The 54,536-nt window shown below is 67.1% G+C and carries 47 protein-coding genes (1 of these 47 cut by a window edge); 26 read left to right on the forward strand and 21 right to left on the reverse strand.

The genetic code is table 11. The features are described from left to right. Positions 1–1,095, reverse strand: the 5' end (the start) of a protein-coding gene (locus RH90_RS07920) for a TonB-dependent receptor (protein WP_010184960.1). 1,590 nt of this gene lie to the left of the window's left edge; 1,095 of the gene's 2,685 nt are visible here — the first part of the coding sequence; it begins with the start codon at positions 1,093–1,095; its stop codon lies off the left edge, out of view. Positions 1,096–1,488: 393 nt separating this feature from the next. On the opposite strand from RH90_RS07920, the gene RH90_RS07925 reads away from it, so the two are divergent. Genes RH90_RS07925 through RH90_RS07935 form a run of 3 tightly spaced genes read left to right on the forward strand, consistent with a single transcriptional unit; the run spans position 1,489 to position 3,813 of the window. Continuing rightward, the gene (locus RH90_RS07925) at positions 1,489–2,796 is read left to right on the forward strand and encodes an Hsp70 family protein (RefSeq protein WP_010184962.1); all 1,308 of its coding nucleotides are present in this window, start codon (positions 1,489–1,491) and stop codon (positions 2,794–2,796) included. A 13-nt stretch (positions 2,797–2,809) separates the two neighbouring features. Beyond that, on the forward strand, positions 2,810–3,190 hold the full coding sequence (locus RH90_RS24230; protein WP_029625137.1) for a reverse transcriptase-like protein: 381 nt from the start codon (positions 2,810–2,812) through the stop codon (positions 3,188–3,190). Then, the gene (locus tag RH90_RS07935) at positions 3,187–3,813 is read left to right on the forward strand and encodes a glutathione S-transferase (RefSeq protein WP_010184966.1); all 627 of its coding nucleotides are present in this window, start codon (positions 3,187–3,189) and stop codon (positions 3,811–3,813) included. Before RH90_RS24230 ends, RH90_RS07935 begins: the two co-directional genes overlap by 4 nt. A gap of 140 nt (positions 3,814–3,953) precedes the next feature. Here the strand turns inward: RH90_RS07935 and RH90_RS07940 are convergent, their stop codons facing one another. Next, positions 3,954–5,633, reverse strand: coding sequence for an FAD-dependent oxidoreductase (locus tag RH90_RS07940; RefSeq protein ID WP_010184968.1), 1,680 nt, complete (start codon positions 5,631–5,633; stop codon positions 3,954–3,956). A 170-nt stretch (positions 5,634–5,803) separates the two neighbouring features. On the opposite strand from RH90_RS07940, the gene RH90_RS07945 reads away from it, so the two are divergent. The 5 genes from RH90_RS07945 (at position 5,804) to RH90_RS07965 (ending at position 11,417) form a co-directional block, all read left to right on the forward strand. After that, on the forward strand, positions 5,804–8,152 hold the full coding sequence (locus RH90_RS07945) for a GH92 family glycosyl hydrolase (RefSeq protein ID WP_010184969.1): 2,349 nt from the start codon (positions 5,804–5,806) through the stop codon (positions 8,150–8,152). A 149-nt stretch (positions 8,153–8,301) separates the two neighbouring features. After that, the gene (locus RH90_RS07950; protein WP_010184971.1) at positions 8,302–8,895 is read left to right on the forward strand and encodes an SRPBCC family protein; all 594 of its coding nucleotides are present in this window, start codon (positions 8,302–8,304) and stop codon (positions 8,893–8,895) included. Next, on the forward strand, positions 8,895–10,076 hold the full coding sequence (locus tag RH90_RS07955) for a zinc-dependent alcohol dehydrogenase (RefSeq protein ID WP_010184973.1): 1,182 nt from the start codon (positions 8,895–8,897) through the stop codon (positions 10,074–10,076). The genes RH90_RS07950 and RH90_RS07955 overlap by 1 nt, the downstream gene beginning before the upstream one ends. A gap of 51 nt (positions 10,077–10,127) precedes the next feature. After that, the gene (locus RH90_RS07960) at positions 10,128–10,913 is read left to right on the forward strand and encodes an SDR family NAD(P)-dependent oxidoreductase (RefSeq protein WP_010184974.1); all 786 of its coding nucleotides are present in this window, start codon (positions 10,128–10,130) and stop codon (positions 10,911–10,913) included. A 21-nt stretch (positions 10,914–10,934) separates the two neighbouring features. Further along, the gene (locus RH90_RS07965; RefSeq protein ID WP_010184975.1) at positions 10,935–11,417 is read left to right on the forward strand and encodes a DUF4142 domain-containing protein; all 483 of its coding nucleotides are present in this window, start codon (positions 10,935–10,937) and stop codon (positions 11,415–11,417) included. Positions 11,418–11,437: 20 nt separating this feature from the next. Here the strand turns inward: RH90_RS07965 and RH90_RS07970 are convergent, their stop codons facing one another. The 4 genes from RH90_RS07970 to RH90_RS07985 form a co-directional block, all read right to left on the reverse strand. Further along, positions 11,438–12,931 (reverse strand): tryptophan halogenase family protein, encoded by a 1,494-nt coding sequence (locus RH90_RS07970; protein WP_010184976.1) that lies wholly within the window; start codon positions 12,929–12,931, stop codon positions 11,438–11,440. Next, positions 12,928–13,908, reverse strand: a complete 981-nt coding sequence (locus RH90_RS07975; RefSeq protein ID WP_010184977.1) for a cupin-like domain-containing protein — start codon at positions 13,906–13,908, stop codon at positions 12,928–12,930. The genes RH90_RS07970 and RH90_RS07975 overlap by 4 nt, the downstream gene beginning before the upstream one ends. Further along, positions 13,905–14,645, reverse strand: coding sequence for a SapC family protein (locus RH90_RS07980; protein ID WP_010184978.1), 741 nt, complete (start codon positions 14,643–14,645; stop codon positions 13,905–13,907). The genes RH90_RS07975 and RH90_RS07980 overlap by 4 nt, the downstream gene beginning before the upstream one ends. Before the next feature lie 115 nt (positions 14,646–14,760). Next, on the reverse strand, positions 14,761–17,961 hold the full coding sequence (locus RH90_RS07985; RefSeq protein ID WP_010184979.1) for a TonB-dependent receptor: 3,201 nt from the start codon (positions 17,959–17,961) through the stop codon (positions 14,761–14,763). A gap of 369 nt (positions 17,962–18,330) precedes the next feature. On the opposite strand from RH90_RS07985, the gene RH90_RS07990 reads away from it, so the two are divergent. The 3 genes from RH90_RS07990 (at position 18,331) to RH90_RS08000 (ending at position 23,196) form a co-directional block, all read left to right on the forward strand. Then, complete coding sequence (locus RH90_RS07990; protein ID WP_010184980.1) at positions 18,331–19,341, forward strand: LacI family DNA-binding transcriptional regulator; 1,011 nt, start codon at positions 18,331–18,333, stop codon at positions 19,339–19,341. Beyond that, positions 19,341–20,594 (forward strand): MFS transporter, encoded by a 1,254-nt coding sequence (locus RH90_RS07995; protein WP_037492700.1) that lies wholly within the window; start codon positions 19,341–19,343, stop codon positions 20,592–20,594. The genes RH90_RS07990 and RH90_RS07995 overlap by 1 nt, the downstream gene beginning before the upstream one ends. Positions 20,595–20,685: 91 nt before the next feature. Further along, a complete protein-coding gene (locus tag RH90_RS08000) occupies positions 20,686–23,196 on the forward strand; it encodes a glycoside hydrolase family 3 protein (protein ID WP_010184982.1) in 2,511 nt (836 codons plus the stop codon). Between the two features lie 10 nt (positions 23,197–23,206). On the opposite strand, the gene RH90_RS08005 is transcribed toward RH90_RS08000, so the two are convergent. Continuing rightward, positions 23,207–24,265: a LacI family DNA-binding transcriptional regulator gene (locus RH90_RS08005; RefSeq protein WP_010184985.1), complete on the reverse strand. Its 1,059-nt coding sequence runs from the start codon at positions 24,263–24,265 to the stop codon at positions 23,207–23,209. A gap of 134 nt (positions 24,266–24,399) precedes the next feature. Between RH90_RS08005 and RH90_RS08010 the strand changes: the two genes are divergently transcribed. Both RH90_RS08010 and RH90_RS08015 read left to right on the forward strand, forming a co-directional pair. After that, entirely contained in the window at positions 24,400–25,851 is a 1,452-nt protein-coding gene (locus RH90_RS08010) for an ATP-binding protein (RefSeq protein ID WP_010184987.1), read from the forward strand. A 62-nt stretch (positions 25,852–25,913) separates the two neighbouring features. Next, the gene (locus RH90_RS08015) at positions 25,914–26,651 is read left to right on the forward strand and encodes a hypothetical protein (RefSeq protein WP_010184988.1); all 738 of its coding nucleotides are present in this window, start codon (positions 25,914–25,916) and stop codon (positions 26,649–26,651) included. Here RH90_RS08015 and RH90_RS08020 read toward each other — a convergent pair. The 3 genes from RH90_RS08020 to RH90_RS08030 are packed head-to-tail and all read right to left on the reverse strand — an operon-like array spanning position 26,641 to position 29,065. After that, complete coding sequence (locus RH90_RS08020) at positions 26,641–27,072, reverse strand: acyl-CoA thioesterase (RefSeq protein ID WP_010184989.1); 432 nt, start codon at positions 27,070–27,072, stop codon at positions 26,641–26,643. The genes RH90_RS08015 and RH90_RS08020 overlap by 11 nt on opposite strands. Continuing rightward, entirely contained in the window at positions 27,072–27,848 is a 777-nt protein-coding gene (locus tag RH90_RS08025; RefSeq protein WP_010184990.1) for a sulfite exporter TauE/SafE family protein, read from the reverse strand. Before RH90_RS08025 ends, RH90_RS08020 begins: the two co-directional genes overlap by 1 nt. Positions 27,849–27,859: 11 nt before the next feature. After that, positions 27,860–29,065 carry an LL-diaminopimelate aminotransferase gene (locus RH90_RS08030; RefSeq protein ID WP_010184991.1) on the reverse strand — a complete coding sequence of 402 codons (1,206 nt, stop codon included), beginning with the start codon at positions 29,063–29,065 and terminating at the stop codon, positions 27,860–27,862. Between the two features lie 142 nt (positions 29,066–29,207). Here RH90_RS08030 and RH90_RS08035 point away from each other — a divergent pair, with 142 nt between their 5' ends. From RH90_RS08035 to clpS, 3 genes are all read left to right on the forward strand, one after another. Further along, the gene (locus tag RH90_RS08035) at positions 29,208–30,941 is read left to right on the forward strand and encodes a PHA/PHB synthase family protein (RefSeq protein WP_010184992.1); all 1,734 of its coding nucleotides are present in this window, start codon (positions 29,208–29,210) and stop codon (positions 30,939–30,941) included. Positions 30,942–31,062: 121 nt separating this feature from the next. Further along, complete coding sequence (locus RH90_RS08040) at positions 31,063–31,863, forward strand: phasin family protein (protein WP_010184994.1); 801 nt, start codon at positions 31,063–31,065, stop codon at positions 31,861–31,863. A gap of 128 nt (positions 31,864–31,991) precedes the next feature. After that, the gene (gene clpS, locus RH90_RS08045) at positions 31,992–32,327 is read left to right on the forward strand and encodes an ATP-dependent Clp protease adapter ClpS (protein ID WP_010184995.1); all 336 of its coding nucleotides are present in this window, start codon (positions 31,992–31,994) and stop codon (positions 32,325–32,327) included. Positions 32,328–32,351: 24 nt separating this feature from the next. On the opposite strand, the gene RH90_RS08050 is transcribed toward clpS, so the two are convergent. Then, a complete protein-coding gene (locus tag RH90_RS08050) occupies positions 32,352–33,050 on the reverse strand; it encodes a Crp/Fnr family transcriptional regulator (RefSeq protein WP_051124646.1) in 699 nt (232 codons plus the stop codon). A gap of 183 nt (positions 33,051–33,233) precedes the next feature. Between RH90_RS08050 and murA the strand changes: the two genes are divergently transcribed. Continuing rightward, positions 33,234–34,517 (forward strand): UDP-N-acetylglucosamine 1-carboxyvinyltransferase, encoded by a 1,284-nt coding sequence (gene murA / locus RH90_RS08055; RefSeq protein WP_010184999.1) that lies wholly within the window; start codon positions 33,234–33,236, stop codon positions 34,515–34,517. Between the two features lie 40 nt (positions 34,518–34,557). On the opposite strand, the gene RH90_RS08060 is transcribed toward murA, so the two are convergent. Together RH90_RS08060 and RH90_RS08065 are read right to left on the reverse strand one after the other, a co-directional pair. Further along, positions 34,558–37,155 (reverse strand): TonB-dependent receptor, encoded by a 2,598-nt coding sequence (locus RH90_RS08060; protein WP_010185000.1) that lies wholly within the window; start codon positions 37,153–37,155, stop codon positions 34,558–34,560. Between the two features lie 176 nt (positions 37,156–37,331). Next, a complete protein-coding gene (locus RH90_RS08065) occupies positions 37,332–38,657 on the reverse strand; it encodes a cystathionine gamma-synthase family protein (protein WP_010185001.1) in 1,326 nt (441 codons plus the stop codon). Between the two features lie 94 nt (positions 38,658–38,751). Here RH90_RS08065 and RH90_RS08070 point away from each other — a divergent pair, with 94 nt between their 5' ends. Continuing rightward, the gene (locus RH90_RS08070) at positions 38,752–39,132 is read left to right on the forward strand and encodes a VOC family protein (RefSeq protein WP_010185002.1); all 381 of its coding nucleotides are present in this window, start codon (positions 38,752–38,754) and stop codon (positions 39,130–39,132) included. 120 nt (positions 39,133–39,252) lie between these two features. Here RH90_RS08070 and pgeF read toward each other — a convergent pair whose 3' ends face one another. From pgeF to lgt, 4 genes are all read right to left on the reverse strand, one after another. Next, a complete protein-coding gene (gene pgeF, locus RH90_RS08075; protein ID WP_010185004.1) occupies positions 39,253–40,011 on the reverse strand; it encodes a peptidoglycan editing factor PgeF in 759 nt (252 codons plus the stop codon). Beyond that, positions 40,008–40,517, reverse strand: coding sequence for a GNAT family N-acetyltransferase (locus RH90_RS08080; RefSeq protein WP_010185005.1), 510 nt, complete (start codon positions 40,515–40,517; stop codon positions 40,008–40,010). The genes pgeF and RH90_RS08080 overlap by 4 nt, the downstream gene beginning before the upstream one ends. Beyond that, positions 40,514–41,479: a class I SAM-dependent methyltransferase gene (locus tag RH90_RS08085; protein ID WP_010185006.1), complete on the reverse strand. Its 966-nt coding sequence runs from the start codon at positions 41,477–41,479 to the stop codon at positions 40,514–40,516. The genes RH90_RS08080 and RH90_RS08085 overlap by 4 nt, the downstream gene beginning before the upstream one ends. Before the next feature lie 121 nt (positions 41,480–41,600). Beyond that, positions 41,601–42,503: a prolipoprotein diacylglyceryl transferase gene (gene lgt / locus RH90_RS08090; RefSeq protein ID WP_010185007.1), complete on the reverse strand. Its 903-nt coding sequence runs from the start codon at positions 42,501–42,503 to the stop codon at positions 41,601–41,603. A gap of 66 nt (positions 42,504–42,569) precedes the next feature. Between lgt and RH90_RS08095 the strand changes: the two genes are divergently transcribed. The 4 genes from RH90_RS08095 to phbB all read left to right on the forward strand — a co-directional run bounded on the left by RH90_RS08095 (position 42,570) and on the right by phbB (position 48,729). Further along, positions 42,570–44,261 (forward strand): class I adenylate-forming enzyme family protein, encoded by a 1,692-nt coding sequence (locus RH90_RS08095; protein ID WP_010185008.1) that lies wholly within the window; start codon positions 42,570–42,572, stop codon positions 44,259–44,261. A gap of 454 nt (positions 44,262–44,715) precedes the next feature. Further along, entirely contained in the window at positions 44,716–46,965 is a 2,250-nt protein-coding gene (locus RH90_RS08100) for a xanthine dehydrogenase family protein molybdopterin-binding subunit (protein ID WP_010185010.1), read from the forward strand. Then, on the forward strand, positions 46,965–47,969 hold the full coding sequence (gene hemH, locus RH90_RS08105) for a ferrochelatase (RefSeq protein WP_010185012.1): 1,005 nt from the start codon (positions 46,965–46,967) through the stop codon (positions 47,967–47,969). The genes RH90_RS08100 and hemH overlap by 1 nt, the downstream gene beginning before the upstream one ends. A 37-nt stretch (positions 47,970–48,006) precedes the next feature. Further along, complete coding sequence (gene phbB / locus RH90_RS08110) at positions 48,007–48,729, forward strand: acetoacetyl-CoA reductase (RefSeq protein WP_010185013.1); 723 nt, start codon at positions 48,007–48,009, stop codon at positions 48,727–48,729. A 324-nt stretch (positions 48,730–49,053) separates the two neighbouring features. Here the strand turns inward: phbB and RH90_RS08115 are convergent, their stop codons facing one another. Then, entirely contained in the window at positions 49,054–49,455 is a 402-nt protein-coding gene (locus tag RH90_RS08115) for a glycine zipper 2TM domain-containing protein (RefSeq protein WP_010185014.1), read from the reverse strand. A 150-nt stretch (positions 49,456–49,605) separates the two neighbouring features. Here RH90_RS08115 and RH90_RS08120 point away from each other — a divergent pair, with 150 nt between their 5' ends. After that, positions 49,606–50,607, forward strand: a complete 1,002-nt coding sequence (locus tag RH90_RS08120; protein ID WP_037492705.1) for an esterase-like activity of phytase family protein — start codon at positions 49,606–49,608, stop codon at positions 50,605–50,607. 1 nt (position 50,608) lies between these two features. Here the strand turns inward: RH90_RS08120 and rpmB are convergent, their stop codons facing one another. Beyond that, on the reverse strand, positions 50,609–50,914 hold the full coding sequence (gene rpmB / locus RH90_RS08125; protein ID WP_010185018.1) for a 50S ribosomal protein L28: 306 nt from the start codon (positions 50,912–50,914) through the stop codon (positions 50,609–50,611). 182 nt (positions 50,915–51,096) lie between these two features. Between rpmB and RH90_RS08130 the strand changes: the two genes are divergently transcribed. Both RH90_RS08130 and RH90_RS08135 read left to right on the forward strand, forming a co-directional pair. Then, entirely contained in the window at positions 51,097–51,384 is a 288-nt protein-coding gene (locus RH90_RS08130; protein ID WP_037493235.1) for a hypothetical protein, read from the forward strand. A 57-nt stretch (positions 51,385–51,441) separates the two neighbouring features. Beyond that, positions 51,442–51,870, forward strand: coding sequence for a nucleoside deaminase (locus RH90_RS08135; RefSeq protein WP_029625144.1), 429 nt, complete (start codon positions 51,442–51,444; stop codon positions 51,868–51,870). A gap of 197 nt (positions 51,871–52,067) precedes the next feature. Here the strand turns inward: RH90_RS08135 and RH90_RS08140 are convergent, their stop codons facing one another. Together RH90_RS08140 and RH90_RS23390 are read right to left on the reverse strand one after the other, a co-directional pair. Next, complete coding sequence (locus RH90_RS08140; protein WP_010185022.1) at positions 52,068–52,748, reverse strand: OmpA family protein; 681 nt, start codon at positions 52,746–52,748, stop codon at positions 52,068–52,070. Next, positions 52,745–52,927 carry a hypothetical protein gene (locus tag RH90_RS23390; protein ID WP_157134554.1) on the reverse strand — a complete coding sequence of 61 codons (183 nt, stop codon included), beginning with the start codon at positions 52,925–52,927 and terminating at the stop codon, positions 52,745–52,747. Before RH90_RS23390 ends, RH90_RS08140 begins: the two co-directional genes overlap by 4 nt. On the opposite strand from RH90_RS23390, the gene RH90_RS08145 reads away from it, so the two are divergent. Continuing rightward, a complete protein-coding gene (locus RH90_RS08145) occupies positions 52,926–54,251 on the forward strand; it encodes a hemolysin family protein (RefSeq protein ID WP_029625145.1) in 1,326 nt (441 codons plus the stop codon). The two genes, RH90_RS23390 and RH90_RS08145, sit on opposite strands and share 2 nt — an antisense overlap. Positions 54,252–54,536 lie beyond the last annotated feature (285 nt).

Here is a 54,536-nt window from a genome sequence, read left to right on the forward strand (position 1 = left end):
CTGCGGCACGCCGACATCGGCAACGTACTGGCGGTCGGGATGAACGCCGACGAGCGGCGCCTTGGGCGCAACGCAGATCGGCCGCCCGGCCGCGGCCTGCGCCGCGGTGATCGTGCCGCCGCACGCCGTGCCGGTGCCGGGCACGAACAGCGAGGTGCCGAGGACTCCGGTCGCGCCGTTGGTGTACGAACCGACCGGCAGGTTGCCCGGATTGTAGTTCAGCAGCTGGCTGTAGTTCGGCGTGTTGTCGTCGCGCGCATAGTCATAGGCGAAGTCGGCGGTCAGGCCGTCGATGGGCTGCCAGCGGGCAGCAGCGCGGCCGCCCTTGCGGTCGTAATAGTTCCAGCCGGTCGAACCCGAGAGCGGATCCTTCACGGTCGGATCCTGGTGCTGGTACACGCCGTCGAACTTGAGCGAGATGTTGTAGAAAGCGGGCAGGTCGACATGGAGGTCGGTGTTGCGGCTGCCATAGTTGCCGACGCCGGCGGTGACGCGCGCGTCGAACACGCCGGTCGGCGCCTTCGAGACGAGCGACAGCGCGCCGCCTTCGGTGTTGCGGCCGAACAGCGTGCCCTGCGGACCCTTGAGCACTTCGATGCGCTCGATGTCGAACAGGGCGGCGTTGAGGCCCTGGGTCTTACCGAGCGCGACGCCGTCGATATAGACGCCGACGCCGCCGTCACGTGCGGTCTGGTTCTGATCGTAGGGGACGATGCCGCGGATGCCGATCGTCAGCGCCGACTGGCGCGCTTCGAAGGTCGCGACCCGAAGCGACGGGATCGAGCCGTCGGCGAGGTTGAACAGGCTGAGGACGTGGCGATCGGCGATGCCCTGCGCGCTGAGCACGCTGATCGAGATCGGCGTCTTCTGCAGATTGGTTTCGCGGCGCGTCGCGGTGACGACGATGTCGCCGAGGCCGGCGCCCTGATCGGCGGGCGCTTCGGCGGTCGGCGTGGTGGCCTGCGTGTCGGCGACGGGCGCGGTTGCCGCGGCATCGGTCGCCGGAGCGGTCTGCGCCAGGGCTGGCGAAGCGGTGAGAGCGATTAGCGCGCCGCCCATGAGCAGCTGCAGGCGGAAGCCCGATCGAACAATCATTGTGATATCCCCTGAACCAGTCGGGCCGTTTAGCCCCGGTCCGGCTCGGCTAGCGCCGGATTGGGTCAGGATTGTTACGCTCACTGTCACTGCCAAATTGCCGAGCTTTCATCTTCGCGTCATCTTTCATCGCGAGGCGTCTCGGCCGTAAGAAGCGCGCGACGAATTCGGTTACGTGGCGGTCGTGAGAGGCCGTCGATGGCACGCACGAATCCCAACTTTGGCAACGGCGCAGGCCGCTTCTTTGCAGGAGTGCGACTAACTTGTCACAGTCGGCGATCCGGTACGATCGGCGATCCGGCCGGGGGCAAACCGCATGCGTCGCCGCGCCGCGAGTCGCGACCCCTGACACTTTTGCGCCGGCCGATCTTTGCGCCTAGAGCGCGTCGCGTCATGACCCTGTCCTCCCCCACCGCCATCGGCCTCGACTTCGGCACCACCAACTCCGTGGTCGCGCGCGCGCGCGACGGCATCGCCGATCTCATCGCGCTCGACGGACCCGAAAGCCGCGACCCGGTCTTCCGCTCGGCGCTGTGCTTCTGGGAAGACGACGCGCGCCACGCCGGTGTCCCGAGCGGACTGGCGGCCGATGCCGGGCCGTGGGCGATCCGCGAATATCTCGAATTCCCGCAGGACAGCCGGTTTCTGCAGTCGTTCAAGTCGGTGGTGGCGAGCGCGAGCTTCGAATTCGCCAATGTCTTCGAACGCCGCATGCGCTTCGAGGAGTTGGGACGGCTGTTCCTCGCCAAGCTCGCGGCGCGCGCGGGCGGCGCGCTCGACGGGCGCGCGGCGCGCATCGTCGTCGGGCGCCCGGTCGAGTTCGCCGGCAGCCGCCCCGACGAGACGGTCGCGCGGGCGCGCTACGACGCGATGTTCGCGGGGCTCGGCGCGGAGATCCATTACGTCTATGAGCCGATCGGCGCGGCGTTCAGCTATGCGTCGCGGATCAGCGATCCGGCGACGATCCTGGTCGCCGATTTCGGCGGCGGCACGAGCGATTTCTCGGTGGTGCGGATCGACGCGCCCGGCGCGGCGCGGCGCTGCGTCCCGCTCGGTGCGGCCGGGGTCGGGATCGCGGGCGATCGCTTCGACTATCGGATCGTCGATCACCTCGTGATGCCGTTGCTCGGCCAGGGCGGGTCGTATCGCTCGATGGGCAAGGTGCTCGATATTCCGGGCGGCTATTTCAGCGATTTCAGCGACTGGTCGCGGCTCGCACTGATGCGCAACCGCCGCACCTTGGCCGAGCTCGACAAGTTGCGCCGCAACGCGGTCGATCCCGCTGCGATCACCCGGATGATCGCGGTGATCGAGCAGGAGCTCGGCTATCAGCTGTACGACGCAGTCGGGCAGGTCAAGCGCGCGCTGTCGAGCAGCGAGAACGCGCATTTCCATTTCGCCGGCGCTGGGCTGAGCGTCGAGGCCGATGTCACGCGCGCCGAGTTCGAAGCATGGATCGCGCCCGATATCGCGCGAATCGGCGACGCGGTCGACCGCGCGCTCGTGGCGGCAGCGACCCCGGCGAGCGCGATCGACCGCGTCTTCCTCACCGGCGGCACGTCGCTGACACCGCGGATCCGGCGCGTGTTCGACGAGCGCTTCGGCGAGGAGCGGATCGCAACGGGAGGCGAACTGACCTCGATCGCGCACGGACTCGCCTTGATCGGGCAGCAGGATGATCTTGCGGCGTGGGCGGCATGAAAAGGACGATACGATGACCGACCGGGTAAAAGTCTATTTCGACGGCGGCTGCCGACCCAATCCGGGCAAGATGGAATATGCCTATGTCATCGCCGGCGTGGCGCATGCCGAGCTCGACGCCGGCATCGGCTCGAGCATGGATTCGGAATGGCTCGCACTAATCGCCGCATTGAAGGGCGCGCAGGCGCTCGGGTTGAACGACTTCGTCCTGCTCGGCGATTCGGTCGCGGTGATCGACATGGCCAATGGCCGCACCAAGTGCCGCGGCGACAGCGTGCCGCATCTGGCGGCGTTCCGTGCGCTCTTCGCCGACGGCGCGATGCCCAATCTGCGCTATATCAAGCGCACGCAGAATCTCGCCGGGATCGCGCTGGAGCGCGCGCGGGCGCGGTGACGCTGCTGTACAGCTTCCGCCGCTGTCCCTATGCGATGCGGGCGCGGCTGGCGTTGCTGGCGAGCGGGGCGCCGTTCGAGCTTCGCGAGATCGTGCTGCGCGACAAGCCCGCGGCGATGCTCGCGGCATCGCCCAAGGGCACGGTGCCGGTGCTGCAGCTCGACGACGGGCGCGTGATCGACGAGAGCCTCGACATCATGCTGTGGGCGCTCGGCCGGAACGACCCCGAGCGCTGGCTGGCGGGGTATGACGCGGCGTTGGTCGAAACTTTCGACACGCGCTTCAAACACCATCTCGACCGCTACAAATATGCCGAACGCTACGCCGCCGATCCGATCGCGCATCGCGACGCCGGGCTGGCGTTGCTCGTGCAGCTCGACGCGCGACTGTCGGACAACGCCCATCTGTGCGGGGCGCAGCGTGGGCTGAGCGACATCGCGATCTTCCCGTTCGTCCGCCAATTCGCGGCAGTGGACCCTGGCTGGTTCGCCGCGTTGCCGATCGTACGAGTGCAACACTGGCTCGCGCGTCATGTCGCGTCGCCTTTGTTCGAGCAGGCGATGCTGCGTCTCCCGCCTTGGGCGCCCGGCGACCCGCCATTTGTGGTGAACGCGAATACGTAATTATCCTCCCCGGCACGGGGAGGGGGACCGTGAGCATTCAGCGAACGGTGGAGGGGGCGTGCCGCGAACGCAGCGCTTGCGGCACGCCCCCCCCCGTCAGCCTGCGGCTGCCACCTCCCTGTGCCGGGGAGGATCGGAACCTACGCCTCCGCCAGATGCGCCAGCGCGCTATGGATCTGCGCGACGACGGCAGCGCCTTCGCCAACCGCCGCGGCGACGCGCTTGGTCGAACCGGCGCGGACGTCGCCGATCGCGAAGACGCCCGCCCGGCTGGTCTCGAGCGGCAGCGCGGCCCGGCCGTGGCTGCCGGCGTCGGTGGCGAAACCCGCCCCGGTCAGGACGAAGCCGGCCGGGTCGGTCGCGACGCAGCCGTCGAGCCAGGCGGCATTGGGATCGGCGCCGATGAACAGGAAGAGGTGCCGCATCGTGCAATGCGACTCGGCGCCATCCGCGCGGTTGCGGAAGGTCGCGCCCGCCAGCGCGCCGCTCGCATCGCCATCGAGCGCGACGATCTCGCTGCCGACATGCAGCTCGACATTGGGCAAGGCCGCGATCCGATCGATCAGATAGCGCGACATCGTCGCCTCGAGCGGTCGCCGCACGATGAGGTGCAGCCGCGCGACGTGCGGCGCGAGGAACACCACCGCCTGTCCCGCCGAATTGCCCCCGCCGACCAATGCGACCTGCTCGCCGGTACACAATTTGGCTTCGATCGGTGAGGCCCAATAGGAGATGCCCGCCCCCTCGAACTTGGCGAGATCGGGCACGTCGGGGCGGCGATAGCGCGCACCCGAAGCGATCACGACGGTGCGCGTGCGCAGCGAGCGGTGCTCGGACAGGTGCAGCGAGAGCGCCGCCGCCCGCTCCTCCGTCGTGCACTCGAGCTTCTCGGCGCAAAGCGGGATCGCGACTTCGGCGCCGAACTTGAGCGCCTGATTGAACGCGCGACCCGCCAGCGCCTGGCCCGAGATTCCGGTCGGGAATCCCAGATAATTCTCGATCTGGTTCGACTGGCCCGCCTGGCCGCCCATCGCCACCTCGTCGAGGACGATCACCGCGAGCCCCTCGGACGCGGCATAGACCGACGCGGCGAGTCCCGCCGGCCCGGCGCCGACGATCGCAACGTCATAGATTTTGTCCGGATCGAGCTCGGCGATCATGCCGAGGCACGCGGCGACCTCGCTCATGTTCGGGTTGCGCAGCACGGTGCCGTTCGGGCAGATCATCAGCGGCAGTTCGGCGGGGAGCACGCCGAGCCGTTCGACCATGTCATGCCCTTCGCCGTCGACCGCCGCATCGAGCACCAGATTGGGATAGCCACTGCGCGTCAGGAAGCCCTGCAATGCGAGCAGGGCCTTGCTGTCGGGATCGCCGATCAGCACCGAGCCCGATCCGCCCGCCTCGATCAGACCGACGCGGCGCAGGATCAGCGCGCGCATCACGACCTCGCCGAGCTCGGCCGAGCCGACCATCAGCGCGCGCAGATGCGCCGCATCGAATGGCAGCGCGGTGCAGCCGGTGTCGCCCGCGACGCCACCAGCGAGGGAAGGGCGCCCGGCGAGCTGGCTGACTTCACCGCTGAACTGGCCGGGGCCGTGGACGGTGATCCGCACTTCGTCGCTCAGCCCGTCGCGACGGTGGACCGCGATCGCGCCATCGAGCACCAGCCAGGTCGGTGCATGCTCGTCGCCGATCGCGAAGATCGGCACGCCGGGCGCGAAGGCCTGCGCCGGGCCGCTGGCGAAGCGCGACGCAGTCTCGATCTGCGCTGCGGTGAGCACCGGGAAGGCCTGCGCCTGACGCGTGTCGATCGTGCTCATACGAAAGCCCCTGTTCGAGTGTGCCGATGCGCGCACCCTTACGCCCCCGCGCCGCAGGTCAAGCCTCAACTGATCGTCGCGCGCCGCATGCTTTCGAAGGCTTCGCGTTTTCAGAGGCATAGGCTAAACCCCCTTCGTGATGGGCACCGGGTGTCGCCCCAGGAGTTTGCATGCAGCGTTCGCTTCTCATTCTCGCACTGCTCGGTGGCATCGGATCGACCGTCTCGGCGCAGACCGTCCCGGCCGATACCGGCTACGATTCGGTCGATCCGATGATCGGCACCGGCGGCGAGGGGCATACCTTCCCAGGCGCGGTCGCGCCGTTCGGGATGGTGCAGCTGAGCCCCGACACCAATACCGAGTGCAAGATCCGCGACTGCTACAAATGGGCGGCGGGATATCGCTACAGCGACAGCAGCATCACCGGGTTCAGCCACACGCATTTCTCGGGCGCGGGGCATTCGGATCTGGGCGACGTGCTCGTCATGCCCGCGGTGGGGGCGGACGCCGCGGTGCCGCTCGAGCCCGGCGACGTGGCCAAGCCCGGCTCGGGCTATCGCTCGCGCTTCGATCATGCGAGCGAGCGCGCGACGCCGGGCTATTACGCCGTCACGCTGAGCGATCCCGGCGTCCGCGCCGAGCTGACCGCGGGGACACGCGTCGGCGTGCATCGCTACACCTTCCCGACCGGCAAGCCGGCGCACCTGATCGTCGACCTACGCTCGAGCATCTACAATTATCCCGGCAAGATCCTGTGGTCGTCGCTGCGCGTGCTGCCCGACGGGACGATTACGGGCACGCGCGAGACGCGCGGCTGGGCGCCGGCGCGCAAACTGTTCTTCGCGATGCGCTTCTCGGCGCCGCTCACCGGACATGCCTTCCGCAACACCGAGACGGCGATCGCGTATAAGGGCTTTCAGGGGCCGGGGCGCGGCGATCCGGGCGTGGCGCAGATCGCCGGGCAGGCGCTGGTCGCGCGGCTCGACTTCGGCGCGCTCGCCAAGCCGCTCGAGGTGCATGTCGCAATCTCGGGCACCGACGAAGCCGGCGCGCTCGCCAATCTCGCCAGCGAAAGCGGCAGCTTCGACCAGATCCGCGCCGCGACCCGGACGGCGTGGGATACGGCGCTCGGCGCGGTCGAGATCCACGCCGCGCCCGCGATGCGCAAGACGCTCTACACCGCGCTCTATCACAGCCTGATGGCGCCGAGCGTGTTCGGCGATGTCGACGGCCGCTATCGCGGGCCCGACGATCAGGTGCATCTGGCGAAGGGCTTCACCTTCCATTCGACCTTTTCGCTGTGGGACACGTTCCGCGCCGAGCATCCGCTGCTGACGCTGATCCAGCCCGCGCAGCGCAACGCCGATTTCGTCAATTCGCTCGTCGTCAGCCGGCAGGCGAGCCCGTTCGGCATCCTGCCCGTGTGGCAGTTCCAGGGGCGCGAGACCTGGACGATGATCGGGTATCATGCCGCGCCGGTGATCGCCGACGCGTATCTCAAGGGGCTCAAGGGGTTCGACGCGAACGCCGCGCTCGACGCGATGGTCGCGAGTGCCGACTACGCACCGTACGGCGGGATCGGCGAGTACAAGACGCTCGGCTATGTCCCGATCGACCGCGAGCCCGAGGCCGCCTCGAAGACGGTCGAATATGCCTATGACGATTGGAGCATCGCGCGAATGGCGCGCGCGATGGGGCGCACGCGCGTAGCCGACCGCTTCGACAAGCGCGCACTCAACTGGCGCAACAGCTTCGATTCGCAGACCGGGTTTGTGCGCGCGCGGAAAGCCGATGGCAGCTTCCGCGTGCCGTTCGATCCGACCGCGATCAATTACGGCAGCGACTATACCGAGGGCAATGCCTGGCAATATTCCTGGTTCATGCCGCAGGACGAAGGCGGGCTGATCCGCGCGCTCGGCGGCGACGCGGCGACGGTGAAGAAGCTCGACGCGATGTTCGACTATGACAATTCGAAGATCGACTACAGCCACGCCGAGGATATCGCCGGGCTGATCGGCCAGTACATCCATGGCAACGAGCCGAGCCACCACGTCGCCTATCTCTACGCCTATGCCGGCGCGCCGTGGCGCACGCAGGGACGGCTCGCGCAGATCGTCGCGAGCCAGTACAAGCCGACCCCCGACGGATTGGCGGGCAATGACGATCTCGGCCAGATGTCGGCGTGGCTGCTGTTCACCGCGATGGGCTTCTATCCGGTCGCGCCGGGGAGCGGCGAATACGTGCTCGGGCGGCCGTTCGCCGATCGGACAGTGCTGCATCTGCCGAACGGCAAGCGCTTCACGATCGAGGCGCCCGGGATGTCGGAGGCCAATCGCTATGTCGGCGGCGTGACGCTCAACGGCGCGCCGCTGGGTCGGTCGTTCATCCGGCACGACGAAATCGTCGCGGGGGGCGTGTTGCGCTTCACGATGGCGGCGAAGCCGAATACGACGTTAGGTAATGCTGTGGCCGAGCGGCCCTTTTCGATCACGCCCTACCCGGTGACGACGCGTCGGTGATCGACCCCGCGAGCGTGGATTTCCTGTTGCTTCCGCAAGGCTTAACTTCGATCAATTTTCCGTAAAAGGTTGTTTCACGAGGGAAACAATGGGGGAACGGAAAGCCCGTCCGATGATTGAGCGGAGGTTCGCAGCATCGGAGAAACGGCATGGCCGATACCCAATCCACGACAGCGGGGGACGACGCGCCGCTGACGGCATCGAAGCATCATTCCGCCGCGATTGACGCCGCGACCGATGGCCTGATCGAAGATCGCGGTGACTCGCTGGTCGGCCGCGCGGTCACCATCAACCGCCCGCGAGCCGAACTTTACGCCTATTTCCGCGACTTCGCCAACCTGCCGAGCTTCATGGACAATATCGAGCGTGTCGATGTCCGCGACGCGACGCATTCGCATTGGGTCGTCAAGGCGCCGGCCGGCCGTACGGTCGAGTGGGATTCGACGATCACCGACGAAGTCGAGGGCGAATATTTCGTCTGGGCGTCCGACCCGGGTGCGGACATCGCCAATAGCGGCCGGATCGAATTCCGCGATGCCGGCGCACGTGGCACTGTCGTCACCGCGAGCCTGATCTACGATCCGCCCGGCGGCGTGGTCGGCAAGCTGATCGCCAAGCTGTTCCAGCGCGAACCCGCGATCCAGGCGCGGCGCGATCTGCGTCGCTTCAAGCAACTGATGGAAACCGGCGAAGTCGCCACCGCGGCCTCGACCCGCGCCGCGTTCGAAGAGGATCACAAATAATGCGCGCACTTGCCTGGCATGGCCGCCACGACGTCCGCATGGACACGGTTCCCGACCCCGAGATCATCAATCCGCGCGACTGCATCATCAAGGTTACCTCGACCGCAATCTGCGGGTCCGACCTCCATCTCTACGACGGCTTCATCCCGACGATGCAGTCGGGCGACATTCTCGGCCACGAATTCATGGGCGAGGTGGTCGAAATCGGACCCAAGTCGACGCTCAAGAAGGGCCAGCGCGTCGTCGTTCCCTTCACCATCGCGTGCGGCAGCTGCTATCATTGCGGCAAGCACCAATATTCGGCGTGCGACAACGGCCTCCCCGCCGACAATCAGGACATCGCGCAAACGCTCTACGGCCAGCCGATGTCGGGGCTGTTCGGCTACAGCCACATGACCGGCGGCTATGCCGGCGGCCAGGCCGAATATGTCCGCGTACCGTTCAGCGATTTCGGCCCGATCGTCATCCCCGACGGGATCGAGGACGACAAGGTGCTGTTCCTGTCGGACATCCTGCCGACCGGCTGGCAGGCGGCGGAATATGCCGAGATCGAACCCGGCGACACCGTCGCGGTATGGGGCTGCGGTCCGGTCGGCCTGTTCGCGGTGCAGTCGGCATTCCTGATGGGCGCCGAACGCGTCATCGCGATCGACCATTTCCCGCACCGGCTCGAGCTCGCCAAGAAGTTCGGCGCGGAGACGATCAATTTCGAGGACAGCTCGGTCTATGACGCGCTGATGGAGATGACCGGCGGGATCGGTCCCGACGCGGTGATCGACTCGGTCGGGCTCGAGGCGCACGGCTTCTTCGTCGACAACGTCATCGATCAGATCAAGAAATCGACCTTCCTCGGCACCGACCGGATCCATTCGATCCGCCAGGCGATCTATGCCTGCCGCAAGGGCGGGCGCGTCTCGATGCCCGCGGTCTATGGCGGCTTCGTCGACAAGTTCCCGCTCGGCGCCTTCATGGAGAAGGGGCTGACGCTCAAGACCGGGCAGACGCACGTCCAGCATTACCTGCCGGGGCTGCTCGCCGCGATCATGGAGGAGAAGGTCGATACCACCTTCCTGATCTCGCACCGGCTCGGGCTCGAGGATGCGCCCAAGGGCTACAAGATGTTCCACGACAATCAGAACGAAGTGACGAAGGTCGTGCTGAAGCCCGGCCAGACGCTCTGACCTTCTTCCTCCCCTCCCTGAAAGGGAGGGGAGAATGAGAGGACTTTTCCCATGGCCAACAAATTCGCGATCATCACCGGCGCCTCGACCGGCATCGGCTTCGAACTCGCGACGCTCGCGGCGAAGGACGGCTACGACCTGTTGCTCGTCGCCGACGAAGCGCTGATCAACGACGCTGCGGCCGACATCAAGCAGTTCGGCACCGACGTTCGGCCGCTCGAAGCCGACCTATCGACGACCGACGGCGTCGACGAGCTGCTCTCCGCAGCGGGCAGCCGCCAGATCGACCTGCTCTGCGCCAATGCCGGCCACGGCTTGGGTCACGGCTTTCTCGACCAGAGCGTCGACGATTGGCGCCACGTCGTCGACACCAACATCACCGGCACGCTGTACCTGCTCCAGAAGACGCTGCCGGCAATGGTCTCGCGCGACGCCGGCAAGGTGCTCGTGACGGGTTCGATCGCGGGCTACATCCCCGGCGCATTCCAGGCGGTGTATAACGGCTCGAAGGCGTTCGTCGACAGCTTCACCGAGGCGCTGCGCAACGAGATTAAGGAGTCGAAGGGCGTCACGATCACCACGCTGATGCCCGGCCCGGTCGAGACCGAATTCTTCGATCGCGCCGACATGATGGACACCTCGGTCGGCGTGAATCCGAACAAGAGCGATCCGGCCGATGTCGCCAAGGACGGCTGGGACGCCGTCATGGCGGGCAAGCCGACGATCGTTTCGGGCTGGAAGAACAAGGTCCAGGTCGCGATGTCGGGCGTCGTCCCGCCGTCGATGCTTGCCGAACAGCATCGCAAGATGGCCGAGCCCGGCACCGCCGATCAATAAGCTTCAACAGGAGAGAAGACGATGCGTATCATGATGATGACGGCGGCCGTATTGGCCGCATCCGCCCCGGTGGCGCTGTCCGCCAAGGCGCTGCCGACGCCGCAATATCTGATGAAGGCGGGCGCGAGCGACATGTTCGAGATCGAATCGGCGAAGGTGATGATGGCCTCGGCCAACCCGAAGATCCACGATTTCGCGCAGATGATGGTGACCGACCACAATCAGAGCACCGCCGACGTCAAGGCGGCCGCAATGCAGGCCGGGCTCCACCCCGCGCCGCCGCACCTTTCGCCCAAGCAGACCAGCGACCTCGCTGCGCTGCGCGCAGCGAAGGGCCCGGCGCGTGACGCGCTCTACGTTCGCCAGCAAAAGATGGCGCATACCGAAGCGCTGATGGTGCAGAGCGATTACGCGACCGGTGGCAGCACCGCGCCGCTGCGGATGACCGCGTCGAAGATTGTCCCCGTCGTCAAGCATCACATCGCGCTGCTCGGCACGATGTAAACCCGGTCGCTACTGCGCGCTTATCGCGCGCAGTAGCGTTCGAGGAACGCCTGGTGCGGCGGCATGCGGCCGACTGCCCCCGCGATATTACCCTTGAGATCGGCAAAGGCGCGCGCGAGATGCGCGTCGCTCAGCACATGCCCCATATGGTGATAGCCGTCAGGGTCGAGCCGCTGGCCGAGCATCACCTGAAGCCATGAATCCGCCTGAAACAGGTCGTCGGCGGTTTGCGGCGTCAGTGCCGACTCTTTGAACAGCGCGATCCGCTGCGCCAGCGTATCGGGAATCTCCATCGTCGCGCAGCGCTGCCAGAACGGGTCGGGCCTTTCGTTCAGATGATAATGCAGGATGATGAAGTCGCGCACGCGCTCGAGCTCGGTTTCCGCCAGGTCGTTATAGCGCCGTACGACTGACTCCTTCATCCCGGCAAAGGGGAAGGATTGGATCAACCGCGTGATCCCGATCATGATCAGATGGATGCTGGTCGATTCGAGCGGTTCGACGAACCCGCTGGCGAGTCCCAGCGCGACGCAGTTCTTGTCCCACACGCGCTTGCGCCGCCCCGTGACATAACGGATCAGCCGCGGCTCGGTGATCGTCTCGCCATCGACCTGTGCGAGCAGTTTCTCCCGCGCCGCCTCGTCCGACAGATAATCGCTGCAATAGACGAGCCCGTTACCGACGCGGTGCTGGAGCGGGATCTGCCATTGCCAGCCTGCCTCGTGCGCGATCGCGCGGGTATAGGGGCGCGCCGGCGCGACCGCCTTGGTCTGCACCGTCAGCGCGCGATTGGTCGGCAGCCAGTGGCTCCAATCCTCGTAACCTGCCTTGAGCGTCTGTTCGATCAGCAGCCCGCGAAAGCCGGTGCAATCGACGAACAGGTCGCCGTCGACGCGGCGCCCGTCGTCAAGCTCGAGCGCTTCGATGAACCCGGTCTCGGGGTTCTGCACCACGCCGCCGATCTTGCCCTCGATCCGCGTGACGCCGCGCGCCTCGCTGAAACTGCGCAGATAGCGCGCGTAGAGCCCCGCATCGAAATGATAGGCGTAATTGATCTTGGCATCCTCGGACGTCGCGAACTTGCCGGCCTCGGCGGCGGCAAGTTCGAAGCAATAGGCGCCGAGCTCGTCGGCGATCCCTGCGGCGCGGCCGCGCAGCCACATATGCTGGAAATCGCCCATCCAGATCGACTGGCCGACGCGCCCGAACGAGTGGATGTAGCGATCGCCGTCGCGTGCCCAGTTCTCGAACGCGATGCCGAGCTTGAAGGTCGCCTGCGTCGCGCGCAGGAACTCGCGTTCGTCGAGTTCGAGCAGGCGGTGGAAGGTGCGGATCGTCGGGATCGTCGCCTCGCCGACCCCAACCGTGCCGATCTCGTCGGATTCGACCAGCACGATCTCGAGCAACGGCCCGAGATGTTTCGCCAGCGCCGCCGCCGCGATCCAGCCCGCAGTGCCGCCGCCCGCGACGACGACGCGCTTGATCGTCTGGTCGGGCGAGGGGGCTGCGGTCATCGGTTGAGCCTTTGCAGGAGCTGCGCGCGCAAGCGCCGTGCGGAGAGATCGGTCAGTGGCGCGAGTGCGCCGCGCATCGGTTCGGGCAGATGCGCGATCGGGCGCTCGGACGGGCCGAATACGTAATAGTCGAACAGCTCGCGCCACGCCTGCTTCTCGCTGTCGGGCCGGTCGCGCAGGCTGAGCAGGCCGTGCAGCACCGCGTTCATTGGGCTGTCCATGAAGCGCGGCGCCATGTTCCACCAGTAATTGATCAGCACGTTGAAGCCGTCGAGTGCCTCGACATTGTGCCACCACAGGGCCGGATAGACGAGCACGTCGCCGGGCTCGAGATCGACCACCTGCGCGTGCGCGAGCGCTTCGGCAAAGCGCGGATAGCGTGCGAAATCGGGCGCGCGCGGGTCGACCATGCTGACGACCTGCCCGCCGGGCGTGGGCTCGAGCGGGCCGGGATAGAGGTTGGCGATCTGATCGGGCGGGAACAGCGTGAAGCGGCGGCGCCCGACGACACAGCAGGCGATGTTGTTCGACATGTCGAAATGCGTCGCCGCGGTGGTGCGGTTGCCGATCCAGATGCTCGCGAGCGGCGCGGCGCCGGCGAAATCGGCGGCCAGGTCGTTCTCGGCGCGGAAGCCCGGGAGATAGGTGTCGAGATCGGTCGAACCGACATAGAGCGCCGGCGCATCGGGCGCGTCGAGCGTCGCGAGCATCCGGTCGAGATACGCGTCGAGCGCGACGCGCGTCGCGGTGAAGTTCATCGCGGTGCCGCTGGGATCGTAGAAGAAGCGGCCGCCGATCTCGGGTGCGCCGCTATACCCCACCACCGCCGCGCCGCGATAGAAGGTCTTGAGGTAAGCGGCGGCGGCGCTCGGCCCGGCCAGACCGGCGCGGACGATCGGCCAATCCCGCACCAGGCCGCGCAGCACGACCGGGCGTTGTTCCGCGATCAGCGCGGTGCAATCGAGCACCGCCGTCATGCTGCGGCCACCCCGGGATGCCGCTTGCGGTTCTTGCGGTCGATCAGCGTCGCGACGTTGCCGAGCGAGGACACGACCAGAAAGGCATGCCGCAGGAAGCCGGCGCGATGGAGCGCGTCGAGCGCCGCTGCGTCGAGCCGGGCGAGCCGCTCGGGCCCGATCGTGAAGCAGTCGGGAATGCTGTAGCGCGTCTCCGCGTCGAGCGCGACGTCGAGCGTGATCGGCTCGATCAGATCGGCCTGTTCGAAAGCGGCGAACATCGGCGCTTGTAGCGCGAGTCCCTCATGGATCGCGCGCAACACGGTGACGACATGCTTGAGATAGGGCGACTGCCCGCCGTGCGGCAGAAACGCCGGCTGGCCGCCGTGCGCGCAGATGCGGGGATGGTCGAGATCGACGTGGAGCATCGGCTCGCTTTGCACGACCCCGTCGATAACGCGCTCGACCATCCCGATCAGGAAGGGCCCGCGCTGGTGGAGCACGGGAACATGGCGGGCCTGCCAGGTGCCTTGTTCGAGGAACAGATTCTCGTCGCGATCGAGCCCGAGCAAGGCGACGGCGTAGAAGGCGCCTTCGCCGTCACGTCGGAACAGGATCGGATAGTCGCGCTGCACCGCGTCGAATTCGGTCGGAACGACGACGCATTGGTTGACTGCGTCCCCAAAGCCCGCAGCATAGCCGGTGGCAACACGCAGATCGGCATGGGCGATCGTGTCGAGAAGGACGGGGTTGGCCATGCTGAGATGCTAATCGCCGATCGAGGGAACGCCAAGCAGCGTAACGGGGGTCCGGACTCGTGCACTGACCGGGCGATGCTTCCCCCCAAAGCATCGCCCGGCCAGGCTCAACGCGTCAGAAGCGGTAGCGCGCGCCGAACAGGAAGCGGCGCTGCAGTTCCTGCGCGAACCATACGTTGGTTTCGGACCGGCCATAGGTCCTGAGGCTCGAATTGGTCAGGTTGATCGCCTCGAGCGACAGCGCGATGTTCTTGTTGAGATCATAGCTGATGTTCATGTCGAGCTGACCGAACGGCTTGGTGTAGACCGGGTTCTTGTAGCTGTCGCGGTTGAGGGCGGAGAGGAACTTGTCGCGCCAATTGTAGCTCAACCGCGCCGAGATGCCGTGCTTGTCGTAGATCAGCGTGGCGTTGGCGGTGTTCGACAGGCCGGTCAGCGCGAACTGGTCGATGTTCGGATCGCCGCCGTTGTTGAAGCCGACATCGCCCTTCACATAAGTAAAGCTCGCCGAGACGCCGACGCCGGTGCGCCCGAAGAAATACTGCCCGGCGATTTCGAAGCCGTAGATTTCGGCGTCCTTGTTGTTGATCGGCCGCGAGATCGTGAAGTTGTAGAGCGGGTCGGCCGCGGTGCCGTTGAGATCGACCGCCGAGAGGACCTGATTGACGAAGTTCTGATCGACCGTCTTGGTCACCGCGCTGTAATGCGCGTTGAACTGGGCCGCGGCAGCGGCGGCGCCGTCGCGTTGGAGCAGCGCCGAATAGGTGAACAGGTTGACGTCGCTGATATCGGCGCCGAGCGCACCGAGTGCCGCCTTGGCCGCGCCCGAGGTCGTGCCCGCGGCCCCCGAGCTTGGATCGCGCAGACCGAACAGCGTGCCGTTCGACTGGCCCGTGCCGATGAAATTGTGGACGCGCTTGTCGAAGAAACCGGCCGAGAAATAGCTGTCGGGCTTGAAGTAATATTCGAACGACAGATCGATATTGTCCGAGATCAGCGGCGCGAGATTGGTATTGCCGGTGTTCGCGGTGGCGACACCGCCGATCGCCGTCGGCCGGCCTGGTGCGAACACGCTGGTCGAGGCAAAGAGGTTGTCGTAATTCGGCCGCGCGATCGTCCGGCTCGCCGAGAAGCGCCCGATCAGGTTCCGCTTGAGTTCGACCTGGAAATCGAACGACGGCAGGATGTTGTCGTACGAGCCGCGGCTGACGAGCGTCTGCGGGGTCGCCCCGACGCTGATCGTGAAGTCGTTGTCGGCAACCCAGGCGATCGCGTTGGGCACGGCCTGGAGCGAGATCGCCTCTTCCTTGGTATGCTCGTAACGGCCGCCGGCGACGAGGCTCGCATCATGCCCCGCGATCGCACCCTTCCACGTCACCTGGGCATAGCCGGCGTAGATCGTCTCCTTGACGGTGTTGTTCTGGCTGGCGGTGATCGAGATCGCGTTGCCCGCCTTGGCATAGGCCGGCGACAGCGCGTTGTAGAGCGCCAGCGTATCGCCGCGGAACGCGATCAGGTTCGCGCCGCTCGCCTTGGGATCGTAGCTGTTGAACTTGCACAGCAGGCAGAATTGCTGGAGCACGCCCGGCGCGATCTTCTGCACGTCGCCGGGGAAATCGACGCTCCAATTGCCGAGCGTCTGCTGCGTCGAGACGAGTTGCTGGTTGGTGTCGGTATCGCGATAGAGGCCGCCGAAATCGAAGCGGCTGCCGCCGCCCAGATCCCAGCCCAGATCGGCGCGGATTTCCTTGACTTTCTGCTTCTGGCTGGTGGTGTAGGTGCGCGCGATCGACGAGCCGACGTCGTTGACGTCGAGCACGCCGTTATGGTTGCCGCCGGGCAGCGTCGAATCGTTGATGACGATGTCCTGCACCGGAATGGCGCCCGAATAATCGACCGAATGCGCCGCGATGACGTTGGCGCCGAGACCGACCAGCGTCGAGCTCGTGCCGTTGGGGTTGTTCGGCAGCACCGACGACTTGCCGTAATGCCCGTCGATCGACAGCGTCAGATTGGGCGCGATGTCCCATTTCGCGTTGAGGCCGTAATCCTCGAGCTGGTTCTTCTGCGCACGCGCCTGCTGCTCGAAGCCTGCGTCCTTCACGCCGGCGATCGTCTCGTGAAGATAGGTCGTCGTCGCGACGGCCTTGTTGCTGTCGAAGGTGACGACGTCGAACGGGCGGTTGAACCAGTTCGATTCGTCCGAGCGCTGCTCTTCCTGCAGCGTGCGCGCGTAGAGCGCATCGGCGGTGATGGTGAGCGCGTCGGTCGGCTTGAACTGGACGATCGCCTGGCCGTTGAGCCGCTCATATTTATCGTCGGAGAAGTGATAGCGGCTGTCGTTGGGGACCGAGACGAGCTGGTTGGGATCGGCCGGCTTGTTGTTGATCTTGGTCGCCGCGTTGACGAAGCCGTTGCTCGGATTGAGGAAATCGGCGAGCGTCTTGATGTTCCAGTCGTTCGACGTCGCCGACACCGTCGAGAAATGGCGCTGCTGATAGCTGCCGAACAGCGACACGCCGAAGGTCTGGTCGGGGTTCGACCAGCTCGCGAGACCGGTGATTTCGGGCGTCACCACCGATCCGCAATCGACGCAGTCGCTCGCGCTGGTGTCGTAGTTGAGCTTGCCGCCGAGGCTGCCGTTGAAGCCCGAGGTCTTCGAATCGAGCGGACGGCGCGTGACGACGTTGATCGTCGCGCCGATGCCGCCCGACGGGACCGCCGCGCGGCCGGTCTTGTAGACCTCGAGCGTCTTGACGCCTTCCGAGGCGAGGTTCGAGAAATCGAACGAGCGCGTCACGCCGACGGTGCCGTCGGCGCTTTCGTCGCCGCCGACGGTCTGGGCGTAGGACGAGGCGAGCGTGCGGCCGTTCAAGGTGACGAGGTTGAAGCTCGGGCCGAAGCCGCGAACGGTGACCTGCGCGCCCTGGCCGTTGACGCGGTCGATCGACACGCCGGTGATGCGCTGCAGCGATTCGGCGAGGTTGGTATCGGGGAACTTGCCGATATCCTCCGCCGAGATCGCGTCGACGATGCCGGTCGAATTGCGCTTGATCGCGATCGAGCGCTCGAGCGAGGCGCGCACGCCGGTGACGACGATGTCGTCGGGATTGAGCACTTCGGGGACGGCGTTGGTCGCAGTCGCGCCCTTTTCAAGCGTCGGTGTGCCGGGCGCGGTATCGGCCTGCGGCGTGCCCTGCTGCGCGGCGACGGGCGCCGCTTGTGCAAAGGCGGCTTGTGGAAGCGCGAGCCCTGCGGCGAGCGCGATGACGGAAGCCGAGCGAATATAGGCCGGCGCGTAACGATAGGTCTTCATGGGACCCCCCCCTGCATATGCGCGGCCTTATCTGGCCGCTCTGTTGAGATGCCGACCCCCTGTTAGACCAGCCCGGATAGCGCTATCGCATTGTCCTACGTTGTCAAGATAATTCTCGGTTCGGCCCTATTGTTTCGGCCGCTCCCCGGCCGCTTCTTCCACGATCGAACCGAGCCTGAAAAGTAGGATCATAAGCTAGATTAAGCGCTTTTGTGAGTTTCGGGATTCGCGCGGCGGCGGCGCGCTTTCGACCGGTGTGCCTGCCAAACCTCTACGATCGGCCGGCATACGCGATGTCAACGCAATCATACCCTCTGGCGCTGCGCCGATCGATCTGGTCTATTCGAGCTTAAACCGGGTTGGGGCGAGATGAAGCGAACGACGATTGTCGATGTGGGGCGGCTGGCGGGCGTGTCGGCCAAGACGGTCTCGCGCGTGCTCAACGGCGAGCCGCATGTCAGCGCCGATGTGCAGCAACGCGTCCGAGCCGCTGCGGATACGCTCGATTACCACCCCAACGTCTTCGCGCAGGCGCTGGTGCGGCGCAAATCGAACATGATCGGGCTGGTCTATGAGAACCCCAGCCCGAGCTATGTCGTCGAATTGCAGCGCGGCGTGCTCGAGCGACTGACTGCCGAGCGCTATCGGCTGGTGGTGATCCCGATCCGCTCGGTACAGGAAAATGCGAGCGAGGTCGTCGGCCTGCTGCGCTCCGCGGCGCTCGACGGCGTCGTGCTTGCGCCGCCGGCGTCGGACCATCCGCTGATTCTCAAACAGTTGCACGAAGCGCGGATCTATTGCGCGCGGATCGCGCCGACGCGGATGATCGATGCCGCGCCGAGCAATCTGGTCGATGACGTCGCCGCCGCGCGCGAGATCGCCGCCTATGTCATCGGGCTCGGCCACCGCGACATGGCGATCATCCGCGGCGACGCGACGCACCCGTCGAGCGAGGCGCGGATGCTCGGCTATACCCAGGCGTTCCATCAGGCCGGGCTCGAGCTCAAGTTCGACCGGATCGAGCCGGGTCTGTTCACCTTCGATAGCGGGCTGGCGGCGGCGCGGCATATCCTCGCGCGGCCTGATCGACCGACCGCGATCCTCGCGCAGAATGACGACATGGCGGTCGGTGCGATGATGGCGGCGCGTGAATTCGGGCTGTCGATCCCCGACGACCTTTCGGTCGCCGGGTTCGACGATTCGGAGGTGTCGCGGATCACCTGGCCGCGGCTGACGACGGTGCGACAGCCGGTGTTCGAGATGGCGGTCGCGGCGACCGAGATGGTCATCGCACAGCTCGAGGAACGCGAGCCGGTCCGCCGGCTCGTCCACCCGCACACGCTGCTCGTTCGCGAGTCCACCGCGCCGCCGCGCGCGTGATGCTGCGGCGCTTCGAGGCGGCCTGCTATGCCGCGGGCGATCTCGGCTTCAACTTCGTGTGGCAGTCGATCGAGCTTTACCTGTTGTTCTATTACATCCGCGGGCTCGGCATCGCGCCGGCGGTGGCATCGGGAATCTTCCTCGCCGGGGCGGCGGTCGATTGGCTGACCGATCCGGTGATCGGCGCGGTCGCCGACCGGCTGGCGCCGCGGGTTCCGTTGCGCGCTTGGGTCTCGATCGGCGGACCGCTCTCGGTCGTCATGCTGTGTCTCGCGTTCGCGCCGCCGCCGGTGCCCGCGGCATGGGTTCCGGGCTATGCGCTCGCCACCTATCTCGCGCTGCGATTCTTCTACGGCCTGGGCAACATTCCGTATGCCGCACTGACCGCGCGGCTGTCGCCCGATCCGGCGGATCATCTGCGGCTGACCGGCGCGCGGATGCAGGGCGCCGCGCTTGGCGGGCTGATCGCGGCGCTGACCTATGCACTGCTCCCGGCGGATCGCGGCGGCGGCGCGGATTTCCGCCTGGGCGCGCTGATCCTCGCCGGGCTCGCCATGCCGGCGTTCTTCGCGACAAGCTTCGGCACGCGCGAACGCGTCTTGCCGCGCAGCGGGCCGCCGCGGCCGCTGGGCGAGGCGGTGGCGGCGATGGCGGCGCTGCTGCGGCGATCGGCCGCGCTGCGCCGGCTGATCGTGACGATCGTCATGGTCGGTCTGACGGTGACCTTGATCAACAAGTCGCTGCTGTTCCTGTTCGAGCAGGTCGGCGCGCCGCGGCTCGGCTATTTCGTCGCGCTGGTCCCCGCGCTGTCGCTGTTGCTGACTGCGCCGTTATGGGCGCGCCTGGCGATCCGCAGCGGGCAAATCCGCACGCTGCGGATCGCGGCGGTGGCGGTGTTGGTGATGGCCGTGCTGGCGCTGATCGGACGCGACGTCGCCACCGCGCTGTTGTGCATCACGCTGGCGATCATCGCCGGGCAGGGCATGTCGGTGATGTTCTGGTCGCTCGTGCCCGCAACCGTCGCGTCGTGCGAAATCTCCGATCAGGACGCAGGCTATGCGGTGCGGGTCTATGCGATGGCGACGATCGCGCGCAAGCTCGCCCAGGCGCTCGCCCCGCAAGCGATCGCCCTGGCGCTGGTGTTGCCCGACGGCGCGCTGCTCGTGACGATCGCCTGCGTCGCGGCGATGACGCTGCTGACGGTGCTGTTTTACCCGCCAATAGGGCCATCGCACCCCCACGCCGCGGCTTGACAGCGTCGTGTCAACGTTGTCAATGCGACGGCGCGGGAGGATGGGGCTGCGGTGGGGCCGGCTTACATCGTCGACGAGCGATGGAGGGGATATGAAGCGCGGATTGACCTGGGGCACGGCGCTGGCCGTTTGCCTTGTCGCGAACATCGGTGCCGCCGTCGCGACGGAAGCACCAACGCCGACGGGGGCGGTGGTGCATCCCGCACTCTGGCCGCGTGCGGCCTGGCCGCTCGCACCGATCCCCGCCGACGAAGCGCGCATCAGGACGCTGCTCGGGGCAATGAGCGTCGAGGAGAAGGTCGGGCAGATCGTTCAGCCCGATATCGACAGCATCACCCCCGATGAGGTCCGCCGCTACCATATCGGCTCGGTGCTCAACGGCGGCAATTCTGGCCCCAACAAGGACGATTTCGCGCCTGCGCCGAAATGGCTCGAGCTCGCCGATCAATTCTATGCCGCCTCGGTCGATCGCTCGGCCGGCGGGCACGGCATCCCGATCCTGTGGGGGATCGATGCGGTCCACGGCCACAGCAACATCGTCGGCGCGACGCTGTTCCCGCAGAATATCGGGCTCGGCGCGACGCGCGACCCGGCGCTGATCGAGCGGATCGGCGCAGCGACCGCAGCCGAGATCCGCACCACCGGGCAGGAATGGACCTTCGCGCCGACGATCACCGTGCCGCAGGACTATCGCTGGGGACGCGCTTATGAAGGCTATTCGTCCAACCCCGATCTCGTCGCGAGCTATGCCGGTCGGATGATCGTCGGCTTGCAGGGCCGGCCCGATGGCAGCCGGATTCTCGCCGGCCCGCACGTGCTGGCGAGCACCAAGCATTTCATCGCCGACGGCGGCACCTTCGAAGGGCATGACCAGGGCGACGCGCGGATCAGCGAGACCGAACTGCGTGACGTTCACGGCAAGCCCTATGTCCCGGCGATCGAAGCGGGCGTCGGCACCGTGATGACGAGCTTCTCGAGCTGGCAGGGGCAGAAGATCGGCGGCAGCAAGGGGCTCGTCACCGACGTGCTCAAGGGGCGGATGGACTTCGGCGGTTTCGTCGTCACCGACTGGAACGCGCACGCGCAGATCGCCGGCTGCAGCCTCGACAGCTGCCCGCAGGCGATCAATGCCGGGGTCGACATGTATATGGCGCCCGACAGCTGGCGCGGGCTCTATGCCTCGCTGCTCGCGCAGGTGAAGGACGGCGCGGTGCCGATGGCGCGGCTCGACGATGCGGTCGCGCGGATCCTGCGCGTGAAATTGCGGCTCGGCCTGTTCGAGGCGGGCAAGCCTTCGTCGCGCGCGCTCGCCGGCGACTGGAGCGTGCTCGGGGCGCCGGCACATCGTGCGATCGCGCGCGAGGCCGTCGGCAAATCGCTCGTGCTGCTCAAGAACCAGGGCGTGCTGCCACTGAAGGCCTCGGCCAACATCCTCGTTGCCGGCGACGGCGCAGATGATGTCGCGCGCCAATCGGGCGGCTGGACGATCACCTGGCAGGGCACCGGCCTGACCAACGCCAATTTCCCCGGCGCGACCACGCTGTGGGGCGGCATCGCCGCCGCGGTCAAAGCCGGCGGCGGGCAGGCTGAACTGGCACCCGACGGCCGTTACACGCGCAAGCCCGACGCGGCGATCGTCGTGTTCGGCGAAACGCCCTATGCCGAGTTCCAGGGCGACATAAAGTCGCTGCAGCTGCGCCCCGAACTGCGCGCGCCGCTCGCGACGATGCAACGGCTCAAGGCGGCGGGCATCCCGGTCGTCGCGGTCATGCTCACCGGGCGGCCGCTGTTCGTCAATCCGATGCTCAATGCCGCCGACGGCTTCGTCGTCGCGTGGCTGCCGGGGAGCGAAGGGGCGGGGGTCGCCGACCGGCTGTTCGCCGCGCCGGGCACCGCCGCACCCTTCACCGGCAAGCTGCCCGCCGACTGGCCGCTCACCGCCAAGCCCGGCGGACCGTCGCTCTACCGCTTCGGTTATGGCCTGAGCGGGCGTGAGCCGCGCGGGGCGTGGAAGGCTTTGTCGGAGGATGCCGGCGTGGTCGACGCGGGGACCGATGGCGTGTTCCTCAAGGCCGGGGTGGCGACGCCGGGCTGGTCGCTGCGGGTCGGCGATGCGGCTGCGGCGAGCGCGATCACCGCGGTTCCTGCGCAGGCGCTGGGCGGCCGGATCAAGGTCACCGCGATCGATTATGGCGTGCAGGAAGGCGCGCGGCATTTCTCGCTCGCCGGCGGGGGCGCACAGACGATCGAACTGCGCAGCGCCGATCCGGTCGATCTCTCGCGTGAGAGCAATGGCGACGTGATGCTGCTCGCAACGCTCCGCCTCGACGCGCCGCAAGGCAGCGATCTCACACTCGGCATGAGCTGCGGCGCCGGCTGCGGCGCGACGCGCCCAATGCCGGCTGGCGCGCTGAAGGTCGGCCAATGGCGCATCGTCGGCATTCCGATCAAATGCTTTGCGAGCACCGGCGACCGCAAGGGCGTCGACATCAAGCGGATCGACGCGCCGTTCGTGCTGCGCACCGGCCAGCCGCTCGAACTCAGCATCGCGCGCGTGTCGCTCGGCATGGTCGCCGACGACGTGCTGGCCTGCCAGCCGTGAGCCGCCCCGGCTAGCCGGCGCGCGGCGGTGCGTCGGATTCGCGGCGGATCAGCGCATACTCGATCTGGACGTGCGGCTCGGCGATCTCGCCGAGCGTCGCGCTGCGGTCGAGCCGCAACGCTTCGACCAGCAATTCGACCGCCATCCGCGCCATATCGGTGACGGGCTGGCGGATCGTGGTGAGTTCGGGCCAGATCGTCGTCGCGAGCGCCGAATCGTCGAAGCCGACCACGGCGAGGTCGCCCGGCACGTCGAGCCCGCGACGATGTGCGACGGCAATCGCGGCGGCGGCCATATCGTCGTTCGCCGCGAAGATCGCGGTCGGCCGTTCGGGAAGGTCGAGCAGGCGTTCGGCGGCCTCGAGCCCCGAGCGATAGGTGAACAGCCCGTCGGCGATCAGCGCAGGCTCCGCCGGCAAGCCGAGATCGACCAGCGCGGCGCGATACCCTTCGAGCCGCTCGGCGCTCGCGCTCTGGTTGGGCGCGCCGGTGATGAAGCCGATCCGGCGGTGCCCGAGCTCGCCGAGATGCCGCGTCATGTCATACGCGGCGTGGCGGTCGTCGATGCTCACCGACAGCGCCCAGCCCGGCGCGCGCCCGGTCGAGATCGCCACCACCGGGATGTCGCGCTCGTGCAGCGCTTCGAGCACCAGCGCCGAATCGCACAGCGGCGGCGGCAGGATGATGCCGTCGATCCGCCCGCGCGTGAGATGCTCGATCGCGGCGATCTCGGTGCCGGGCTCGCATTTCTCGATCAGGATCTGAACGGTTTGCCGACTTGCTTGATCGAGACAACCGATCAGGAACTCGCTGAAATAGAAGAAGCTGGGATTGGTATGGAGCACGCCGATCCGCACGTCCTCGCCGCCCGCCAGCATCCGCGCGGCGGCGTTGGGGGCGTAGTTGAGCGCGACGATCGCGGCCTCGACGCGTTCGCGCGTCGCGGGACGGACGCTGCTTTTGTCGTTGATGACGCGCGAGACCGTCATCGGTGAGACACCGGCGTGCGCCGCGACGTCGCTGACCGTCGGGACATTGTGTTGGCGGCGTGAGCTGCGGGGTTCCTTCATTCGGGTCCTTTCGCGCTAACCCTATGGCCTAGCGGTGCCATGCGGCAAGTCGCAGTTACGCGGGGGTCGGCAAAGCGCTCGAGCAATGTCGATCGCGCTTGCTCCACCCCCGTTCAATCGGGCATGCGCTCCCGATGACGTTTCAGGTCGATATGGGCCTCGACGCGGGCGGCGCTTCCGTTCCGATCGATCTCGAAGAATTGCTGGCGACGCGCTTGCTCGTGCAGGGCAATTCGGGCTCGGGAAAGTCGCATCTGCTGCGCCGGCTGCTCGAACGCAGCGCCGGGCAGGTGCAGCAGGTCATCATCGACCCCGAAGGCGACTTCGTCACGCTCGGCGAGAAATACGGTCATATCGCGATCTCCGCGGCGGATTATTCGGTCGCCGAGGTCGCGCGCTTTGGCCAGCGCATCCGCGAGCATCGCACTTCGGTCGTGCTCGATCTCGAGGGGCTCGAGATGGAAGGGCAGATGCGCTGCGCCGCGGCGTTTTTGGGCGCGATGTTCGATGCGCCCCGCGAGCATTGGTATCCAGCGCTCGTCGTGGTCGACGAGGCGCAGGTGTTCGCGCCGTCGATGGGCGCCGAGGTGACCGAGGAGGTCCGCCGTGCCTCGCTCGGCGCGATGACCAATCTGATGTGCCGTGGGCGCAAGCGCGGCTTGGCCGGGATCATCGCGACGCAGCGGCTTGCCAAGCTTGCCAAGAACGTCGCGGCCGAGGCGTCGAACTTCCTGATGGGGCGCACCTTTCTCGACATCGATATGGCGCGCGCCGCCGATCTGCTCGGGATGGAGCGCCGCCAGGCCGAGCAGATCCGCGATCTACCGCGCGGCACCTTCCTTGCGCTCGGGCCTGCCGTGTGCCGGCGGCCGATCGCGATCAAGGTCGGGTCGGTCGAGACCGGCTCGCGTGGCGGCGGCCCGGTGCTGACCCCGCTGCCGCAACCGCAGGCGAGCGACATGCGGCAATTCCTTTTCGCCGAGATGGAAGAGCCGGTGCGCCCGCCGCCCCCGCCGCCGCGTCCTGCGCCGGCCGAATATGTGCTCGACCAGATCGAGACCGTGCCGACGTCCGAGCCGGCGCGCGACGTTCCCAAGCGCGATCCCGAGGAACTCGCGCGCGTCGTCACCGATGTGCTGCGCGCGATCGTCGAGGATCGCGATTCGAGCACGCGGCCGGCCGCGGTGCTGTATCAGGATTTCCAGGTGCGCTGCCGCATGGTCGGCGTGCATCCGGCACCACTATCGTCGTCGGGCTTCTCGCGGCGGCTCGCGGCGGCGCGTGCGGGCATTTTCGACGGGCTCGACGGCGAATGGGCCGAGGCGATCGCGATCGCGCACGATCTGCCCGACGAGATGCTCGGCTGCTTCCTGCTGATCGCACGTGCGGCACGCGAGGGACTGCCCGCGCCGACCGACGAGGACATCGCGCAGACCTACGGCACCAGTTCACTCGGCCGGGCGCGGCGCGTGATCGGTTATATCGAGGGGCGCAACCTGTTGGTAACGCGCGTCGATCTGTCAGGAAAGCGCTCGCTGACGATTCCCGCTCTGGGATGGACGACCGCGGCGGCCGACGCCGCATGACAAAGCGTTCAGATCGCGCGCAACCTGTTGCAGCGCGACACGGCGCAGCCTAGGGGCGCTCGATGGCATCGGCCTCCTATCAGTCAAGCTCGGAGCGCGGCCGGGTCCGCGGGATCGTGTTCGCGCTCGTCGTCGAGGCGCTGGTTGGATTGCTGCTGCTACAACTTGGCACGGGCGTGTTCACCAAGGTCGAAAAGCAGTCCAAGCTTACCACCTTCGACGTCCGCCCGATCGGTCCGCCGAAGGAGAAAGCCGCGGCCAAGACCCAGGTCAAACAGCAACAGAAGAAGGTGGTGACCACCGCTTCGGCCGCTCCGCCGCCGCCGACCGTCCCGCCTCTTCCGAAAGCGCCGCTCCCCTCGAAGCTGATCCAGCTCAGCCCGCAGGATTTCGCCGCGTCGGATATCGGCAAGATCCCCTCGGCCAAGGGCGAGGGCAGCGGCGAGGGCACCGGCAAGGACAGCGTCGCGGCGTACGGCCCGGGCGAGGGCCCCGGCGGCGGCTCGCTCTACAATGCCGAATGGTATCGCGAGCCGAGCGATGCCGAGCTCAAGCCGTACATGCAGGAATATACGCATGGCGACGGCGGCTGGGCGATGATCGCGTGCAAGACCGCGCCCGATTATCATGTCGAGAATTGCCGCTCGCTCGACGAGTCGCCCCCAGGCGGCGGCCTGTCGCGCGCGCTACGGCTGGCGGCGTGGCAGTTCCGCGTGCGGCCGCCGCGCGTCAACGGCAAGCCGATCATCGGCGCGTGGGTGCGGATCCGCTTCGACCTAATCTCCGGATTCAGGAAGTAGCGGGCAACGCCTCGAGATAGGCGCGCACATCGTCGGCGATCGCGCGCGGCGTGCCGGTCGGCAGATCGACGTTGACGATCGTCATGTCGATCGTCGTGTGTAGCGCGCCCGTTTCGGCATGGCAGAGCTCGAAACGCTGCGTCAGGCTTGACGAGCCGATCCGCGTGATCCGCACGAACGCCTCGATCGTGTCGCCCCAGACGAACGGCTTGAGATAGTCGATCGCGGTGTGGCGGACGTGAAATTCGGTTTCGGTCCACGCCGCGCCGAGCGCCGCCCCGATCCCGGTCCAGTCCCAGAAATCGGTCGCCGCGACATCGGCATATTCGAGATAGCGCGAGTTGAATACGACCTTCTGGCCGTCGATCTCGGCATAGCGGACCTTGAAGCGGGTCGAGAAAGCGAAGTCGGGACGGGTCATCAGAACAGCAACTTCAGGCCGACCGCGGCGAGTACCGCAGCGAGGATGGGGGTGAGGAACCGGTCGGACACGCGGCTCGCGATCAAGCTGCCGACGATGATCCCGGGGATCGAGCCGATCAGCAGCGAGACGAGCAGCGCGCCGTCGACCGAGCCAAGGATCCAATGCCCGATCCCGCCGAGCAGCGTCAACGGCACCGCGTGCGCGATGTCCGAGCCGACCAGCCGGTTGACCGGCATCAGCGGGTACAGGATCAGCAGCGCGGTCATGCCGAGCGCGCCCGCGCCGACCGAGGTCAGCGAGACGAGCACGCCGAGCACCACGCCCAGCACCACCGTCAGGCTCGCAAGCCGGTTCGGGCTGACCGTGCCGAGCCGCGCCTTGAGCGCCGCGACGATGCGCGCGCGGAAGATCGTCGCGACGCCCGACACGAGCAGCGTGATGCCGAGCGAGACCGAGATTACGTGACCAGTCTTGGTCGATTGCTCGCCGGCGTAATGGAGGATGACGAGCGTGAGCAGCGCGGCCGGCACGCTTCCCGTCGCGAGCCGTCGCACGACGATCCAGTCGACCGTGCCGCGCCAGCCATGCACCGTCGTGCCGACAGTCTTGGTGGCGGACGCATAGAGCAGATCGGTGCCGACCGCGGTCGCCGGGTGGAAACCGAAGGCGAGCACCAGCAGCGGCGTCATCAGCGAGCCGCCGCCGACCCCGGTCAGCCCGACGAGCAGGCCGACGAGCACGCCGGCCACCGAATACAGCGGATTGATCTCCATTATCGGGGCGGTCAGCCGGTCTTGGCTGGCGTGTTGACGCCCATCGATTGCAGGTATTTCTTCACGTTGCGCGCGGCCTGGCGCAGGCGTTGCTCGTTCTCGACCATCGCGATGCGCACGAAACCTTCTCCATTCTCGCCATAACCCACCCCTGGGGCAACCGCGACGCGCGCGTGAGTCAGCAATTGTTTGGAGAACTCAAGGCTGCCTAGGTGCGCCAGCGCCGGCGGCAGCGGCGCCCAGGCGAACATGCTCGCCGGCGGCGAAGGAATGTCCCACCCCGCGCGACCGAAGCTGTCGACCAGCACGTCGCGGCGCTTGTGATAGAGCTCGCGGTTCTTGGCGACGATGTCCTGCGGCCCATTGAGCGCGGCGCACGCCGCCGCCTGGATCGGGGTGAAGGCGCCGTAGTCGAGATACGACTTCACGCGCGACATGGCGGCGATCAGCGTCTTGTTGCCGACCGCGAAGCCGATCCGCCAGCCCGCCATCGAATAGGTCTTGCTGAGCGAGGTGAATTCGATCGCCACATCCTTAGCGCCGGGCACCTGCAGGATCGAAGGGGTGGGCTTGCCGTCGAAATAGAGCTCGGAATAGGCAAGATCGGAGATGATCCAGACCTTGTTCTCCTTCGCCCAGGCGACGAGCCGTTCGTAGAACGCAAGATCGACCGCCTCCGCCGTGGGGTTGGACGGATAATTGACGACGAGGATCGACGGGCGCGGCACGGTGAAGGCCATCGCGCGCTCGAGGCTCTCGAAATAGGCCTGATCGGGCGTCGTCGGCACCGCGCGGATCGTCGCGCCTGCAATGATGAAGCCGAAGGTGTGGATCGGGTAGGACGGATTGGGCGCGAGCACGACGTCGCCCGGCGCGGTGATCGCGGTGGCAAGGCTGGCCAGCCCCTCCTTCGATCCCATCGTCACGACGACCTCGCTCTCGGGATCGACTTCGACGCCGAAGCGTCGGCCATAATAATTGGCCTGCGCGCGGCGCAGCCCGGGAATGCCCTTCGATTGCGAATAGCCGTGCGCGTCCGGCTTGCGCGCGACTTCGATCAGTTTTTCGATGACATGGGGCGGCGGCGGCAGATCGGGATTGCCCATGCCGAGATCGATGATGTCTTCGCCGCTCGCACGCGCTTCCGCTCGCATCGCGTTCACTTCTGCGATGATGTACGGCGGGAGGCGCTTGATACGGTAGAAATCGTCGGACATTGCGGAATTCCGGTTCGAGGGGACATTTCCTTGCGCCGCCACCTTACGGACTCGTGCACGCTTCGTCACCCGGCTTTGCGTCTGGGTTTCGTGGCCCGCCGGATCGGGCTAAGGTCCTGTGGGTAAAAGCGTAGAGGATGCCATGGCCGATTCATCACCGCCCGCGACGCCGAGCCTCGCCGACTTGCAGCACTGGACCTGGCTGTTGGGACGCGCGCAGCAGATGCTGATCGAACAGGGCTTCGCGACTCTGCGCGCGGCCGAGCCCGGCGTGCCCGCGATCCCCGGCCTGACCGACCCCGACACCCTCGAACGTGCGCGCGACTTCTGGACCGACAGCCTGACGCTGTGGCAGCGCCTGCTCGTCCCCGGCCAGGCCGAGCCGGTCGAGGAGACCCCCGCCCAGGTGCGCGACAAACGCTTCAAGGATCCGCGCTGGCGCGAGAACCCGCTGTTCGATTGGATCCGGCAAAGCTATTTCCTGTTCTCGGACCAGATGCTCGCGCAGGTCGAGGCGGTGCAGGGCGTCGACGACAAGCAACGCGAGCAGATGCGCTTTGCCGCGCGCGGCTTCCTCGATGCGGTCAGCCCGTCGAACTTCCCCGCGACCAACCCCGAGGTGCTCGAGAAGACGCTCGAGACCGGCGGGCAGAATCTGCTCAAGGGCCTGCAGAACATGCTCGCCGATCTCGCCAAGGGGCAGCTGACGCACACCGATGCGAGCGCGTTCGAGGTCGGGCGCAACCTCGCGACGACACCGGGCAAGGTGGTCCATCGCACCGAGCTCTACGAGCTGATCCATTATGCGCCGACGACCGAAAGCGTGCTCGCTACGCCGCTGGTGATCTTCCCGCCGTGGATCAACCGGTTCTACATTCTCGACCTGACCCCGGAAAAGAGCTTCATCCGCTGGGCGGTCGAGCAGGGGATCAGCGTCTTCCTCGTCTCGTGGCGCTCGGCCGACGCGAGCATGAAGGACGTGGTGTGGGACGATTATATCGCCGCGCAAATCGAGGCGATCGACTTGATCCGGGGGGGGCTCGACGTGCCCGCGGTCCATACGATCGGCTATTGCGTTGCCGGGACGACGCTCGCCGCAACCCTCGCGATCCTGGAAGCGCGTGGTGAGGCGAACAAGGTCGCGACCGCGACCTTCTTCACCGCGCAGGTCGATTTCACCAAGGCCGGCGAGCTGCTGCACTTTGTCGATGACGAGCAGCTCGCCTTGCTCAAGACGCTGACCCCCGAAGGCTTCCTCGACGGACGCTACATGGCGTCGGTATTCAACCAGCTGCGCGGGCGCGACCTGATCTGGAATTACGTCACCAACAACTATCTGCTCGGCAAGGACTATGCGCCGTTCGACCTGCTCCACTGGAATGGCGACACGACCAATCTGCCGGCGGCGTGGCACATGCGCTATCTGCTCGACCTCTATCGCGACAATCTGCTCGTTGAGCCGGGGGCGCTCAGCGCGCTGGGCGTGCCAATTGATCTCCGCCGGGTCGAGACCCCGGCCTATATCCAGGCCGGGCGCGAGGATCATATCGCGCCGGCGGAAAGCGTCTGGGCGCTGACCGAGCAGTTCCGCGGAGAGCGCACCTTCGTGCTGGCGGGCTCGGGTCATATCGCGGGCGTGGTCAACCCGCCGAGTGCGGGAAAATACCAATATTGGCGCAACGCCAATCCTGTCACCAGCCTTGCCGAGTTCATCGCGGGCGCGGTCGAGACCAAGGGCAGCTGGTGGCCCGACTGGATCGACTGGCTGCGCGAGCACGGCAACGAAAGCGTCGTGGCGACGGGGGCACGGCGGCCCGGCGAGGGCACCTTGCCGACGCTCGGCGACGCGCCGGGCGAGTATGTCAGGGCGCGCTGACCGCGAAAAAGTGCGCAGATGCTTGGTCGTTACGGTTATGTTGCAGTGCAACATTTTTATTGTAAATGCGTCTGCGTCGGTGTATATTGCGACGCAGCAATAGAGCAGGAGCAATCCCGTCATGGCCGGCAACGATTCGAAGACCCCCGCGACCCCGCCCTCGATCGATTCGATCGCCGCTGCGGTTGCTGCGCCGTCCGAATCGATTCCCGCCGCGCTCGCCGCTACCCCTGATCCTGTCGTTGCAAAGCCGGCTGCGTCGAAGAAGCGCGCGGCTGCTGCGCCCAAGCCAGCCGCTGCGCCGGTGAGCGCCGCGCTGCAGCCCGCCATGCCCGTCGCAGCATCGGCTCCACCGGCTGCGGTGCCGGCCGAGCCTGAACCCGTCGCGCCGCCGCCTGTACCCGCGATTACCCCGCCAGCCCCCCAAGCCGTCGTCGCACCCGCGGCGGCCGTCGTCCAAAAGGAAGCCGAGATCATGGAAACCGTTCAGTCCGCCACCGAAAACACCCAGGCGCGCGCCCAGGCGATGTTCGCCGACGTCAACGATCGCACCAAGACCGCGATGGAAAAGGGTTCGAAGATGATCGAAGAAATGAACGACTTCTCGAAGGGCAATATCGAGGCGCTCGTCGAATCGTCGAAGATCGCCGCCAAGGGCATCGAGACGCTCGGCCAAGACGCCGCCGAATATGGCCGCAAGCAGCTCGAGAGCGCGACCGCCGCGATGAAGACGCTGTCGAGCGTCAAGTCGCCGACCGAGTTCCTCAAGCTGCAGAGCGATTACATGCGCAGCGCATTCGACGCGATGGTCGCCGAGACCTCGAAGAACACCGAATCGATGCTCAAGCTCGCCGGTGAGATCGCCCAGCCGATCTCGAACCGCGTCGCGGTTGCCGCCGAGAAGATCAAGGTCGCCGCATAAGCGTTTCGACCCTTCGACGAATGGGGGCGGTCCGGCGACGGGCCGCCCTTTTCGTATCTGCGCCTCTTGCCCTTCCCCCTGGCAATGCCATATTTTGGCGACACATGATCGACAGCACCCGAATCTCGATGGCGGAACGCCGTGACGATGGCACCGATGACGGGGAAGGTACCGGCGCGGGCGTCGCGACCCGCACGCGCACCAAGACCAAGGAGCCGACGCCGTACCGCGTGCTGCTGCTCAACGACGATTATACGCCGATGGAATTCGTCGTGCTCGTCCTGCAGCGCTATTTCCGCATGGACATGGAGGCGGCGACGCGCGTGATGCTCCACGTCCATCAAAAGGGCGTGGGCGTGTGCGGTACCTTCACCTATGAAGTGGCCGAGACCAAGGTGACGCAGGTGATGGATTTCGCCCGGCAGAACCAGCATCCGCTGCAGTGCACGCTCGAAAAGGCGTGAGCCGGCCGAACCCCTGACGGCGGATCACCCCGCGGGCGGGAGCCAATCGAGATCGAGCTTGGCGTAGCGATCGATATAATTCGCGGTGCGGAGCATCGCGCGTTCGTCGAGGAAGGTGACGCGTCCGCCTTCGCGCGCGATCAGCATCTCTTCTTCGAGCTGACGCAGCATGCGATTGACATGCACCGCAGTCAGCCCGGTCGCATCGCCGATCTCCTCCTGCGTCAAGCCCAAGACGAAACTCTGCGTGCCGTCGATATCGCCGATCCGCATCCGGTTGCGCATCTCGATCAGGATCGCGGCGACGCGCGCCTTGGCCGATGTCCGCCCGAGCGCGGCGAGCCGATCGGTCAGCGATGCGCGCTCGATCTGGTTATAGACCATGATCAAGGCGGCGAGCCGTGGCTGCTGCGTGAAGAGCGCGGCAAACGCCGTGCGTTCGAACGGCGCGACCAGGCAGTCGGACAGCGCGGTGATCGTTTCGGGCGCCTCGCGATAGACCATCGCCGCGGCGGCGAGCATATCGCCGGGAAAGTGAAAGCGCAGGATCTGCCGGCTCCCGTCGTCGAGCAGCACCGAACTCATCATCGTGCCCCGGCGCAGGATGTAGATGTCGCTGGTCGGTTCGCGTTCGCGGTGCAGTGTCATGCCGCGTCGGATCGGCCGCTCACGCTCCTCCAGCCGTTCCAGCGCAAGCCGTTCGTTTTCGCTCAACACTACCATCCCGGCCAAACGGTCGGCGAAGTAACTACCTGGCACGCGCGAAAAATCCCCTTTGATTAGGTACACAAAGCAGCGCGCAAGAAACAATGCATTAAAGTCGATCAACCGGTCGAGACGCGGGTTGGACCTCGTGCGCAAGATGTAACGTGCTTGCGCGTTTCAGGCGAGGCGATAAACGAAGGCATGGATCGTATTCTCATTCGCGGCGGCAACCGCCTGTCCGGCCGCATTCCGATTTCGGGCGCCAAGAACGCTGCACTCACGCTGATGCCGTGCGCGCTGCTGACCGAGGAACCCGTCACGCTGCGCAACCTGCCACGGCTCGCCGATGTCGACAGTTTCGGGCATCTGCTCAACCAGCTCGGCTGCTCGACCCGGATCGAGGGTGCGCGCCCCGAGGATTTCGGCCGCGTGATGACGATCCGCGCGGGCAAGCTCACCGCGACCGAAGCCCCTTATGACATCGTGCGCAAGATGCGCGCGTCGATCCTCGTGCTCGGGCCGTTGATCGGCCGCGCGGGCGAGGCGACGGTGTCGCTGCCCGGCGGCTGCGCGATCGGCAATCGCCCGATCGACTTGCACCTCAAGGCGCTCGAGGCGATCGGCGCGCAGCTCGAAATGGCGGCGGGCTATGTCAAGGCGATCGCGCCGGGCGGGCGGCTGTCGGGCGGGACGTACACTTTCCCGATCGTCTCGGTCGGCGCGACCGAGAATGTCGTGATGGCGGCGGTGCTCGCCAGGGGTGGCAGCCGTATCGAGAATGCCGCGCGCGAGCCCGAGATCGTGGATCTGTGCAATCTGCTCGTTGCGATGGGCGCGAAGATCAGCGGGATCGGGACCGAGACGCTCGAGATCGAAGGCGTCGACCGGCTCCACGGTGCGACCTATCGCGTGATGCCCGATCGGATCGAGGCGGGCAGCTATGCCTGCGCCGCGGCGATCACCGGCGGATCGGTCGAGCTTGTCGGGATCAAGCTGGACGACATGCGCGCGACGACGCAGGCGCTGATTGCCGCTGGCGTGACGCTCGAGGAGCGCGGCGACAATCTGCTTGTTTCGGCCACGGGCGGGATCAAGCCGCTGACGCTGTCGACCGCGCCTTTCCCGGGCTTTGCGACCGACATGCAGGCGCAGTTCATGGCGATGCTGTGCATGGCCGAGGGCGCGAGCGTGCTGACCGAGACGATCTTCGAAAATCGCTACATGCATGTGCCCGAACTTGCCCGCATGGGGGCGGACATCCTGGTGCAGGGCCGCACCGCGGTCGTGCGCGGCGTGCCCAAGCTGGTCGGTGCACCGGTGATGGCGACCGATCTGCGCGCGTCGATGAGCCTGATCATCGCCGGCCTCGTCGCCGAGGGCGAAACACAGGTCAGCCGCGTCTATCATCTCGATCGCGGCTATGAGCGGCTCGAGGAGAAATTGAGCGCGGTCGGCGCCGATATCGAACGCGTCGGCGACGGCTGAGCGATCCGCCCGGCGCGTGGCCGGGCGGGGGCCGTACCGCTCAGTATTTCGCGCGCAGCGTCAGCCCATAGGTCCGCGGCGCGCCGAGGAAGGCGTCGAGCGTGCCGGTCGCGTTGGTCGGCACGTTCTGGAAGCCCGAATCGAACGCCACCTGCTTGTAATTGGTGTCGAACAGATTCTCCGCCCAGCCCTCGAGGCTCCAGCGGTCGTTGCGCGGGCCGACGCCGAGCCGGATGTTCGAGACGATATAGCCCTTTTGCGACTTGCCCGGATCGAGATCCGAGCCGGTGTTGTAGCGCGAGGAATATTTCGCCCCCATCGTGAAGCGCGCTTTGTAATTCTCGCCCAGATCCTGCGTATAGCTGCCCGAGAGCGATGCCGAATACAGCGGCGCCAGCGACACGCGCGAATATTGACCGCCCTGATACCCTGTGCGCAGTTTGAGCCCGGCGAGTTCCGACGCGGTCAGGTCGAACCGCGTGTCGGCGACGGTAAGGCCGCCCTGGAAGCTCAGTTTGGGCGTCGCGAACCACACGAAATCGGTATCCACGCCCTTGCTGACGACATGCGGGATCGAATCGACCACGAACACCAGGCCATTGAACGAATTGAGCTGGAAGCCGGCATAGCGCTGATAGAAGAGCGAGACGTTGAACAGCAGCTTGCGGTTGAACAACGTCGCCTTCTCGCCGAGCTCGAACGAATTGTTGGTCTCGCGACCGAACTGGGTGTTGCGGATCGGGGTGATCACGGCCGCGCTCCCAACCGCGCAGCCCGGTTGCCCGACGGCACATTCTACGCGGTCGAGGTTGAAGCCGCCCGCTTTGTAGCCGCGCGCATAGGACGCATAGACCAACAGATTGGGGTCGAAGCGGTACACCGCCTTGACGGTGCCGGTCAGCGCGGTCTCGCTTTCCTTCTGCCGGTTGGTGAAATTGTTGTACCCTGGGCTGAGGAAGGGCAGGCACAGCGTCTCGTTGACCGAGGCGAGCTGCGACGCCGCGGTCGGATTGACGCTGTTGAGGATGCCGAAGGCGGCATTAGCCGCACCGCAGCCCGCGCCGCCGCCGATGTTGGTGCTCGTCTGGTTGAGCGCCTTGTCGTCGAAGTTCAGCCGCGCGCCGCCTTGCAGCGAGAATTTGTCGGTCAGGTGCAGCGTGTTGTCGGTGAAGATCGCATAGGTGTCGTCGGTCTGGCGATAGCGATCGACCCCGCCGCTGTTCGCCGCGTAATTGACCCCGCCGACGAACGGGAAGGTGAGTCCGGTCTGCAGGAAGGTCGGATCGGGATGGCCTTCGACCAGCGATGAGAACAACAGGCTGAGATACGGCGTGAATTGCGAGCCCACCAGCACGGCGGTATTCTGGCGCAGCCGCTCGTGCGAATAGAAGCCGCCGACGAGATAATCGAGCTTGCCCGCGGTGCCGGCATAGCGCAGCTCCTGGCTGAAGGTGCGGAACTGCGACGAATTGCGATCGTCGTCGGGCAGATAGTCGATGTCCGCGGTCGAGAAATCGGCATCGAACCCGCCGCGCGTCTTCCAGTCGCGATACGCCGTGATCGAGGTCAGCGAGCCCGGTCCGACCGCCCAATCGGCCTGTAGCGACACGCCCTTGTCGACGATCGTCTGATGATCGGGCCGGTTCGAATAAGCGTTGCGGTCATACGGGCGCGCGGGGTTGCCGTCATTGCCGCCGAGTGCCGCGACGATATTCTGCGCGAGGTTGGGCGCGGGCGCCTGGCTTGCGCGGGTGATGACCGCGATGCAGCAATCCTCGCTCCGGTGCGAGATGTCGCCGATCAGCCGCAGCGTCAGCGCATCGGTCGCCTTGTAGAGGATCTGCGCGCGCCCGGTGTAGAAATTGCGGTTGGTGTCGCGCGTGTCGGTACGCGGGCCGGGGCCGGTGTTGACGTTGAAGAAGCCGTCGCGCTGGCGATCGGCGAAATAGAGGCTGACCGCGACCTTGTCGGACAGCGGGCCGGTTACCTGCGCCGCGCCGCCGAAGCCGCCGTAATTGCTCGCGGTGAATTCGGCATTGGCGCCGAACTTGAACTGCGGCAGCGCGGTGATGATGTTGATCACGCCCGCGGTCGCCGATTTGCCGAACAGCGTACCTTGGGGGCCTTTCAGCACTTCGATCCGCTCGACGTCGCCCAGATCGCCGAAGCCGACGCCGTTACGCGAGCGATAAACCCCGTCGATTACCACGCCGACCGACGATTCGAGCCCGGGATTGTCACCGACCGTGCCGATCCCGCGGATGCGCGCGGTGGTCGAGGCTTCGCTGCTGGTCGAGGTGACGAGCAGGCCCGGCGCGAGCAACGCGAGGTCCTTGATGTCCTTGACGCCCGAATCCTGCAGCAGCTGCTTGGTGACGGTCGTCACCACGATCGGCACGTTCTGCAAGGACTGGCTGCGCTTCTGCGCGGTGACGATGATGTCGTCGACGTTTCCGCCGGGCGCCGCGGTCGCGCTCGCCGAAGTCGATTGCGGGCTGGCGACGGGCTGCTGCGCGTCGGTCGGCTGCGCGACCGGACCGGGCGACGTCGCCGCCTGCGCGAGGACCGGGGTCGCCTGCAGCGCGGCGGCAAGCGCCGCAACGGACAAGGCACACTGCAGCTGGCTGCGAACTTTCATACAACTCTCCCAAAACGCATCGATTTTTATCGCAAGCGGACCGTTGACTGGCCTCGGCGATGTGCGCTGGGGAACGTGATGGTTTGATGAAGTGTCGATGAATTCCTAGTCTGGGTATGGTCACACCCCGCCGTAACGCGGCGGGATGTGACATAAAAACATCGCTTTTCGTAAGATCAGATCGCTGCGAGCGCCTGTTCGAAGTCGGCGATCAGATCATCGGCGTCCTCGACTCCGATCGAGATGCGCACCAGATTGTCGGTGATGCCGAGCGCCTGCTTGCGCTCGTCGGCGACCGACAGATGCGTCATCGCCGCGGGGTGCGAGGCGAGCGTCTCGGTCCCGCCGAGCGACACCGCGAGCTTGGCGATCTTGAGCGCATCGAGGAAGGCGAAGGCTTCCTTTTCGCCACCCTTGATGATCAGCGAGAAGGTCGAGCCCGCACCGGTGCAGTGGCGCGCATAGATATCGGCCTGGCGTTCCATGCCCGGGCTGTCGGCGAGGAAGCCGAGATAGCCGACGCGCTCGACCTTGGGATGCGTGCGCAGATAGCCGCACACTTTCACCGCATTCTCGCCCGCGCGGCTCATCCGCAGTTCGAGCGTCTCGAGGCTGCGCATCAGCATCCACGCTGTGTTGGGGTCGCAGATCGTGCCGATCGTGTTGCGCATCAGCCGGATCGTGTTGATGTGCGCCTTTGAGCCGAGCACGCCGCCGGCGACGAGATCGCTATGTCCGCCGGCATATTTGGTCAGCGAATAGACGACGATGTCGGCGCCGTGCTGGAGCGGTTTGAGCCACAGCGGCCCGAGGAAGGTATTGTCGATCGCGATCGGCGGCTTGGTGTCACCGGTGAAGATCGCGTCGCGGCTCGCGGCGACCGCCTGGATGTCGACCAGCGCGTTGGTCGGGTTGGCGGGGCTCTCGAGATAGATCAGCGCGACGTTACCGGTCGCCGCCTTGGTCATGACAGCGTCGATTTCCTCGCGCGTCGCGCCCGCGGGGAAGTCGAGCCACTTGACACCGAAGCGGCCGAGGATGCGCGCGATCAGCGTCTCGGTCGCCGCGTAGAGCGGGCCCGAATGGACGATCGTGTCGCCGGGCTTGACCATCGACAGGAACAGCGTGGCGATCGCCGACATGCCGCTCGAGAAGACGAGCGCGTCCTCGGCTTCTTCCCACACGCCGAGGCGATCCTCGAGGATCTCCTGGTTGGGGCCGTTGAAGCGCGAATAGACGAGGCCTTCGGAGCCACCCGGACGCTTGCCGGTGACGCCTTCGAAATGGCGCTTGCCCGCGGCCGCATTGGGGAAGACGTAGGTCGAGGTGGCGAAGATCGGGGGCTTGAGCGAGCCTTCGGACAGCGCGGGGTCATAGCCATGGCCCATCATCAGCGTCGACGGCTTCAGCTTGCGATCACCGATCTTTTCGATCGACGGCTTGGGCTTGGTCCGCGGCGCGACGCCGGTCAGGTCGGCTTCGGTTTCGAGATCGTCGGCCATGCTGCATTCCTCGTTCAAAATAGGGTAGGCTGATCTAACGCGGGATAGTGTCAATTGATACCATCGCCGCGGTAGGGCGACGAGGGGACACGATATGGCGGTGGCGGTGGTTTCGGTGCCGGTGCGCGATCCGGCGGCGGCGTTGGACTTCTATACGCGGGTGATCGGGCTCACGGTGGTGCGCGACGAGCCGATGGGGCCGGAACTGCGCTGGATCCAGCTTCAGCCTAAGGACGGCGGCGCGACGATCGCGCTGGTGACGTGGTTCGACGCGATGCCGCCGGGGGGCGTGCAGGGGTTGATGCTGGGGGTGGACGATGTCGATGCCGAGTATGCGCGGATCGGCGCGCTGGGGGTGCCGTTATCGCCGGTCGATGCGCAGCCGTGGGGGCGGTTCACGATGCTGAAGGATCTCGACGGCAACGGGCTGATTCTGGCGCAGCTGACGACGCCCGAGGAATTCAGAACGCGCTGATGACCGGAAAAGCCCCTCCCCTTCAGGGGAGGGGTTGGGGTGGGGCAGTAACGGGCGCCACGCTCGGTGAGACACGGCCCCACCCCCAGCCCCTCCCCTGAACGGGAGGGGAGAACACCGCTACACCCCGATGATCGAAATCTGCCGCCCGTAATCCGGCTCGCCGCGATGCGTCGCGCGGCGGTAGCTGAAGAAGCGCGCTTCGTCGGCATAGGTGTCGAGGCCCAACATCGCGACGCGCGTCACGCCCGCCGCGGCGAGCCGGTGCGCGACATAGGCTTCGAGATCGAACTGGAAATGCCCCGCGTGCCCCTCGGCGAAGAAGCGCTCGTTCGCGGGGTCGTCGGCCGCGAAGCGCTGCGCGAAGGCCGCATCGACCTCGTAGCTCGCCCGCGCGATGCACGGCCCGATCGCCGCGGCGATGCGGTCGCGCCGGGCGCCGAGCGCCTCCATCGCGAGGATCGTCGAATCGGTCACCCCGCCGAGCGCGCCCTTCCACCCGGCATGCGCCGCGCCGACCACGCCCGCCGCGCGGTCGGCGAGCAGCACCGGCGCGCAATCGGCAGTCAGGATGCCGAGCGCGAGCCCCGGCCGATCGGTCACCAGCGCATCGGCGCGCGGGCGCTCGTCGAACGGTTCGCGCACCGTCACGCACTCGGCCGAATGGACCTGGTACACCGTCACCAGCGTCGCGCCGGGCAGCACCGCCGCGCTCGCGCGCGCGCGATTTTCGGCGACTGCGGCGGCATCGTCGTGCGATCCGATCCCGACGTTCAACCCGGCATGGATTCCGGTCGAGACCCCGCCGATCCGCCCGAGAAAGCCGTGCGCCACGCCTGCGAGCGGGCCAGCGGTGAGGATTTCAACCGGGGCGATCACAGCACCAGTCGCATCAGATTGTCGTCATCCACCGTCGCCCCGACACGAAACGCGATCCGCCCGATGTCCTCGAAACCGTATTTTTCGTAGAATCGGTGTGCGCGGTGGTTGTCGACATAGACGCTGAGGATCACCTCGCGCGCGCCGTGTTCGCGCGAGAAATCGAGCGCCCACGCCATCAACGTCTGCGCGACGCCCTGCCCGTGCCAGTCGGCGAGCACGTAGAATTGATAGAGCTCGATCGCATCGGGCCGCCATTCGCCGGGGAAGGTGACCGGACCCATCTTGACGTAGCCGATGATCTCCTCGCCCGCAAGCGCGAGGCGGATGGCGAAATCGGGGTCGGACAGCTGCGCCGGCAGGCCATTGGGGCCGAACGCTTCATCGAGGAACGCCGACAGATCGGCTTCGCTATACAGCGTGCCGAAGGTTTCGATAAACGAGCGCCGCGCCATCGCTGCCAAAGCGGGGCCATCGATCGTGCGCGCATCGCGATAGCTGATCATGCGAAACCTGCCGGGTTGGGCCAACCCGGCGCGGACACGGCGAGGACCTGGAAAAGGTCGCCCATTTCCTGTGTCAGGCGAGCTTTGTCGAGCGCGATTTGCTCGGCGCGGTCGGGCGCGGCCTTCGAGAGGGCCAGCGCGCGCGCGTCGATGCCGAGTTCGGTGAGGAAACCGCCCTGTCCGATAGGCCCCGCGACCTGCGCTCGCTCGACCAAAGCAGCGGCGGCGAGCGTGCCGAAATCGACGTGCGCGGTCAGGTCCTGCTCGCCCGGGTTTTCGTACGGGTTGGCGTACGCATGTCCGCGCACCGCCTGCAGCGTGTCACCGAGCGCGGGGCCGTCATAGCCGTAATCGATCGCGAGCAATGCGCCACCTTGTGCGACGATCCGCTGCGCGAGGCTGCGCAGGATCGCGACGCTGGCGGGCGAGGTCTCGATCACCGAGCCGGGGGCGGCGTCGCGCATCGTCTCGGGGACGACGGCGTCGGGGATCTGCTTGCCCGCGATCGGGAGGAACAGCGTATCCTGGCACGCGACGAGCCGCTCGAACCAACCTTGCGCGCCCTTGACCAGCTGCCGGATCGGCAGCGCGTCGAAGAATTCGTTGGCGACGACCAGCAGCGGTAGGTCGGTCGGCAGCGTGTCGATCGAGTCGTGCCAGGTCGCGCCGGGCGCCCGGTCGGTTTGTGCGGCGCGGAGGACGGGGCTGGTCTCGACGAAATGCACCGGCGGGGTGAAGCCTGCTTTGGCCATCGCGCGGCATGCGTCGGCGGCGAGCGTTCCGCGGCCGGGGCCGAGCTCGACCCACGCAACATCGGGGCGACCGGCGCGGTCCCACAGGTCGGCGCACCACAGGCCGATCAGCTCGCCAAACATCTGGCTGATCTCAGGCGCGGTGGTGAAATCGCCCGCGGCGCCGAGCGGGTCGCGCGTCGCGTAATAGTGCGCGTTGGCGGCGGCCATGTACTGCGCGAGCGAGATCGGTCCGGCGAGCGTTATGGCGCGCGCGAGGCGGTCGGCGAGTTCCCCCCTCCCGCAAGCGGGAGGGGAGGAAGAAGGTCGCGTTCGCCCCCAGAAGGGTCGCTCACGCCACGCTCTGCCCGCCCGCGATCGGCTCGACGCGGTGGCGGCGGCCCTTGGCGGTGAGCACCAGATACAGCCCGCCGACGATCATCGGCAGCGTCAGCACCTGGCCCATATGGATCGTCGTCGCGAAGAAGGTCCCGCTGAACTGCGAATCGGGCTCGCGGAAGAATTCGACGATGAAGCGCGCGAGGCCGTAGCCGAGCAGGAACAGCCCGACGAGCTTGCCCGGCTCGTAGCGCGCCTTGGTCTTCCAGAAGGCGAACCACAGGATCAGGAACAAGGCGATCCCCTCGAGCCCCGCCTCGTAGAGCTGGCTCGGATGCCGCGCGGGCTCGATCATGCCCGTCTGCACCGTATCGCGAAACACGATCGCCCAGGGCACATTCGCCGGCTTGCCCCACAATTCGCCGTTCACGAAATTGGCGATCCGCCCGAAGAACAGCCCGAACGGCACCGCGCACGCCAGATAATCGTGGATCCGCAGCCAATCGAGCTTCTGGCTGCGCGCGAACAGGATGATGCCGATCGAGGTGCCGATCATCCCGCCATGGAACGACATGCCGCCGTCCCACAGCTTGAACAGCCCGAGCGAGGTCAGCAGGTGCGGCGCATAGAAGATCGCATAGCCGAGCCGCCCGCCGAGGATGATGCCGAGCGTCGCGTAGAACACCAGATCGTCGGCATGGCGCCGCGCCATCGGGCTGCCGGGCTGCGCGATCAGCTTGAGCAGGTACCACCAGCCGAGCAGAATCCCGCTGATATAGGCGAGCGAATACCATTTGATCTGGAAGAAATGCAGGTCGATCGCGACCGGATTGAGGTGCAGATCGGCAAAATGCAGATGCGGATCCACGCCTGCCGTAGCGGCAGCGAGAACGGGGAGCGCGGTAGTCAGGATCAAGGCTTTTCCCCTGGAATTTGCGCCTCCATAATGGCCCCGGGCGATAAGACCAAGTGGAGAGCGCGAATGCCGAGCAAACTCGATCAGCGGATGGACGCGACGCTCGCGCATATGACCGGGCCGGGCGGCCCGCTCGCGCTCGGCACGGTCCAGATCGATGGCAACGACCTGCCGCTGATCACCGGCGTGCCGCAGACGCTGCCGCCCTATTTCGCGCATTATTGCACCGAGCATGCCGCCAAGACCTTCCTCATCGCGGGGGACGAGCGGCTGACCTTTGGCGAGGTCCATGCCGCCGCTGCGCGCGTTGCGGCGACGCTGGTCGGCGCGCACGGCGTCGCGCCGGGCGACCGGATCGGCATCGCAATGCGCAATTCGCCGTCGTGGATCGTGCTCTACATGGGCATCACGATGGCGGGCGGCGTCGCGACCTTGCTCAACGGCTGGTGGCAGTCCGAGGAGCTCGCCGCGGCGATGGCCGATGTCGAATGCAGCCTCGTCTTCGCCGATCCGCCGCGTGCGAAACGGCTCGCGGCGATCGCCGATCTCGAAGTCGCGGTGGTGACGGTCGAGGACAGCCAGCCGCTCGCCGTCGCGCTGGCCGCGTTGCTGGGGTCGAACGACGCCCCGCTGCCGGACGTCGCACCGACCGACTCCGCGACGATCCTGTTCACTTCGGGCTCGACCGGCCAGTCCAAGGGCGCGATCAGCAACCATCGCGCGGTGACGCAGGCGGTGTACAATTATCTGGCGCAGGCGCTGGTGATGCTGTCGATTTCGACCGCCGACGGCGTCGCGCCGCCGGTGCAGCACGCGACCTTGCTCAACGTGCCGCTGTTCCATGTGACGGCGGAGGTGCCGGTGTTCCTCCAGAGCTTCGCGATGGGGCGCAAGCTCGTGCTCATGCCGAAATGGGATGCCGAGGAAGCGATGCGGCTGATCCAGGCCGAGACGGTGACCTATTTCGTCGGCGTGCCGCTGATGAGCTTCGAGATCCTGACCCACCCCAACCGCAGCGCCTATGACCTGTCGAGCGTCAGCGACTTCGCCGCCGGCGGCGCACCGCGCCCGATCGAGCATGTCCGCCGCATCGCCGAGGAAATGGGCGGGCCCAAGCCGCTGCTCGGCTATGGCCTGACCGAGACCAATGGCGCCGGTTGCGGCAATTTCCGCGACAATTACCTCGCCAAGCCCAATTCGACGGGCCGCGCGTCGCTGCCGCTGATCGATCTCGCGATCGTCGACGGCAATGGCAAGCCGGTCGCGCAGGGCGAGCGCGGCGAGGTGGCGATCCGTTCGGTGTGCAACTTCACCGAATATTACGGCCGCCCCGATGCGACCGCCGCGGCGTTCACCGCCGACCGCTATTTCCTGACCGGCGACATCGGCTATCTCGATGAGGACCGCTACCTCTTCATCGTCGATCGCAAGAAGGACATCATCATCCGCGGCGGCGAGAACATCTCGTGCCAGGAAGGCGAGGCGGCGATCTATCAGCATCCGGCGGTGGCCGAGGCGGCGGTGTTCGGGCTCGCCGACGAGCGCTTCGGCGAAGTGCCGGGCGCGGTGGTGCTGCTCCGCGAGGGGGAGGCGCTGACGACCGAAGAGCTGTGCGCCTTCCTGTCCGCGCATATCGCGGCGTTCAAGGTGCCGCAGCGCATCTGGTTCGCCAGCGAAGCGCTGCCGCGGCTGGGGACCGAGAAGATCGACAAGGTGTCGATCCGCGCCAAGTATCGCGCGATCGCGGCGGCGGCCTGACCCGCTTCTTGCGACGAACCGAGGCGCGGTTGACTCGATTGACCCCCGGACGTGGTGTTTACCGCGCCGATCGTTTCCATTTGTGTGCAGATCGAAATCTGCGCGCCGACGATTTCAAAGAGCTGTCGCGGGTATAGCATAAGAGCGGGGTTGTAGGACAGAGCGAGAACAGACGGGGCGGCCCTCGCCCGTCACCCCAGCGAAAGCTGGGGTCTCGTGAGGATGGCGCTGCGCCCACAGGCTGGAGACCCCAGCTTTCGCTGGGGCGACGGTGGCGGCGCGGCGTGGGATTGCCGCGGGGCGGGTGAGCTCGGAAGCGGTTGCCTCGCCAGCCCCCTCCGTCACGCCGCGCGCGCCACCTCCCCCTGGCGGGGGAGGATTGTGGGGCGGCTTGCGCGGCGACGGCCCGCACAGCGAACTGGCACCCTGCCGCGCAGCGCGATAGAGCTTGGCGATGGCATCCCGCACGCTCCCGCATATCGACCGCCGCACGCTGCTGATCGGCGGGGGCGCAGGGGTCGGGCTGGTCGTCGCGTGGCAGCTGTGGCCGCGCAGCTATCGCGGCAATCTCACCGCCGACAAAGGCGAGACGATCTTCGGCGCCTGGCTCAAGATCGGCGACGACGGGCGCGTCACCGTCGCGGTGCCGCAGGCCGAGCATGGCCAGGGCGTCTATACCGCGCTGCCGCAGATCGTCGCCGACGAGCTCGGCGCCGACTGGCGGACCGTGGGAGTCGAGCCGGCGCCGGCCAACCCGCTCTACGCCAATCCGTTCGGCGCCGAGCAACTGTTCGAGCAACCCGACAACGGCCTGCTCAAGCAGTGGCGCGACAGCCATGCCGTTCGCACCGGCCTGACGCTCACCGCCGCGTCGAGCTCGGTGCGCAGCTTCGAGACTCCGCTGCGCGACGCCGGGGCGGCGGCGCGGATCCTGCTGTGCAGGGCGGCGGCGGCGCGCTGGAAGGTCGAGTGGCAGGCGTGCGGCACCGGCGACGGGTTCGTCGTCCATGGCAAGGACCGGCTGCGCTTCGGCGAGCTCGCGGTCGAGGCGGCGCGCGATTTCGGCGGCGTGGCGCTGCCCGATCCGCTGCCGCTGCGCACCGATCCCGCCGGGCGCCTGTCGGGCCAGTCGCTGCCGCGGCTCGATGCGCCGTCGAAGGTCGACGGGTCGGCGACCTTCGCCGGCGACGTGCGGCTGCCCGACATGGTGTTCGCGAGCATCCGCCAGGGGCCGGTCGGTGACAGCAAACTGGCGCGGGTCGATCGCGCCGCGGCGGACCGGATCGGCGGCGTGCTGCAGGTCGTGACCAACGATCGCTGGGTCGCCGCGATCGGGAACACCTGGTGGGCGGCGAACCGGGCGCTCGACGCGCTCGCGCCGCGCTTCGAGACCAAGGGGCCGGTGGTGAGCAGCGCGAGCATCGACGCCGCGCTGGGCGCCGCGCTCGCGGCGCCGGGCACGCGGATGGTCGCGCAGGGCGATGTCGCGGCGGCGTTCAAGGACGCGCACCTTGTCGCTGCGACCTATCAGGTCGGGCTCGCGCCGCACGCCGCGCTCGAGACGATGACCGCGACCGCCAATCTGAGCCACGGTCGGCTCGAACTGTGGCTGCCGACGCAAGCGCCCGGTATCGCGCGGGCTGCTGCGGCAGCGGCGATCGGACTCGCCGAGGACGCGGTGCTGGTCCATCCGATGCTGATCGGCGGGTCGTTCGGCGCGGCGCTCGAATCGGAGTGTGCGGCGCAGGCGGCGGTGCTCGCGCAGGCGATCAAGCGGCCGGTCCAGCTCGTCTGGAGCCGGGTCGAGGATCTGCTGCACGATCGCTATCGCCCGCCGGCGCGCGCGCGGATGACCGCGCGGCTCGGCGGCAACGGGCAGATCCTCGGCCTGTCCGCGAAGATCGCCGCGCCGGCGACGGGGCATGAGCTGGCGCGGCGCATGTTCGCTCATGATCGCGGCGTTGGCGGGGCGCTCGCGCTTGCCGGGGCGAGCGACCCCTATGCCGTCGCGGGCGCGATTCCGCCGTATCGCATCCCGGCGTTCGCGGTCGATCATCACCCCGCCGAGATCGGCGTGCCGACCGGGCATTGGCGATCGGGCGCGCACAGCTACACCTGCTTCTTCACCGAATGCTTCCTAGACGAGCTCGCGCATGTCGCGGGGACCGAGGCGCTGTCGTTCCGCATCGGGATGCTCGGCGGCGACGCGCGGCTGGCGCGGTGTCTGTCGACCGCGGCGTCGCTCGGCGGCTGGGAGGGCGGCATCGCGGGGAGCGGGCAGGGGATCGCCTGCCACAGCTTCCGCGGCAGCCATATCGCGGTGCTGGTCGAGGCGCATGTCGGCGAGGGGCAGGCGGTCAGCGTCGACCGGATCGTCGCCGCGGTCGATTGCGGGCGGCAGGTCAATCCCGATCTCGTCCGCCAGCAGATCGAGGGCGGGCTGTTGTTCGGCATGGCGGCGGCGACCGGCGGGGCGATCGGTTTCCGCGACAATCTCGCGATCGAGCGGCGGCTCGGCGCGCTCGGCCTGCCGCGGCTCGCCGATACGCCCGACATCACCGTCGAGCTCGTGCCGAGCGAGGCCGATCCCGGCGGGGTGAGCGAATTGGCGGTGCCGCCGGTTGCACCGGCGATTGCCAATGCGCTGCAAGCCGCTACGGGCTATCGACTGCGCAAGCTCCCGCTCATGCCCGGAACTGTCTGATGCTGCCTGCTGATCACCCTCCGATCCCGAAGCGGAAAGTCGGCGTCTTGCTGACCAATCTCGGCACGCCCGACGGCGCCGATACCAAGTCGGTCAAACGCTATCTCGCGGAATTCCTGTCGGACCGGCGCGTGGTCGAGATCCCGCCGCTCATCTGGCAGCCGATCCTGCGCGGCATCATCCTCAACACGCGGCCGCAGAAATCGGCCGAGGCCTATGCGCAGGTGTGGAGCGCGGACGGATCGCCGCTCGCCGCGATCACCAAGGCGCAGAACAAGGCGTTGCAGGGCGCGTTCGGGCCGGGCGTGATGGTCGACTGGGCGATGCGCTACGGCAAACCGTCGATCCCCGAGCGGCTGCAGGCGATGAAGGATGCCGGGTGCGAACGCATCCTCGTCGCGCCGCTCTACCCGCAATATTGCGCCGCGACGACCGCGACCGCCAACGACAAGGCGTTCGAGGCGCTGGCGAAGATGCGCTGGCAGCCGGCTTTGCGCACGCTGCCGCCCTATCATGACGATGCGGTCTATATCGATGCGCTCGCGCGCTCGATCGAGGCGGGCGTCGCGGCGCTCGATTTCGAGCCGCAGGCGATCGTCGCGAGCTTTCACGGGATGCCGCAGCGGACGCTCGAGCTGGGCGATCCGTATCACTGCCATTGCCAGAAGACCGGGCGTTTGCTCGGCGAGCGGTTGGGCAAGCCCTTGGTCGTGTCGTTCCAGTCGCGCTTCGGCCGCGCGAAATGGCTCGAGCCGGCGACCGACATCACGCTCGAGGAGCTGCCCGCCACGGGGATCACCAAGATCGCGATCGTCGCGCCGGGCTTCTCGGCGGATTGCCTCGAGACGCTCGAGGAGCTGGCGATCCGCGGGCGCGAGAGCTTCGAGGAGAAGGGCGGCACGCATTTCGTCTATCTGCCGTGCCTCAACGCGAGCGACGTCGGCGTCGAAATGTTGCGCACTTTACTTGCGCGGGAACTTGAAGGCTGGGTGAGCGCCGCTTAGCGTGGGTGCCGGACAAAGATCCTTTCAGGAGAGTAGAATGGCACGCGTCGCGATCGTAACCGGCGGAACCCGCGGGATCGGCGAGGCGATCAGCCTCGCGCTCAAGGACCACGGCATGACCGTCGCCGCGACCTATGCCGGCAATGACGACCGCGCGCGCGACTTCACCGAGCGCACGGGGATTGCCGCGTACAAATGGGACGTCGCCGATTATGACGCCTGCCAGGATGGCTGCGCGCGCGTCGCGGCCGATCTCGGGCCGGTCGACGTGCTGGTCAACAATGCCGGCATCACGCGCGACGGGACGATCATGAAACTCAGCTACCAGGCGTGGAAAGAGGTGATCGACACCAATCTCGGCGGGTGCTTCAACATGGCCAAGGGCGTGTTCCCCGGCATGCGCGACCGCAAATGGGGGCGGATCGTCAATATCGGGTCGATCAACGGCCAGGCCGGGCAATATGGGCAGGTCAATTATGCTGCGGCGAAATCGGGGATCCACGGCTTCACCAAGGCCTTGGCGCAGGAGGGCGCGCGGGCTGGCGTGACGGTGAATGCGATTGCGCCGGGGTATATCGACACCGACATGGTGGCGGCGGTGCCGGCCGATGTGCTGGAAAAGATCGTCGCGAAGATTCCGGTCGGGCGGTTGGGCCAGGCGAGCGAGATCGCGCGCGGGGTGGCGTTTCTGTGCTCGGAGGAGGGCGGGTTCGTGACGGGCTCGACGCTGTCGATTAATGGTGGGCAGCATATGTACTGACGGGCGCAGGCGCGGCCACGCCCGCGCCGGTCGCGCAAAGCGCGAGCGCCCGGCACGGCCGGCGGACGGGGTTCACCCCCGATCCGGCCGACGGCTTTGCCGGCGGCGTTTTCCCAGCAGCCTCGCCCAAAAGAAGAGGCCGGCCTCCTCGAGGAGAGACCGGCCTCACACCCTCGCTCTGCGTGCGCCGAGGGTAACTCTGTAACCGTCCAGCGCCGGCGGCAAAGCCGCCGTCGGTCGGGTTCGCCCTAACGGCCGACCCGCCGGCCGGGTAAGGCGCTGCGGGCTTGCCCGCACCGGCGCGGGCGTGGCCGCGCCTGCGCCTTACCGGCAGCGCTGCCCGTCCTTCTCGATCGCGCGGCCGGCGAGCGCACCGCCGCCTGCGCCGAGCACGGTGCCGAGCGTGCGATCCCCGCGTCCCGCGATCGAGTTGCCGAGCAGCCCGCCCGCGATCGCGCCGAGGATCGTCCCCGTCTCGCCCGAGCGGCAGCGCGAGCGGTTGTAATAGCGGCGGTCGTCATAGCGGCGCCCGTCGTCGTAGCGGCGGCCATCGTCGCGATAGCCGCGGCGGTCCTGATAGCCGTCGTCGCGATTGTAGCCGTCGCGATACGCCTGGGCATAGGCATAGCCCTGGTCGTCGTAGCGCTGCGCGGCGGCGGGAGTTGCGGCCAGACCCGAGGCGGTCATGGCAATCGCGGTGGCGGCGAGCGTAAGCGTCTTCATCATGGTGCGTCTCCTGGCAGGCGTTGATCCGATAGGGGCCGTATGGCGGATCCCCGCTGAGGCGACCCTGAATGCGCTTGTTACCCGGCGTTCATCGCGGGGCCTGACCAAAACGCGGTTGCGCGCGCTTCGTGCCTCCCGCAGGGGCGGGGGATGCGCATTATGTGGTCGGTCCTGCTGTGTTTATTCCTTGTGCCCGACTGGATGGGGGCGTCGCGGCGGCCGGTGTTCGATCCGCACTATCCCTTCCATGTCGAGCCGGTCGATCTCGTGTTCGACGATGCGCGCCCGATCAGGGTGGGCGATCTGGTGTGGCTCGGCGGGATCAAGCTGTCGAGTGGCGACCCGGCGTTCGGGGGCTTCTCCTCGCTCCATGTCGCAGGGCACCGCTTCACGCTGCTGAGCGACGGCGGCGACGTGCTGCGCTTCACGCTCGGGCACGACTGGCGCGTGCGCGACCGTAGCATCACCGCATTGCCCGACGGCCCCGGCACCGGCTGGGTCAAGCGCGACCGCGACAGCGAATCGATGAGCGTCGATCCCACGACCGGCGACGTATGGGTCGGGTTCGAGAGCTACAACCAATTCTGGCGCTACGATGCGGGCTTCCACCGTGCGATCGCGCATGTCGCCCCGCCGGTGATGAAGAACTGGCCCGAGAATGAAGGGCCCGAGGCGATGACGCTGCTGCCCGGCGGCGGGATGGCGACGATCGACGAGACCACGCCCTGGCCGGGACAGACCGGACGCGGCGGGATCGTCTTCTATGGCGATCCGGTCACGCACCCGCGGCGCGGCTTCCGCTTCAACTTCGTTCCGCCCGCCGGGTACGACGTGACCGACATGACGGTGCTGCCCGACGGGCGCTGGCTGATCCTCAGCCGCCGCTTCGCACAGCTGCGCTTTTCGAGCACGCTGACGATCGTCGATCCGAAGCAGGTCAAGCCCGGCGCGAGCGTGCGCGGGCGCGACATCGCGACGATCGCGGCACCGCTGCTGCACGACAATTTCGAGGGGGTCGCCGCCACGCGCGAAGCGGGCACGACGATCATCTGGCTCGTCTCGGACGACAACCAGTTCGCGCTACAGCGCAGCCTGCTGTTCAAGTTCAGGCTCGATCCGGTCGGGCATCAGCCCGACCGGAAGAAGGAATAGCTTAGGCGGCAGCCTGCGGCGCAGCGGCCGTCAGCTTCTTCGACACGTCGCGCTTGAGGCGGCGGGCGCGCAGCGAGAGCTTGTCGTCGGTCGTCTTGACCAGCCAGTTGTCGAGCCCGCCGACATGCTCGACCGAGCGCAGGCCGTGCGCCGAGACGCGCAGCTTGACGCTGGTGCCGAGCGCGTCGGAGATCAGCGTGACGTTCTGCAGGTTGGGCAGGAAGGTACGCTTGGTCTTGTTGTTCGCGTGGGAAACATTGTTACCCACCATCCGGCCCTTGCCGGTCAGTTCGCAGATGCGCGACATCTTGAATTCCTGAATACCAGATTGAGCCGTGAAGCAGCTCGTGAAGGCGGGGCGCATACCGAACACAAGGGGTTCGGTCAACCGCACACGGCGATTCGCGGGCGGTTTGGCGCGACGTGCAACCTTCAGCAGGACGCGGCGTTGGTTACGGTAACGATTCGAATGCGCTGTTGGAGAAGATCATGCGGTTTCTGTTAGCTCTGGTTGGCCTGGCGGCGCTGGTCGTGGTCGCGCTCGTCTCGCTCGGTCTGCTCAAGGTCGATACGAGGGCGGGGTCGCTGCCGTCGGTCAGCGTCAATGGCGGCAAGGCGCCCGAGGTCAGCGCGAACATGGCGACCGTCGAATTCGGTAGCGAAGACAAAGCGATCGAAGTTCCGACCGTGACCACCACGACCAAGACGATCTCGGTCCCGACGCTCCACGTCAACAAGCCGACCGACGCCAACGGCAACAGCGTCACGACGCAGTAAGTAGCGATCCGCTGCAAATTGGGGCATGGGGCGGTCGTGATCCCCATGCCCCTTTTCATGCGCGCGGCGCTCGATGCCGCCGCTGCTGCTGCCGCCGCGGGCGAGGTGCCGGTCGGCGCGGTGGTGGTGCTCGACGGGCGGATCATCGCGACCGCTGCGAACGCCCCGCGTGCGCTGCACGATCCGACCGCGCATGCCGAGATGCTGGCGATTCGCGCCGCCGCCGCGGCGATCGGCGACGACCGGCTGGAGCGGTGCGATCTATGGGTGACGCTCGAGCCGTGCGCGATGTGTGCGGGGGCGATCGCGCATGCGCGAATCGCGCGGCTCTATTACGGCGCGAGCGATGCGAAGGGCGGCGCGGTCGAGCATGGGCCGCGGTTGTTTTCGCAGGAGACGGTGCATCACCGGCCCGAGATCTTTCCGGGGATCGGCGAGGGCGAGGCGGCGGGGCTGCTCAAGACGTTCTTTGCGGAGCGGCGGTAAGCGACGCGCGCTGTCGCCCCGCGCCGAGCCACCCGTCCGCCGCACGCGTCACCCCAGCGAAAGCTGGGGTCTCCCGGCAGGGGCAGTACGCCAGAACCACGAGACCCCGGCTTTCGCTGGGGTGACGGTTGGTGGGGCCGTCCGAATTCCCGCGCTCGGGTGGCGGACGGCGTGGCGCGGCCAACCGATGCCGCGGCTCAGCGCAGATCGGTGTCGGCGATCGGCACGATCTTGATCTCGACGCGCCGATTCGCCGCCTGGCCGTCGGGCGTGTCGTTCGCAGCGATCGGCTGCGTCTTGCCGAAACCCATGGTGCCAAGGCGCGCGGCGTTGACCCCGCGCGCGGCGAGATAGGCCGCGACCGATGTCGCGCGCTGCTCCGACAGCCGCTGATTATACGCGTCCGATCCGGTTGCATCGGTATGCCCATAGATATCGACGAAGGCGGCTTGATTCGCCTTGAGCACCATCGCGATCTGGTCGAGCGTCGGCTGGAACCCCGGCGCGACCGCGTCGCTCTTATAGGCAAAGCCGAGACCCGACGGAATCGTCAGGATCAGATCGTCGCCGCGCCGCGTCACCTGCACGTCGGTGCCGGCGGTGCGGGCGCGCAATTCGGATTCCTGCTTGTCCATATAGGCGCCGATCCCCGCGCTCGGGATCCCGCCGATCCCGGCACGTACGATCTTAGCGGTACGCGTGTGTCGCCCCCCGACGATGTCGCCGAGCAGATAGTCGCCGAGCGCGCCGCCAGTCGCGCCGACCGCCGTGTCCGACGCGTGCGCCGCCGCCGGCCCGCGCTGCGTCGCGCAGGCGCCGGTCGCGAGCAGCGCGCCGAGCGCGGCGCTGGTCGCCAAGGTGCGGAGGGTCGTCGTCATGCAGCTTTCCCTTTTTCAGCCGATGGGGCCGGTACGGGGCGTTCAACCCGGCGGATGCAGCGGTTGTTCTGGTTCCGCACCGATGTCCAGCCCCAAAGCTTCGCGACGCCGTCGCCAACAAGCGCGCGCGAGAACGGTTGTGCAATGATCCGATTCGCGCGAAAGGTGCCGGGCGCCATGCCCCCGCTTCCCCCCTTTCCCTGGATCGACGTCGCGATCATCGTCGTGTTGATCATTGTCAACGGCGTCTTCGCGATGTCCGAGCTCGCGATCGTCTCGGCGCGCAAGGCGCGGCTCGAGGCGATGACGCGGGTCGGCACGCGCGGCGCCCGCACCGCGCTCGCGCTCGCCGCCGATCCCGGCAAGATCCTGTCGACGACGCAGATCGGCATCACGCTGATCGGCATCCTGTCGGGCGCCTATTCGGGCGCGAGTCTCGGCGGGCCGGTCGCGGCGCGGCTCGGGTTCCTCGGGCTCGGTCCCGAGACGACGCAATCGATCGGCTTCGCGCTCGTCATCGGCATCACCACTTATGCCTCGCTGGTGATCGGCGAGCTCGTCCCCAAGCAGATCGCGCTGCGCGCGCCCGAGCCGCTCGCCGCGATCATGGCGGGGCCGGTGCTGCTGCTCGCGCGCGTCACCGCGCCTTTGGTGTGGCTGCTCGATTCGTCGTCGGGGCTGCTGTTCCGGCTGATGGGGCTGAAGCGCGAGAGCGAGGAGCATGTCACCGCCGAGGAACTCCATCTGATCGTCGCCGAGGCGAGCAAGTCGGGCGTGATCGAGGAGCATGAGCGCTCGATCATCTCGGGCGTGGTGCGGCTCGCCGACCGCCCGGTACGCGAGGTGATGACGCCGCGCACCGACATCGAGTGGATCGACGCGACGATGGACGATGCCGGGATCCGCGCCGCGTTGCTCGAAGCGTCGCACAGCCGGTTGCCGGTGACCGAAGGCTCGGTCGACACGGTGATCGGCGTGGTGCAGGCGCGCGACATCGCCTCGGCGCTGCTGCGCGGCGGGGCGTTCGATCTGCGCGCGCTGATGCGGCAGGCGCCGGTCGTGCTCGACCAGATCGACGCGATGGACGCGCTCGACGCGCTGCGCCAGGCCGAGGTGCCGATGGCGCTGATCCATGACGAATACGGGCATTTTGAGGGGATCGTCACGCCCGCCGATCTGCTCGCGGCGATCGCCGGCGAATTCGCCTCGGATGCCGACCCCGACGATGCGCCCTCGGTGGTGACGCGCGACGACGGCACGCTGCTGGTGGCGGGCAACATGGCGGCCGATGCGCTGGCCGAGCGGCTCGGGATCGACTTGCCCGAGGGGCGCGATTACGCGACCGTCGCCGGGCTCGCGCTCGCGGTGTTCCGCCATCTGCCGGGCGAGGGCGAGAGCTTCGTCGAGCAGGGGTGGAAGTTCGAAGTGGTCGATCTCGACGGACGGCGGATCGACAAATTGCTGGTGAGCCGTGCGCGCGAAGCGGGGTTCCGGCTGGGCTAGCCTGCGCGCCAGCTATGGGTAGGCCAAGCGAACCCGGGCCGGACCTCGATACGACCTTCATGTTCCGCGTCGTGCTACCGCGCCGGCGGGCACGGCATCCATTGCCGCGCGCGATGGCGGGTGTGATGGGATCGCGCGGGCTTATCCGTGATCCGCTGGCCCGCTATCGGCAAGCGCGGTGCTGACTGGCATCGGCTCGGCGGGTGCGATGGGAAGCTGGTCGGCGAGCGAATCGTCGGTGATCGTCACGCGCGCGCCGAGCCGGGTGATCGCGTACAGCCGCTT

The organism is Sphingomonas sp. PAMC 26605 (genome assembly GCF_000241485.1).
GTDB lineage: Bacteria > Pseudomonadota > Alphaproteobacteria > Sphingomonadales > Sphingomonadaceae > Sphingomonas.

What these genes read in the sequence shown, in the direction of transcription:
- RH90_RS07980 (WP_010184978.1), bottom strand. Translation starts at nt 14,645, where the DNA reads ATGGCCAACCCCGTCCTTCTCGACACGATCGCCCATGCCGATCTGCGT.
- RH90_RS08140 (WP_010185022.1), bottom strand. Translation starts at nt 52,748, where the DNA reads ATGACGACGACCCTCCGCACCTTGGCGACCAGCGCCGCGCTCGGCGCG.
- RH90_RS07975 (WP_010184977.1), bottom strand. Translation starts at nt 13,908, where the DNA reads ATGACGGCGGTGCTCGATTGCACCGCGCTGATCGCGGAACAACGCCCG.
- RH90_RS08100 (WP_010185010.1), top strand. Translation starts at nt 44,716, where the DNA reads ATGGCATCCCGCACGCTCCCGCATATCGACCGCCGCACGCTGCTGATC.
- hemH (WP_010185012.1), top strand. Translation starts at nt 46,965, where the DNA reads ATGCTGCCTGCTGATCACCCTCCGATCCCGAAGCGGAAAGTCGGCGTC.
- phbB (WP_010185013.1), top strand. Translation starts at nt 48,007, where the DNA reads ATGGCACGCGTCGCGATCGTAACCGGCGGAACCCGCGGGATCGGCGAG.
- RH90_RS08035 (WP_010184992.1), top strand. Translation starts at nt 29,208, where the DNA reads ATGGCCGATTCATCACCGCCCGCGACGCCGAGCCTCGCCGACTTGCAG.
- RH90_RS07925 (WP_010184962.1), top strand. Translation starts at nt 1,489, where the DNA reads ATGACCCTGTCCTCCCCCACCGCCATCGGCCTCGACTTCGGCACCACC.
- RH90_RS08065 (WP_010185001.1), bottom strand. Translation starts at nt 38,657, where the DNA reads ATGGCCGACGATCTCGAAACCGAAGCCGACCTGACCGGCGTCGCGCCG.
- RH90_RS08145 (WP_029625145.1), top strand. Translation starts at nt 52,926, where the DNA reads ATGCCCCCGCTTCCCCCCTTTCCCTGGATCGACGTCGCGATCATCGTC.
- RH90_RS07960 (WP_010184974.1), top strand. Translation starts at nt 10,128, where the DNA reads ATGGCCAACAAATTCGCGATCATCACCGGCGCCTCGACCGGCATCGGC.
- RH90_RS07970 (WP_010184976.1), bottom strand. Translation starts at nt 12,931, where the DNA reads ATGACCGCAGCCCCCTCGCCCGACCAGACGATCAAGCGCGTCGTCGTC.
- RH90_RS07965 (WP_010184975.1), top strand. Translation starts at nt 10,935, where the DNA reads ATGCGTATCATGATGATGACGGCGGCCGTATTGGCCGCATCCGCCCCG.
- RH90_RS08025 (WP_010184990.1), bottom strand. Translation starts at nt 27,848, where the DNA reads ATGGAGATCAATCCGCTGTATTCGGTGGCCGGCGTGCTCGTCGGCCTG.
- RH90_RS08130 (WP_037493235.1), top strand. Translation starts at nt 51,097, where the DNA reads ATGCGGTTTCTGTTAGCTCTGGTTGGCCTGGCGGCGCTGGTCGTGGTC.
- RH90_RS08060 (WP_010185000.1), bottom strand. Translation starts at nt 37,155, where the DNA reads ATGAAAGTTCGCAGCCAGCTGCAGTGTGCCTTGTCCGTTGCGGCGCTT.
- RH90_RS07955 (WP_010184973.1), top strand. Translation starts at nt 8,895, where the DNA reads ATGCGCGCACTTGCCTGGCATGGCCGCCACGACGTCCGCATGGACACG.
- RH90_RS08070 (WP_010185002.1), top strand. Translation starts at nt 38,752, where the DNA reads ATGGCGGTGGCGGTGGTTTCGGTGCCGGTGCGCGATCCGGCGGCGGCG.
- RH90_RS08030 (WP_010184991.1), bottom strand. Translation starts at nt 29,065, where the DNA reads ATGTCCGACGATTTCTACCGTATCAAGCGCCTCCCGCCGTACATCATC.
- RH90_RS08005 (WP_010184985.1), bottom strand. Translation starts at nt 24,265, where the DNA reads ATGAAGGAACCCCGCAGCTCACGCCGCCAACACAATGTCCCGACGGTC.
- RH90_RS08000 (WP_010184982.1), top strand. Translation starts at nt 20,686, where the DNA reads ATGAAGCGCGGATTGACCTGGGGCACGGCGCTGGCCGTTTGCCTTGTC.
- RH90_RS08120 (WP_037492705.1), top strand. Translation starts at nt 49,606, where the DNA reads ATGCGCATTATGTGGTCGGTCCTGCTGTGTTTATTCCTTGTGCCCGAC.
- RH90_RS07945 (WP_010184969.1), top strand. Translation starts at nt 5,804, where the DNA reads ATGCAGCGTTCGCTTCTCATTCTCGCACTGCTCGGTGGCATCGGATCG.
- rpmB (WP_010185018.1), bottom strand. Translation starts at nt 50,914, where the DNA reads ATGTCGCGCATCTGCGAACTGACCGGCAAGGGCCGGATGGTGGGTAAC.
- RH90_RS07990 (WP_010184980.1), top strand. Translation starts at nt 18,331, where the DNA reads ATGAAGCGAACGACGATTGTCGATGTGGGGCGGCTGGCGGGCGTGTCG.
- RH90_RS07985 (WP_010184979.1), bottom strand. Translation starts at nt 17,961, where the DNA reads ATGAAGACCTATCGTTACGCGCCGGCCTATATTCGCTCGGCTTCCGTC.
- RH90_RS08040 (WP_010184994.1), top strand. Translation starts at nt 31,063, where the DNA reads ATGGCCGGCAACGATTCGAAGACCCCCGCGACCCCGCCCTCGATCGAT.
- RH90_RS23390 (WP_157134554.1), bottom strand. Translation starts at nt 52,927, where the DNA reads ATGGCGCCCGGCACCTTTCGCGCGAATCGGATCATTGCACAACCGTTC.
- RH90_RS08050 (WP_051124646.1), bottom strand. Translation starts at nt 33,050, where the DNA reads ATGGTAGTGTTGAGCGAAAACGAACGGCTTGCGCTGGAACGGCTGGAG.
- RH90_RS08135 (WP_029625144.1), top strand. Translation starts at nt 51,442, where the DNA reads ATGCGCGCGGCGCTCGATGCCGCCGCTGCTGCTGCCGCCGCGGGCGAG.
- RH90_RS08015 (WP_010184988.1), top strand. Translation starts at nt 25,914, where the DNA reads ATGGCATCGGCCTCCTATCAGTCAAGCTCGGAGCGCGGCCGGGTCCGC.
- RH90_RS08095 (WP_010185008.1), top strand. Translation starts at nt 42,570, where the DNA reads ATGCCGAGCAAACTCGATCAGCGGATGGACGCGACGCTCGCGCATATG.
- RH90_RS07995 (WP_037492700.1), top strand. Translation starts at nt 19,341, where the DNA reads ATGCTGCGGCGCTTCGAGGCGGCCTGCTATGCCGCGGGCGATCTCGGC.
- RH90_RS07940 (WP_010184968.1), bottom strand. Translation starts at nt 5,633, where the DNA reads ATGAGCACGATCGACACGCGTCAGGCGCAGGCCTTCCCGGTGCTCACC.
- clpS (WP_010184995.1), top strand. Translation starts at nt 31,992, where the DNA reads ATGGCGGAACGCCGTGACGATGGCACCGATGACGGGGAAGGTACCGGC.
- RH90_RS08115 (WP_010185014.1), bottom strand. Translation starts at nt 49,455, where the DNA reads ATGATGAAGACGCTTACGCTCGCCGCCACCGCGATTGCCATGACCGCC.
- RH90_RS24230 (WP_029625137.1), top strand. Translation starts at nt 2,810, where the DNA reads ATGACCGACCGGGTAAAAGTCTATTTCGACGGCGGCTGCCGACCCAAT.
- RH90_RS08085 (WP_010185006.1), bottom strand. Translation starts at nt 41,479, where the DNA reads ATGGCCGCCGCCAACGCGCACTATTACGCGACGCGCGACCCGCTCGGC.
- RH90_RS08010 (WP_010184987.1), top strand. Translation starts at nt 24,400, where the DNA reads ATGACGTTTCAGGTCGATATGGGCCTCGACGCGGGCGGCGCTTCCGTT.
- RH90_RS07950 (WP_010184971.1), top strand. Translation starts at nt 8,302, where the DNA reads ATGGCCGATACCCAATCCACGACAGCGGGGGACGACGCGCCGCTGACG.
- RH90_RS08080 (WP_010185005.1), bottom strand. Translation starts at nt 40,517, where the DNA reads ATGATCAGCTATCGCGATGCGCGCACGATCGATGGCCCCGCTTTGGCA.
- murA (WP_010184999.1), top strand. Translation starts at nt 33,234, where the DNA reads ATGGATCGTATTCTCATTCGCGGCGGCAACCGCCTGTCCGGCCGCATT.
- RH90_RS08020 (WP_010184989.1), bottom strand. Translation starts at nt 27,072, where the DNA reads ATGACCCGTCCCGACTTCGCTTTCTCGACCCGCTTCAAGGTCCGCTAT.